Source organism: Alkalibacterium subtropicum, assembly GCF_900112455.1.
In the GTDB taxonomy this organism is placed as follows: Bacteria; Bacillota; Bacilli; order Lactobacillales; family Carnobacteriaceae_A; genus Alkalibacterium; species Alkalibacterium subtropicum.
Genome location: NZ_FOLT01000004.1, coordinates 216,050 through 273,720, shown reverse-complemented (window position 1 = coordinate 273,720; position 57,671 = coordinate 216,050). Strand labels below are relative to the sequence as shown.

52 protein-coding genes and 1 riboswitch (2 of these 53 running past the window's edge) are annotated in these 57,671 nt (G+C 44.3%); of the genes, 42 read left to right on the top strand and 10 right to left on the bottom strand.

Annotated features, from left to right (window positions below; genetic code table 11):
- The 6 genes from BM049_RS06385 to BM049_RS06360 form a co-directional block, all read left to right on the top strand.
- Positions 1-528, top strand: partial view of a glycosyltransferase family 4 protein gene (locus BM049_RS06385; protein ID WP_177188616.1) — the 3' portion only. 564 nt of this gene lie to the left of the window's left edge; the window shows 528 of its 1,092 coding nt (coding positions 565-1,092); its start codon lies beyond the left edge, outside the window; it ends in the stop codon at positions 526-528.
- 140 nt (positions 529-668) lie between these two features.
- Positions 669-2,156, top strand: coding sequence for a nicotinate phosphoribosyltransferase (locus tag BM049_RS06380; protein WP_091529589.1), 1,488 nt, complete (start codon positions 669-671; stop codon positions 2,154-2,156).
- A gap of 40 nt (positions 2,157-2,196) precedes the next feature.
- Positions 2,197-3,024 carry an ammonia-dependent NAD(+) synthetase gene (gene nadE, locus BM049_RS06375; RefSeq protein WP_091529653.1) on the top strand — a complete coding sequence of 276 codons (828 nt, stop codon included), beginning with the start codon at positions 2,197-2,199 and terminating at the stop codon, positions 3,022-3,024.
- Positions 3,025-3,116: 92 nt separating this feature from the next.
- On the top strand, positions 3,117-4,253 hold the full coding sequence (gene nagA, locus BM049_RS06370; RefSeq protein WP_091529587.1) for an N-acetylglucosamine-6-phosphate deacetylase: 1,137 nt from the start codon (positions 3,117-3,119) through the stop codon (positions 4,251-4,253).
- A 10-nt stretch (positions 4,254-4,263) separates the two neighbouring features.
- Positions 4,264-4,962: a glucosamine-6-phosphate deaminase gene (locus tag BM049_RS06365; protein ID WP_091529651.1), complete on the top strand. Its 699-nt coding sequence runs from the start codon at positions 4,264-4,266 to the stop codon at positions 4,960-4,962.
- A 34-nt stretch (positions 4,963-4,996) separates the two neighbouring features.
- Positions 4,997-5,710, top strand: coding sequence for a GntR family transcriptional regulator (locus BM049_RS06360; RefSeq protein WP_091529585.1), 714 nt, complete (start codon positions 4,997-4,999; stop codon positions 5,708-5,710).
- An 82-nt stretch (positions 5,711-5,792) separates the two neighbouring features.
- Here BM049_RS06360 and BM049_RS06355 read toward each other — a convergent pair whose 3' ends face one another.
- From BM049_RS06355 to tnpA, 3 genes are all read right to left on the bottom strand, one after another.
- Positions 5,793-6,830: an LCP family protein gene (locus BM049_RS06355; protein ID WP_091529583.1), complete on the bottom strand. Its 1,038-nt coding sequence runs from the start codon at positions 6,828-6,830 to the stop codon at positions 5,793-5,795.
- 255 nt (positions 6,831-7,085) lie between these two features.
- Complete coding sequence (locus tag BM049_RS06350) at positions 7,086-8,162, bottom strand: RNA-guided endonuclease InsQ/TnpB family protein (protein WP_091529582.1); 1,077 nt, start codon at positions 8,160-8,162, stop codon at positions 7,086-7,088.
- Between the two features lie 5 nt (positions 8,163-8,167).
- A complete protein-coding gene (tnpA, locus tag BM049_RS06345) occupies positions 8,168-8,566 on the bottom strand; it encodes an IS200/IS605 family transposase (protein WP_091529580.1) in 399 nt (132 codons plus the stop codon).
- Positions 8,567-8,765: 199 nt separating this feature from the next.
- On the opposite strand from tnpA, the gene BM049_RS06340 reads away from it, so the two are divergent.
- Complete coding sequence (locus BM049_RS06340; RefSeq protein ID WP_091529579.1) at positions 8,766-9,854, top strand: glycosyltransferase family 4 protein; 1,089 nt, start codon at positions 8,766-8,768, stop codon at positions 9,852-9,854.
- Between the two features lie 53 nt (positions 9,855-9,907).
- On the opposite strand, the gene BM049_RS06335 is transcribed toward BM049_RS06340, so the two are convergent.
- Positions 9,908-10,966, bottom strand: coding sequence for an LCP family protein (locus tag BM049_RS06335; RefSeq protein WP_091529578.1), 1,059 nt, complete (start codon positions 10,964-10,966; stop codon positions 9,908-9,910).
- Between the two features lie 217 nt (positions 10,967-11,183).
- Positions 11,184-11,819, bottom strand: a complete 636-nt coding sequence (locus BM049_RS06330) for a YigZ family protein (RefSeq protein ID WP_091529576.1) — start codon at positions 11,817-11,819, stop codon at positions 11,184-11,186.
- Between the two features lie 104 nt (positions 11,820-11,923).
- Between BM049_RS06330 and BM049_RS06325 the strand changes: the two genes are divergently transcribed.
- From BM049_RS06325 to hpf, 4 genes are all read left to right on the top strand, one after another.
- Entirely contained in the window at positions 11,924-12,781 is an 858-nt protein-coding gene (locus tag BM049_RS06325) for a DegV family protein (RefSeq protein WP_091529574.1), read from the top strand.
- Positions 12,782-12,911: 130 nt separating this feature from the next.
- Complete coding sequence (locus BM049_RS06320) at positions 12,912-14,261, top strand: ATP-dependent helicase ComFA (RefSeq protein ID WP_091529573.1); 1,350 nt, start codon at positions 12,912-12,914, stop codon at positions 14,259-14,261.
- 266 nt (positions 14,262-14,527) lie between these two features.
- On the top strand, positions 14,528-14,950 hold the full coding sequence (locus BM049_RS11810) for a ComF family protein (protein WP_177188615.1): 423 nt from the start codon (positions 14,528-14,530) through the stop codon (positions 14,948-14,950).
- Positions 14,951-15,100: 150 nt separating this feature from the next.
- Positions 15,101-15,667 carry a ribosome hibernation-promoting factor, HPF/YfiA family gene (gene hpf / locus BM049_RS06310; RefSeq protein ID WP_091529570.1) on the top strand — a complete coding sequence of 189 codons (567 nt, stop codon included), beginning with the start codon at positions 15,101-15,103 and terminating at the stop codon, positions 15,665-15,667.
- A gap of 420 nt (positions 15,668-16,087) precedes the next feature.
- Here hpf and BM049_RS06305 read toward each other — a convergent pair whose 3' ends face one another.
- On the bottom strand, positions 16,088-16,708 hold the full coding sequence (locus tag BM049_RS06305) for a histidine phosphatase family protein (protein ID WP_091529568.1): 621 nt from the start codon (positions 16,706-16,708) through the stop codon (positions 16,088-16,090).
- A 224-nt stretch (positions 16,709-16,932) separates the two neighbouring features.
- Between BM049_RS06305 and secA the strand changes: the two genes are divergently transcribed.
- The 26 genes from secA to BM049_RS06175 all read left to right on the top strand — a co-directional run bounded on the left by secA (position 16,933) and on the right by BM049_RS06175 (position 47,393).
- The gene (gene secA / locus BM049_RS06300) at positions 16,933-19,395 is read left to right on the top strand and encodes a preprotein translocase subunit SecA (RefSeq protein WP_091529566.1); all 2,463 of its coding nucleotides are present in this window, start codon (positions 16,933-16,935) and stop codon (positions 19,393-19,395) included.
- A 74-nt stretch (positions 19,396-19,469) separates the two neighbouring features.
- Positions 19,470-20,574, top strand: a protein-coding gene (gene prfB, locus BM049_RS06295; protein ID WP_177188614.1) for a peptide chain release factor 2 whose coding sequence is annotated in 2 segments (ribosomal slippage) — positions 19,470-19,532 and positions 19,534-20,574 — 1,104 coding nt in all. Because the reading frame shifts where the segments join, the coding sequence is not laid out codon by codon here.
- 840 nt (positions 20,575-21,414) lie between these two features.
- On the top strand, positions 21,415-22,101 hold the full coding sequence (gene ftsE, locus BM049_RS06290) for a cell division ATP-binding protein FtsE (RefSeq protein ID WP_091529563.1): 687 nt from the start codon (positions 21,415-21,417) through the stop codon (positions 22,099-22,101).
- Positions 22,091-22,981: a permease-like cell division protein FtsX gene (gene ftsX, locus BM049_RS06285; RefSeq protein WP_091529561.1), complete on the top strand. Its 891-nt coding sequence runs from the start codon at positions 22,091-22,093 to the stop codon at positions 22,979-22,981. Before ftsE ends, ftsX begins: the two co-directional genes overlap by 11 nt.
- A gap of 142 nt (positions 22,982-23,123) precedes the next feature.
- A complete protein-coding gene (locus BM049_RS06280) occupies positions 23,124-24,200 on the top strand; it encodes a C40 family peptidase (RefSeq protein WP_177188613.1) in 1,077 nt (358 codons plus the stop codon).
- A gap of 115 nt (positions 24,201-24,315) precedes the next feature.
- Positions 24,316-25,521, top strand: a complete 1,206-nt coding sequence (locus BM049_RS06275; protein ID WP_091529557.1) for a PDZ domain-containing protein — start codon at positions 24,316-24,318, stop codon at positions 25,519-25,521.
- A gap of 146 nt (positions 25,522-25,667) precedes the next feature.
- Complete coding sequence (locus tag BM049_RS06270; protein WP_281242194.1) at positions 25,668-25,961, top strand: ArsR/SmtB family transcription factor; 294 nt, start codon at positions 25,668-25,670, stop codon at positions 25,959-25,961.
- A 1-nt stretch (position 25,962) separates the two neighbouring features.
- The gene (locus tag BM049_RS06265; protein WP_091529555.1) at positions 25,963-27,099 is read left to right on the top strand and encodes a cation transporter; all 1,137 of its coding nucleotides are present in this window, start codon (positions 25,963-25,965) and stop codon (positions 27,097-27,099) included.
- Positions 27,100-27,157: 58 nt separating this feature from the next.
- Positions 27,158-27,823, top strand: a complete 666-nt coding sequence (locus tag BM049_RS06260) for an HD domain-containing protein (protein WP_091529554.1) — start codon at positions 27,158-27,160, stop codon at positions 27,821-27,823.
- A 162-nt stretch (positions 27,824-27,985) separates the two neighbouring features.
- Positions 27,986-30,820 carry an excinuclease ABC subunit UvrA gene (gene uvrA / locus BM049_RS06255; protein WP_091529552.1) on the top strand — a complete coding sequence of 945 codons (2,835 nt, stop codon included), beginning with the start codon at positions 27,986-27,988 and terminating at the stop codon, positions 30,818-30,820.
- A 158-nt stretch (positions 30,821-30,978) separates the two neighbouring features.
- Positions 30,979-32,691: a daptomycin-sensing surface protein LiaX gene (gene liaX, locus BM049_RS06250; RefSeq protein WP_091529550.1), complete on the top strand. Its 1,713-nt coding sequence runs from the start codon at positions 30,979-30,981 to the stop codon at positions 32,689-32,691.
- Positions 32,692-32,715: 24 nt separating this feature from the next.
- Complete coding sequence (locus tag BM049_RS06245) at positions 32,716-33,015, top strand: PspC domain-containing protein (RefSeq protein ID WP_091529549.1); 300 nt, start codon at positions 32,716-32,718, stop codon at positions 33,013-33,015.
- Positions 33,016-33,018: 3 nt separating this feature from the next.
- Positions 33,019-33,348 (top strand): phage holin family protein, encoded by a 330-nt coding sequence (locus BM049_RS06240; protein ID WP_091529547.1) that lies wholly within the window; start codon positions 33,019-33,021, stop codon positions 33,346-33,348.
- Positions 33,349-33,478: 130 nt separating this feature from the next.
- On the top strand, positions 33,479-34,417 hold the full coding sequence (gene hprK / locus BM049_RS06235; protein ID WP_091529546.1) for an HPr(Ser) kinase/phosphatase: 939 nt from the start codon (positions 33,479-33,481) through the stop codon (positions 34,415-34,417).
- A 15-nt stretch (positions 34,418-34,432) separates the two neighbouring features.
- Complete coding sequence (gene lgt, locus BM049_RS06230; protein WP_091529544.1) at positions 34,433-35,308, top strand: prolipoprotein diacylglyceryl transferase; 876 nt, start codon at positions 34,433-34,435, stop codon at positions 35,306-35,308.
- A gap of 40 nt (positions 35,309-35,348) precedes the next feature.
- Positions 35,349-36,350: an NAD(P)H-dependent glycerol-3-phosphate dehydrogenase gene (locus BM049_RS06225; protein ID WP_091529543.1), complete on the top strand. Its 1,002-nt coding sequence runs from the start codon at positions 35,349-35,351 to the stop codon at positions 36,348-36,350.
- A gap of 42 nt (positions 36,351-36,392) precedes the next feature.
- Positions 36,393-37,337: a UTP--glucose-1-phosphate uridylyltransferase GalU gene (galU, locus tag BM049_RS06220; RefSeq protein ID WP_091529542.1), complete on the top strand. Its 945-nt coding sequence runs from the start codon at positions 36,393-36,395 to the stop codon at positions 37,335-37,337.
- 229 nt (positions 37,338-37,566) lie between these two features.
- Positions 37,567-38,520 carry a thioredoxin-disulfide reductase gene (gene trxB, locus BM049_RS06215; RefSeq protein WP_091529540.1) on the top strand — a complete coding sequence of 318 codons (954 nt, stop codon included), beginning with the start codon at positions 37,567-37,569 and terminating at the stop codon, positions 38,518-38,520.
- 310 nt (positions 38,521-38,830) lie between these two features.
- Positions 38,831-40,555, top strand: coding sequence for a phospho-sugar mutase (locus BM049_RS06210; RefSeq protein ID WP_091529539.1), 1,725 nt, complete (start codon positions 38,831-38,833; stop codon positions 40,553-40,555).
- Positions 40,556-40,588: 33 nt separating this feature from the next.
- Complete coding sequence (locus BM049_RS06205) at positions 40,589-40,783, top strand: YgaP family membrane protein (protein WP_091529538.1); 195 nt, start codon at positions 40,589-40,591, stop codon at positions 40,781-40,783.
- Positions 40,784-41,059: 276 nt separating this feature from the next.
- Positions 41,060-41,947 (top strand): RNase adapter RapZ, encoded by an 888-nt coding sequence (gene rapZ, locus BM049_RS06200; protein WP_091529537.1) that lies wholly within the window; start codon positions 41,060-41,062, stop codon positions 41,945-41,947.
- Positions 41,944-42,960: a gluconeogenesis factor YvcK family protein gene (locus BM049_RS06195; RefSeq protein ID WP_091529536.1), complete on the top strand. Its 1,017-nt coding sequence runs from the start codon at positions 41,944-41,946 to the stop codon at positions 42,958-42,960. Before rapZ ends, BM049_RS06195 begins: the two co-directional genes overlap by 4 nt.
- A 48-nt stretch (positions 42,961-43,008) precedes the next feature.
- Positions 43,009-43,947: a DNA-binding protein WhiA gene (gene whiA, locus BM049_RS06190; protein ID WP_091529535.1), complete on the top strand. Its 939-nt coding sequence runs from the start codon at positions 43,009-43,011 to the stop codon at positions 43,945-43,947.
- Positions 43,948-44,464: 517 nt separating this feature from the next.
- Positions 44,465-45,778, top strand: coding sequence for an electron transport complex subunit RsxC (gene rsxC / locus BM049_RS06185; protein WP_091529533.1), 1,314 nt, complete (start codon positions 44,465-44,467; stop codon positions 45,776-45,778).
- 2 nt (positions 45,779-45,780) lie between these two features.
- Positions 45,781-46,881 carry an RnfABCDGE type electron transport complex subunit D gene (locus tag BM049_RS06180; protein ID WP_091529532.1) on the top strand — a complete coding sequence of 367 codons (1,101 nt, stop codon included), beginning with the start codon at positions 45,781-45,783 and terminating at the stop codon, positions 46,879-46,881.
- Between the two features lie 80 nt (positions 46,882-46,961).
- Positions 46,962-47,393, top strand: coding sequence for an immunoglobulin-like domain-containing protein (locus BM049_RS06175; RefSeq protein ID WP_091529530.1), 432 nt, complete (start codon positions 46,962-46,964; stop codon positions 47,391-47,393).
- A gap of 63 nt (positions 47,394-47,456) precedes the next feature.
- Here the strand turns inward: BM049_RS06175 and BM049_RS06170 are convergent, their stop codons facing one another.
- Complete coding sequence (locus BM049_RS06170) at positions 47,457-48,170, bottom strand: MgtC/SapB family protein (RefSeq protein ID WP_091529529.1); 714 nt, start codon at positions 48,168-48,170, stop codon at positions 47,457-47,459.
- 223 nt (positions 48,171-48,393) lie between these two features.
- Here BM049_RS06170 and rsxC (BM049_RS06165) point away from each other — a divergent pair, with 223 nt between their 5' ends.
- Complete coding sequence (gene rsxC, locus BM049_RS06165; RefSeq protein ID WP_091529528.1) at positions 48,394-49,719, top strand: electron transport complex subunit RsxC; 1,326 nt, start codon at positions 48,394-48,396, stop codon at positions 49,717-49,719.
- Between the two features lie 3 nt (positions 49,720-49,722).
- Positions 49,723-50,754 (top strand): RnfABCDGE type electron transport complex subunit D, encoded by a 1,032-nt coding sequence (locus BM049_RS06160; RefSeq protein WP_091529526.1) that lies wholly within the window; start codon positions 49,723-49,725, stop codon positions 50,752-50,754.
- A gap of 50 nt (positions 50,755-50,804) precedes the next feature.
- On the opposite strand, the gene BM049_RS06155 is transcribed toward BM049_RS06160, so the two are convergent.
- Both BM049_RS06155 and BM049_RS06150 read right to left on the bottom strand, forming a co-directional pair.
- The gene (locus tag BM049_RS06155) at positions 50,805-51,368 is read right to left on the bottom strand and encodes a chromate transporter (protein ID WP_091529525.1); all 564 of its coding nucleotides are present in this window, start codon (positions 51,366-51,368) and stop codon (positions 50,805-50,807) included.
- Positions 51,365-51,952 carry a chromate transporter gene (locus tag BM049_RS06150; protein WP_342741348.1) on the bottom strand — a complete coding sequence of 196 codons (588 nt, stop codon included), beginning with the start codon at positions 51,950-51,952 and terminating at the stop codon, positions 51,365-51,367. The genes BM049_RS06155 and BM049_RS06150 overlap by 4 nt, the downstream gene beginning before the upstream one ends.
- A gap of 148 nt (positions 51,953-52,100) precedes the next feature.
- Here BM049_RS06150 and BM049_RS06145 point away from each other — a divergent pair, with 148 nt between their 5' ends.
- The 3 genes from BM049_RS06145 to BM049_RS06135 all read left to right on the top strand — a co-directional run bounded on the left by BM049_RS06145 (position 52,101) and on the right by BM049_RS06135 (position 56,169).
- On the top strand, positions 52,101-52,973 hold the full coding sequence (locus BM049_RS06145) for a glycosyltransferase family 8 protein (protein ID WP_091529523.1): 873 nt from the start codon (positions 52,101-52,103) through the stop codon (positions 52,971-52,973).
- The gene (gene gorA, locus BM049_RS06140; RefSeq protein ID WP_091529521.1) at positions 52,970-54,331 is read left to right on the top strand and encodes a glutathione-disulfide reductase; all 1,362 of its coding nucleotides are present in this window, start codon (positions 52,970-52,972) and stop codon (positions 54,329-54,331) included. Before BM049_RS06145 ends, gorA begins: the two co-directional genes overlap by 4 nt.
- 140 nt (positions 54,332-54,471) lie before the next feature.
- A riboswitch (purine riboswitch) is annotated at positions 54,472-54,569 on the top strand.
- 136 nt (positions 54,570-54,705) lie between these two features.
- The gene (locus tag BM049_RS06135) at positions 54,706-56,169 is read left to right on the top strand and encodes an NCS2 family permease (protein WP_245751878.1); all 1,464 of its coding nucleotides are present in this window, start codon (positions 54,706-54,708) and stop codon (positions 56,167-56,169) included.
- 564 nt (positions 56,170-56,733) lie between these two features.
- Here BM049_RS06135 and BM049_RS06130 read toward each other — a convergent pair.
- Positions 56,734-57,671, bottom strand: the 3' portion of a protein-coding gene (locus BM049_RS06130; protein ID WP_091529518.1) for an ABC transporter permease. Its footprint extends 283 nt past the window's final position; 938 of the gene's 1,221 nt are visible here — the last part of the coding sequence; its start codon lies off the right edge, out of view — the gene reads right to left on this strand; the stop codon is at positions 56,734-56,736.

Below are 57,671 nucleotides of genomic sequence, written 5' to 3'. Positions count from 1 at the left end.
GTGGGACGGCTCACTGAGATCAAGGGTTATGCTGTTCTGATGGATGCTCTTCATGCGTTCGAGGAACAGGACTGGCAGTGGGTCATTTGTGGAGACGGTGAACAAATGGATGTATTAAAAAGAAAAGGGGAAGCCTACAAGCTGATGCCTCAACTGGATTTCAAAGGGTGGCTGTCTGAATCGGATATAAGGAAAGAATTACGCCAGGCCGATGTGTTTGTCCTGCCGTCTTTGAGTGAGGGCTTTCCGATGATCCTGCTGGAAGCCGCGGATGAAAAAATACCGGCGATCGCGACCGATGTGGGCGATGTCAGAGAAGTGATCCGGGATTCCAGTATGGGCTGGATCGTATCTCCAGCTGACCCGGAAGCGTTGAAGAAGGCTTTGACAGAAGCTCACGCACTTTGGAAACAAAATAAGTTAAAGAGTAAAGGGGACCGCCTGCGTACCTTCGCCTCCCGTTATTCGATCGAGAAACAATCACGGTCTGTTCTCGCTTTTTATAATGAAATCATGACAAAACACTGAAAATAGAGAAAGTTTCTATTTTCGGTGTTTTGTTTTTATATGTTTTGTATGCGCATACTTCGGCCAGAATCGACGCAGGAAAGGCGGAATTATGATATACTTCAATACAGAGATACCTTATATTCGAGGAGGAAAAAAAGATGTTACAGACCTATGCAGATGACAGCATGGCATTGCATACCGATTTCTATGAACTGAACATGATATACACATACTGGAAAAAGGGGAACCATTTAAATACGGCTGTTTTTGAAGTGTATTACCGGAATAACCCTTTCGGAATAGGCTATACCATATTTGCCGGACTGGAAAGAGTCGTGGATTATATTATGAATCTTTCGTTCAGTGAGTCGGATATCACTTATTTAAGAGAAGTGAAAGACTTCCCTGAAGACTTTTTAACGTACTTAGAGAACTGGAAATTTAAAGGAACGATCCGGGCATTTAAAGAAGGAGAAGTGGCTTTCGCTGACGAACCGCTGATCCAGGTCGAAGGTCCTATCGCTGATTGCCAGCTGATAGAAACAGCTTTGCTCAATATCATCAATTTTCAGACACTCATTGCCACGAAAGCCTCTCAAATCAAGAGTGCAGCTGGAGAGGATCCTGTGCTTGAATTTGGAGCCAGACGTGCCCAGGAATTTGATGCGGCACTCTGGGGGGCTCGGGCGACATATATAGGCGGCTGTGATGCTACCAGCAATACCAGAGCTGGAAAAATATTCGGTATACCGGCTTCCGGTACCCATGCCCACGCCCTTGTTCAGGCTTACAGGGATGAGTACCAGGCATTTAAAGCCTACGCTGAGACACATAAGGACTGCGTCTTTTTAGTGGATACCTATCACACCTTGGATTCAGGCGTTCCAAATGCCATACGCGTGGCCAATGAAATGGGAGATAAAATCAACTTCCTGGGCGTAAGGCTCGATTCGGGGGATCTGTCCTACCTTTCAAAACGTGTGCGGCAGCAGCTCGATGAAGCGGGTTATCCTGATGCAAAAATTTATGTTTCCAATGATTTGAATGCCGAAACGATTTTAAATCTGAAGATGCAGGGCGCCAAGATCGATGTCTGGGGAGTAGGAACTAAGATGATCACGGCATTTGACCAGCCGGCTCTCGGGGCAGTATATAAGATCGTTTCTGTGGAAGGAAAAGATCAGGAAATGTACCCGACACTGAAACTGACAGCTAACGCGTCTAAAATCACGACCCCCGGGAAAAAGCAAGTCTGGCGGATCCGTTCCCATGACAACAAAAAACCTGAAGGGGATTATATCACCCTTTATGAAGAAAGACCCGATGAACAAGATGAGTTATTCATGTTCCATCCACAATACACCTATATTAACAAAACGCTGGATGATTTTCAGGCACGTCCGCTGCTGCACGACATTATTGTCAACGGAAAACTCGTCTATGAGATGCCTTCGCTTGAAGCAATCAAGGCCTATGCTAAAGAGAGCCTTTCAGAGCAGTGGGAAGAACACAAGCGCCTGTTAAATCCGGAACCGTATCCTGTAGATTTGTCTCAGAAACTCTACGATGCAAAAGTGGAAACGATCAAATTGTTCAAAGAAATAGCTAAAGACAAGCCGGCAAATCAGTCGATTTTTAAATCTTGAAACCGAATGCCAATTTATAGAGGAGAGTAGATAAGATATGATGTCTGATTTACAGAAAAAGATAGTAGAAGAAATGAGGGTGTCACCGACTATTGACCCTGAAAAAGAGATCCGCCGCTCGATCGATTTTATGAAAGCATACATGGAGAAGCATCCGTTTCTTAAGTCATTCGTTCTTGGGGTCTCCGGCGGACAGGATTCCACCCTGCTCGGGAAACTGGCTCAAATGGCTGTCGAAGAACTGCGGGCAGAGACAGGCCGCGAAGATTATCTGTTCATAGCTGTACGGCTGCCGTACGGTGTGCAGGCAGATGAATCGGATGCAATGGATGCGATCGAGTGGATACAGCCGGATAAAGTGATGCGTGTAGACGTCAAGCCATCTGTCGATGCAACAGAAAAAAGCATTGCAGCGAATCTGCTTACTCTGAGCGATTTTAATAAAGGAAACATCAAAGCCAGAGAACGGATGATCATACAATATGCCATAGCCGGAGACACAAGTGGGGTGGTCCTGGGAACCGACCATTCTGCTGAAGCGGTGACTGGATTCTACACGAAATTCGGTGATGGCGGCACAGATATCAACCCGCTGTTCAGATTGAATAAGCGGCAGGGGAAACAACTGCTGAAAGAGCTGGAGGCACCGGAACACTTAGTTGAAAAAGTGCCGACAGCCGACCTGGAGAGTGATAAACCGGGCATTGCTGATGAAGTCGCTTTGGGAGTGACCTATGATGAAATCGACGATTATCTGGAAGGTAAAGAAATATCAAAGGAATCTGCAGAAAAAATAGAACAATGGTATCTGCAGACTCGTCATAAGCGTCATCTGCCCGTTACGGTTTTTGACGATTTCTGGAAATAGGCAGCCCGTCTCTGTACTCTTCAAAAGAGTATGGAGGCCTTTCGTGTGTGAACGACTGACTGTCAGGGTGATAATTAAAAGGAGGAACACTTTTGCAAAAAGTATACATCAACGCTCATATATTCACGGGTGAAGGAGAGATCGAAAAAGGCTATATCCGATTCACCAATGAGATCATTGGTGTTGGTAAAATGGAGCATTACGTGAAGCAGACGGACGAAGAGGAGTCTGATTTAACAGGGCATTATGTCATGCCGGGATTTATCGACGTGCACAGTCATGGCGGCTATGGTATGGACAACATGGACGCTGACCCAGAGAAAATCAGTGACATGACCTATAGAATGCTGGAGGAAGGCATCACCTCCTATTTTCCAACAACGATGACACAGTCTGATGAAAATATCGAAGCTTCTCTGAAAGCAATCAATGAAGCAGCTGAACTGAATCCGATGATCCAGGGGATCCACGTTGAAGGCCCTTTTATTTCTAAGGCTTTCAAAGGTGCTCAACCGGAAGCATTCATCCGTCCTGCACAACTCGACACGCTAAAAAAATGGCAGACACTCAGCGGTGAACGTATCCGTCTCATCACCTATGCGCCAGAAACAGGGGATGTAAAAGAGTTTGAATCATACTGCCGGGAGAATGACATCATCCTGTCTGCAGGTCATTCAGGTGCAACATACGCACAGCTGAAAGCATCAGGAGCCACCCATGTCACCCACCTGTTCAACGGCCAGTTGGGTCTGCATCACAGAGAAATAGGGGTAAGCGGTTTTGGCTTGCTGGAAGACGGTGTGACGGTTGAAATGATCGTCGACGGTTTCCATATCTCAAAAGAGATGGTCAAACTTGCCTATAAAGCCAAAGGCGCCGATGGGATCGCTCTGATCACTGATTCGATGCGCGCTAAAGGCAGTCCGGAGGGTGAAAGTGAATTAGGCGGACAGAAAGTGATCGTGAAAGACAAACAGGCCCGACTGAGCAATGGTTCGCTTGCCGGAAGTGTTTTGACATTTATCGATGCTTTCAGAAATATGCTGGCTTTTACCGGATGTTCCATGCAGGAAGCCGTAAAAATGAGTTCAACTAATCAGGCCAGAGAGTTCAGTCTATCTTCCAAAGGAGAACTAAAACCGAGGTTTGATGCGGATATGGTCGTTTTGGACAATGACCATATGTTGAAACAGACTATTTTAGGAGGAAAAATCAATGCATTCAACTAATTCGTCCGACATTAGGATCGAAGTCGTGAAAAATAAAAAAGAGGGCGGAAAAGTTGCTTACCGGCTAATAAAAGAGGCACTGGAAGAAGACGCTGAAGTATTCGGTCTGGCAACTGGCAGCACCCCGGAAACGCTGTACAAAGAACTGAGAGAAAGCGATCTGGATTTTTCTGACAAGATTGCCGTAAACCTTGATGAATATATTGGATTAGCGTCCGATCATCCTCAAAGTTATCATTCCTTCATGCAGGAACATTTATTTGATTCCAAGCCCTTTAAAGCCACGTATATACCAGATGGCACAGCTAAGGAAGAAGTCGAAGTCGAAAGGTACGACAAAATTCTCGAGGAGCACCCCATCGATGTTCAGATCTTAGGCATCGGAACAAATGCCCATATCGGTTTTAACGAACCTGGCACGCCTTTTGGTACCAAAACTCATAAAGTCAAGCTGACTGAAGATACCATTCAAGCGAACAAACGTAACTTTGACTCTGAGGACGAAGTACCTGGACACGCCTATTCCATGGGTATCGCCTCGATAATGGCAGCTAAAAAAATCATCCTCATGGCTTATGGGGAAAATAAAGCGGAAGCCATTGACAAGGCCGTGAATGGTCCGGTAACGGAGGATGTCCCGGCCAGTATTCTGCAGAATCATCCGGATGTCGTCATTGTCGTGGATGAAGAGGCTGCAAGCCGGTTATAAGCGGCCCGTCAATTCGTTTAAGAAAGGACAGACCATGTCAAAAAAAGTACCTGTATATATTGCAATGCATAATGAACTGAGAAAGAAAGTGTTGTCAAATGATTGGAGCAAGGGACAGAAGATCCCTTCTGAACGGGCGCTGGCAGCTGAGTTCAATGTCAGTCGCATGACAGCAAGGCAGGCGGTGAGTTCCCTGGTGGAAGAAGGGATGCTGGAAAGAAAACAGGGGGCCGGGACATTTGTGGCCTCTGATAAAGTGCGGGAAAAACTGAGCGGCATCCCGAGTTTTACTGAAACGATCGAAAAGCTTGGAAAAACCCCTTCAAGTAAACTGATGTCTTTTTATACTAAATCGGCAAGTGAGAGTGAAGCGGAGAAACTTCAGATCGGTCAGAACGAAGAAGTCCTGGTCATGGAACGTATACGCTATGCAGATGAGGAACCGATATGTTTTGAGGTGGCAACGATCCCACATCATATTGTAAGCAATATCAGCAAGGATGAACTGAAACAGCACCTCTACCAGTCCCTTTCTGACATCGGCTACCATGTTGCCCGAGCTGAGCAGGTCATTTCGGCTACATGGGCTTCTGAACAGGTAGCTGAAATGCTGCAGGTGAAAAGAGAGTCCCCGATCCTCAGATTGAAGCAAGTCAGCTACACACAGGAAGACGATCCCTTTGAATATGTAAGAGCCCAGTACGTGGGTTCACGCTACGAATTTTTTATAGAAGCGAAGAGTAATTGAAAAAAGTCACTTTTCTTTGAGAACTGACCTGCCGGGTAGTTGCCGACATGCAGTTCTTTTAAGAAAAGTGACTTTTTTTTTATTATTCATCGCCCGATAGATCATCCGGATTTTCTACATCTTCTACATCTGTTCCTGAATCCAGTTCAAGGTGTGTACGCAAGGTGCTGCGTGCCTCTTCCAGTGAGTCATCATAAGGGTTCCAGACGTACAGGTCCTGGTTGTATCGCTCGATATATTCGTATGAGGCTTCACCTGAAAGTGTGACGGATTCAATAGTGTTCGCTGCCGGTCTGTAATTCGTTGCTACTGTGATCATCTGCTGTCCAGACATGTTCGTCTGCAGATTCGGACGGATCGCATCCAGGATATTGGTGAAATTCGTGACAGAGTTGACCGAGACTAATTCGTCAATAACGGCTGCAATGACTTCACGCTGCCGTTCCTGTCTTCCAAAGTCACCTCTGGGGTCCTGTTTTCTCATCCGGGCGTATCCTAGTGCTTCTTCGCCGTTAAGTTCCTGCACACCTTCTTCGATGACGATGGCATCCGCAGTCTCTTCACTGTCCTGTACTGTGAAAGCGAAGGGAGCATCGACGGTGATCCCGCCAACAGCATCCACCAGATCGACGAGTCCTTCGAAATTCAGCGTCGCATAAAATGAAATGGGGATCGTCAAGTAATCTTCTACAAAATCGATCAGTCCTGTTATGCCCACTTCAGGATATACCGCATTGAATTTTTCCTGAGTGTTACTGTTCGGCAGGGTGATCAGGGTGTCCCTTGGGATAGAGATTATTTTTGTCGATTCTTTTTCAGGATTGACCGTGGCAACCATGATGGAGTCTGAACGTCTCGACGCCCCTGCGCCTTCTGCATCCAGTCCTAAAATGAGGAAGGAAATCGGATGGAGTTCACGCAGCGATTTATCCTGTTCGCTGGTGTCTCTCAATTCTTCTGGTGTCTCTTCGTTGACATCGCTTAGAAATTCCCTCACTTCATTTGCGTAGTACCCCGCAAGCATACCAAGGATGAGAATGATGAGCAGACCTAAACCGAGCGCGATGCGCTTTAACCTTTTTACTTTTTGTTCTTGTTTAACGTGTTTATCTGATCTCATGTGGACCTCTTTTCTAAAGGATAAATAGGCAGTACCATCTTCTTATTAGTTTAATCTAGTTAGGGGGTGATTGCAATTGTATTTTAAAAGTTCAGAATGCTTTGAGATTCCCACGGATAAAGCCGCAAGCCCTAACCTTTCGGTTTGACGGGTGGGATTCTTGAGTGCTTGTGCAAACGCAGTCCATTTCTGTCTTGTTCAAGCCTCAAGGTGAGGGCATCTCATTGCCCCTCCTAAGAGAGTGCCTATAGCATCTTAGGCTGGTTGACTGTAACCATCAACCACAGGTGCATAGCGAATATTCATTGCACCGACGACATCCCTGTGTTTTTCAAATCCACAACTGCACTGATACTTTCGGTCTCTCGCTTTGTTCCTTTCTGAACAGTTCGGGCAGGTTTGGCTTGTATGGGCAGGGTTCACATACTCGACTTGGATGCCTTCCAGTGTTGCTTTGTATTCAATGAATGTTGCCAGTCGGTAGAACGACCATGTGTGCAAGTTCTTTTCGTTTTTACGGCTTGTTCTTGCCGTCTGCCGGATGTTCGCCAGTTTTTCCAAGCGAATGACAGAAATGTGGTTGCCTTTTGCAAAATCAACAATTGCACGGCTGACCTTGTGATCGTGGTCTTTCATCCATCGTTGTTCTTTGTCTTTTGAATTGCGGATGCCATTCAATTTTTTTCGTTTGCCCAGTGCTTTTCGCTCTGAACGAAACTTCCGTTTCATGTACTTGTTTTGTCTTCCATTACCGAAAAAGCGTACGTGTTCGTCATCAGTGATTGCAAAAGCGGGTACTTTAAGTCCTAAATCCACACCCATGACTTTCGTTCCTGTTTTCTTGTCAGTAGAGATCGTGACAGCGATTTGTGCAAGCCACTTATTTGACTTTTTGGTGATACGGAGTGTTCCGAGTTTATGTTTCAGTAAATCAACATTCCTGTTCTTCTTGTCAACCAACAAGGCTCTAATAGGTGTTTTCTTAGCTCCCCCATTAATCATGATTGGCATTGAAATGTGGTGGAAATCGAAGGAGTAGTTTTGGTTGTTCCAAACGCAATGATGTTTTTTCAGAAGAGGCACTGTTTCAAAATTCGTTTTCTTCGCTTTCTTAAAAACACTCTTTGCATCTAAGACAGCTTGAGATTTTACAGCGCTGGGTAAAAAAGCATCCATATCTTTACTCGTTTTGCGGGTAGGTTTCCTTTCTTCCACCATTTCCGCTACGAGGGAGTTGATGGTCGAAATATACTCGTCACTCATTCGAGTCAAAATTGCTTCTTGTTCTTTCGTTGGCAGCAACTTGATTTTTACCGTAATGGGTTGAGACATGGGAATCAACTCCTTGTCTTTTGGGATTCAACATATGGTTTGATGGTTTGGCTCGACACATTTTCTGCGGTGGATACGAAATAGGAACGCGTCCACAAGCTTGGCATGGCTTTCAGCTCGGAGAACTCGTCACGGATGATTTTTGATGTCCCTCCTTTTATTTTCGCCATGATATCCGCAGGACTGAAAGAAAGTAGCGTATATAAGAACAAATGAACGTGGTCTTCATCCGTTTCTAAAGCGAAGATGTGGAAGCCCTGATCATCACAAATCTCTTGAATCAATTCCTTGAACCGTTCTCCGAGAGAGGGGTTCAAGAAAATCTTTCGTCTGTATCGAGGACAAAATACAAAATGATAGTTAATGAGGCTGACGGTTGTTTTGTTTCTACGATAGTTTTCCATGTATCGATAATACCATGTGTGTATATGTGAATACGCTTAACAAACATACTCAAAAAATATGTCTAAGTGTCACAGGGCTTTCGAGTTCGCAAAAGCAAGCCCTCATCCCTGCCGAGCTATCATCCCAAGATTAAAAACGTGGGTTTTTCCGCTCGGAAATGCTATAATGAGTGCAAAACAGCATGAAAAGAGAATGATTATGTTTGATATGTTTGTCGTACTTCTCGTAAGTATTTTTACTCTGATCACATCCCTGATCCTGACGCCGATCTACACTCGACTGGCACACAGATGGGGGATCATTGATGAACCTGAACCTAGAGCACGAAGGATCCATGAAAAAAGAATGCCGACGATGGGAGGGGTAACCATTTATGTCTCCTTCTATCTGGCTGCTTTCTTTCTGCTTCCCATACCGGACAGGCAGCTGATCCCCTTGTTTACAGCATCGTCACTTATCGTGCTTACAGGGATTTTTGACGACTTATTTGAATTGTCTCCCGTCATAAAACTACTCGGTATTATTTCAGCTGCAGTCGTGATTTACTTTTATGGTGACATGGCGCTGCAGACCATGACTTTTCCTTATTTCGGTACCCTGTCATTCGGTGCCCTGCAGTTTCCGCTGACTGTCCTGTGGATCGTCGGCTTTACGAATGCCATCAATCTGGTCGATGGACTGGACGGTCTGGCCAGCGGGATATCAATGATTGCCTTAACGACGATGGGGATCATCGGTTTTTTCTTTCTGACCATTGAAGAGGTTTCGGTCTCGATCATGATTTTTATTCTAGTAGCGGCTATTGCCGGTTTCTGGCCGTATAATTTTCATCCTGCCAGTGTTTTTCTGGGAGATACAGGTGCCCTGTTTTTAGGTTTTATGATCGGGGTCTTTTCTCTGCAGGGATTGAAAAATGCGACACTGATTTCACTGGTCCTGCCTATAGTGATCATGGGGATCCCTATTACGGACACCCTGTTTGCCATGATTCGAAGAAAAGTGAACAAGCAGTCCATTGTCGCAGCTGACAAGAGTCACATCCACCACCGTCTGATGACGCTCGGGCTCTCTCACAGACAGGCGGTCCTGGCCATTTATTCTGTTTCTGCCATTTTTTCGATCATTGCCCTGCTTTATAATTTTTCTACCCTGATCGGTTCTGTTTTGTTAACAGTATTTGTGATCGTCGGTGTCCTTCTCTTTGTGGAAATCATTGGTCTGGTGAAAGAGGACAGGCGACCGATCCTTGATAAGTTAAAAAAGTTTGCCCGTAAGCTGAACAAGTAATAAAAAAGAGACCTCCCGGATTTCGTCTTGCTGACGATGCGAGAGGTCTCTATTTATTTTTTCTTGCTGTTCGTGCTGGCGGCAGAAGCGTCATCCAATTTTGCCGAACTGGATATCTCCTGCGTTCTGTTCAGGGAACTTTTGAGCTTGCTCTGAATGGCCTCGAAACTGTCCGGCTGGATCTTAACGAGATCCATTCCGCGTTCGGTAAAGCTTGACCACTCAAAAATATGTGTCGAAATGGAAAAAGAATCATTCAGTCCCGTTTGGGCAATGGCTGTCATGTCGCGCATGCGCATGTTTGTCTTCATATTGCTTCCGACTGTTTCAGCAATGCCGGTATATTTCGTGATGGATCCAGCCTTCAACGCTTTTCGAATGATGGCTTCAATGATCAACTGCTGACGTTCGCCCCGTTTCACATCATTGTCGATTTTGCGGGTCCGGGCCAGTGCCAGGGCTTCTTCGCCGGTCAATGTCTGATACCCGGGTTCAAGCGTGATGGCGCCCATCTGATCATCAGAATTCATTTCGTCGATAGCTATCGGGACATTTATTTCTATGCCGCCCAGTTCATCGATGATATCCAGAAACGCTGCAAAATTGAACGTCGCATAATAATGAATCGGCACATCAAGCCATTCTTCCACCGTCTGCACCATGGCACTTTCTTCTCCGACAGCATAGGCGGAATTGATCCGGTCATACCTCAGGGTCGTTCCTTTGTTAATGATGGGGACAAAAGTATCTCTAGGGATGGAAACCATGTTCATCTCATGTGTTGTCGGATTGAGCGTCGCATAAATGATCGAGTCGGCACGCGTGGACCCAAGCTGCCGATCTTCATTATTATCGACGCCAAGGAACAGGATAGAGACCGGTTCGTCGATGGGGTTGACTTTTTCAACGGCTTCCTGACGTTCGATTTCTGCAAACGACGCTTCGATTTCATTCTCTACGGTAGCAAAAAGCTTGGCAAGATAGACAGCCCCTATGAGGATAATCGTAAAGAGGGGGATCAGAATGCTTAAAATGATCCGTTCATTTCTTTTCTTCTTTTGACTCTTGGTATAGCTACGTGATGACTGAGACTGATTATTATGTTTAGACACTAGAGTTACTCCTTTAAGATAAGTTGAAACACCTGATTATTCATTACTATTATTATGGTAAAGCTCACACATGTCAATGCATGAGGAAAAACTGTAAATATAAACAGGCTGACATGAGTCATATCCTGTTTAAGGACAGGCAGGTCTGATTTTTGGTCCGGATCAGCGAATAAACAGCCGTGAAGCCCCCATAGACTGGGCTTCTGTCACTTCTTCTTTATTCTTCGACAGCGACTTCGATCCAAGCTTTTGCACCGACTTCAAACTCGGCAGTGCCGTTCGTCCAGTCGATGACTTCGCTTTTAAAGGCCTCTGTTTTTTTTATCGGGATCAGACAATGAAAGGTCACATCAGCTGCATAGTCTGTAGAGTGGATAGTATAAACAGATTCCTCAAGGGTGTTCTGGAGTTTTCCGCTCATAGGATAAGAGACAGTCAGCGCGATAAACTGCTGCAGCTGTTTCTCAATGAGCCCGACATGATCAAGCGCCTCGCTTGTCGCTTGTCCATATGCCCGTATCAGTCCGCCGGCACCCAGTTTAGTCCCGCCGAAATAACGGGTCACCACAGCTGTCACATTCTGGATCTGTCTTTTTTTCAGCACTTCCAGTATAGGAACACCGGCAGTGCCGCTGGGCTCCCCGTCATCGGAAGCGCGCTGGATCTGACCGGTATCTCCGATCAAATAAGCTGAACAGTTATGGTTGGCTTTCCAGTGTTCCTTTTTCATTTTTTCGATAAAAGCCTGAGCAGCATCTTCTGAGTCAGTACGTTTAAGTGTACAAATGAAGCGGGATTTCTTTATGTTTATTTCATGGGAACCGTATTCTTTAATTGTTCGATAATTTTTCACTTTATCGTCCCTTTCAATTAGTCTTTATGTTGGCGTACAATAAGAAACATGCTATAGTGTAAAGGTGATTACCAGGTCAACTCTCATGAAAGCGAGGTGAAAAAATGCGTATAGCTATTGTAACAGATAGTACAGCTTACTTAAATAAGGAAGAATATGAACAGGATAATATTTATTTCGTCCCCTTATCTGTCATTTTTAAGAATGAGGTCTTCAAAGAAGAAGTGGATATCACATCCGATGCTTTCTTTGAAAAAGTAAGAGAATCGGAACAGCTTCCGACAAGTTCTCAACCCACTGTGGGGGATCTGACGGCACTTTATCAGGAACTGGAAAAGGATTATGATGCGGTCATCAGCATACATTTGTCCAGCCGTATTTCCGGAACTTTTCAGAATGCCTACAGTGTCGTTCAGACAATGGATAACATCAATGTGTATCCATATGATTCTGAGATGGCTGCTGCAGGACAAGCGTATCTTGTCAGAGCCGCTGCCAAACTGGCTAAAGAGGGCCACTCGGTGAATGAGATCATCGAACAGCTGGATAAGATCAAACAGGAAACAAAAATCTACTTTATTGTCGACGACCTGACCAACCTGATCAAGGGCGGAAGATTGTCCCGGGCAGCCGGTGGGGTAGCGACAGCACTGAAAATCAAGCCTGTGTTGACGTTCAGAGGTGGCGAGATCATTGCCTACGATAAGATCAGAACGAAAAAGAAAGCCTTGAAAAAGATCGAATCACTTTTAGCAGAATCAGTTAAGGAAAAGGACTATCCGCTCGTTGCCACAGTCGTGCATGCCTATGCTGAAGACGAAGCTCAGGCATTTAAAGAACAGATGGAAGACAAGTTTCCAGACGTACGGTTTATATCCAGTTTCCTGGGGCCCGTCGTTGGCGTACACACTGGAGAAGGTGCTGTAGGGATGTCATGGACTATCGACATTGAAAGACTCTAACAAGCTATTATACTATAATGTTTAGTAAAAGCACCAGATTTCTGGTGCTTTTTTTATTTTCATTAAAAAAATCATTTTTTAACTGAAAAGGTAATATTAATAGTAACTAACTTTTAGAAGGATGAAGGATATGATCGATTACTCACTGTTTTACGGCCGAAGTCTGCTGAAAGAAGAGCTGCCTTTTAAGCTGACCGAAGAAATCACTGGCAAGCTTAAAAAGGCCCCGGCATTTGTCACTGTTAATGGCGAAAAAGTCTGCGCCCGGTGTGCCTCAGTTTCTACGGTGAGCAGGAGGTATCCCTGCACATGCGGAGGGACCTGTTTGTATTGTCGGGAATGCATCGGTTTGGGGAAAGTAAGAGAGTGCGCTATGTTATACACGCTGACGGATCCCCGTCAGTTTGTATCATTCGACAAACCGTGTCTGAAGTGGGAAGGACAGCTGTCGGCTCAGCAGAGTGAGGCATCCTCACAGGTTATTGAGAGTATCCTCGCCTACACAGAAACGATCCTCTGGGCGGTCGCCGGAGCCGGAAAAACAGAGATGCTGTTTCGAGGCATTCAAGAGGCACTTGAAGACAACAAGCGTGTCTGCATAGCCTCGCCCCGGGTCGATGTGTGTCTTGAACTGGCGCCGCGTATCCATGATGCCTTTCCTGATGTGCCTCTTGCCGTTTTATACGGTGGCGCAGAAGAGAGCTATAGGTATACGCAGCTTGTCATCGCCACGACGCATCAACTCTATCGGTTCGATGATGCCTTCGACGTCCTGATCATCGATGAAGTGGATGCATTCCCCTATCATCTGAACCAGGCTCTTCTCTTTGCAGCAGACAAGGCACGCAGGAAACCGTCCTGTCTGATACACTTGACGGCTACGCCGGACAGGTGTATGCAGAAGCGGATTAGCAGCGGGGAGATAAAGGCCGTGATTCTGCCTGCCCGCTACCACGGCTTTGCCTTGCCGGTCCCCGAAGGCGTGTATCATAAGAGTACTTTAGTGAATGAGAGTCAGGCTGAAAAAACAGTGCTTATCCGACACATGCAGCAGCTAGTCGACCAGAAGCAGACATTCCTCCTGTTTCTGCCGACCATAGCGTTAATGGGAAAACTGGAACCGATCTTGAAGAGCATTTTCTCTGAAGTTTCTTTTGAATGCGTCCATTCCAGAGATATCCTGCGTAAAGAAAAAGTAAAGAAGATGCGTGACGGGGAACTGATATTTCTTGTGACCACAACGATCCTGGAACGAGGAGTGACGTTTGAAAACATCGATGTCCTCGTCTGGGAAGCGGATCATGCCGTGTTTACTGAAGCCGCTTTAGTGCAGATCGCAGGGAGAGCCGGTCGGTCAAAAAATCATCCAGATGGGAAGGTCACTTTTTATCACCATGGCTGGACGAAAGCGATGAAAGCGGCGGTGAAACAGATCAAAAGAATGAATCACCTGGCACGCCGTCGAGGGTTGATAAGATGAGCAGATGCCTGTGGTGTCAGGGAACGGTCGACATGCCGATGACATTTTCTCAGCTTTTTTTCGAAAAACCATCTGAAAAGCGTTTATGCCGGTTATGCAACGGGCTTCTGGCGGCCGTTGCTGACTCCGCCCTAAAATGTGCCAGGTGCTGTAAGATTTCGGACAAAGCTCAGTGTGAAGACTGTCAGAACTGGCAGGAACGGTATCCGGACTACCCGTTCATGCATAAAAGTCTATTTTATTATAACGCCTTTGCGAGAGATTACATGGAAAAGTATAAGATCATGGGCGACTGCGAACTCTCCCTGCTCTTTGCCGATGAACTGAAGGGCTATTTCAGGCCGGTGCTGGAACATTCTGTTCTTGTACCGATCCCTATTACTGAGCAGAGCCAGGCAGCGAGAGGCTTCAATCAGGTAGAGCTGCTGCTGGAAAGCGCCGGGCTGCCTTATGTGAAAGCTCTGAATAACGTAGGGGAAGGAGAGAAACAGGCCAGAAAAAACAGACGGGAAAGACTGCGCATGACTCAGCCATTTACCTTGGAATATCCTGCAGTATCCAGACTTGAAGGTGCCTCAGTCATTCTGGTGGATGATTTATATACAACGGGCCGGACACTGTTTCATGCAGCGGACGCGCTGAAAAGCGCATTGCCGGGGCGCATCCAGACCTTCTCATTGTTCAGATGATTTTAGTCCTTTGAAAAAGTGTGCTTTGATTGAGAAAGCAAACGCTATCATGTATACTGAACTTAAGCAAACATAATAGTTTTGCTTAGAGATGGCCTCGGTCATTGTGTTATGATGGAGACTATACTAGATTTGGAAGGGTGAAGCATTATGCTTAGATACAATGTTAGAGGAGAAAACATTGAGGTGACTCAAGCCATAAGAGAGTACGTAGAAAAGAAAGTCGGAAAGATCGAGAAATATTTTAACGATGTGCCGGAAGCCAATGCACATGTTAATTTAAAAACCTACTCTGATAAAACGGCGAAAGTTGAAGTCACTATCCCGCTGCCCTACGTTGTTTTACGTGCAGAGGAAACTTCCCCAGATTTATATGGAAGCGTCGATTTGGTCGTCGATAAACTGGAACGTCAAATGAGAAAATATAAAACAAAAATCAACCGCAAAAACCGCCGTTCACAAGGCGTCGATGCACCACAGCCTGTGGATAATGATTTGTGGGCTGATCTGAACATTGAAGAAGATGATGAAGAGTTAAGTGCAGCGATCGTCCGAACAAAACGTTTGAGCCTTAAGCCAATGGATGCAGAAGAAGCCGTCCTGCAGATGGATATGCTTGGACACAACTTCTTTATCTTTGAAGACGCGGATACTAATGGAACAAGCATTGTCTATAAACGTAACGACGGAAAATATGGATTGATCGAAACAGACTAGACCGTCATTAATCAGCGGTATTTTTACTGATAGGTGAGAAGAGAAGGTGGGACAAAAGTCCCGCCTTCTCTTTTCTGAGTTTAGTCAAGGTAAAGCATTCATCCCGCAGTATTGTGACCAGTTCAACGACGTCCTTTCATTAGAAGTAGTCTCAAAAGCGGTTTAGCGACCAGTTGCGGTAGTGATTTTCAGGAAGTTGTCTCAAAAGCCATTTAGCGACAAGTTCACACCGCAATTTTCCAGAAAATAGTCTCAATACCCTTTTAGTGATCAGTTGATACAGTGATTCACTGAGAAGTGGTTGTCATGCAGTGAAAAATGCAAAAGAATGTTCTGGTTCTTTAAGAATTTAAAAAAAGCAACGAGACCGGGAGTTTCTAACCCGGTCTCGTTGCTTTTCTGCATTCATCCAATTTCTTTTTACAAGTGTTCCGTGCTGTTCCATTTTTCCAAAGTGAAATGCTGGTCTTCATAATGCAGGAGGGTGATGCTGGTGTTATCCAATGGCGTAAACGACCGGTAATCCTCTACACCTTTCCCCAATAAAGACAGCACCGTACACATGATCAGAATACTGTGTCCCACAAAGAGGATGTCTTCACCAGGATACTCAGAAACGGCGTCCAGAATGGTTTGTCTGCCTCTGGTTGTCAGTTGTTCGTATGTCTCGCCCTTGATGTCCTTTGGATCATATAACTCCGGCTGGTTCCTCAAATGATGAAAAAGGGTCGGATAGTTTTTCTCCACATCTGAAATACGCAGCCCTTCCCAGGTCCCATACATCATTTCTTTGAACCCCTCAACGAAGTCTACGGTATAAGAAGAAGTAAATTTATTCGTGATCAGTTCGGCGGTTTGTACGGCGCGCTGCTGTGGACTGACGATCACGTGCTCGATGTGTTCAGTATTCAAGTATTTCCCTGTTTTTTCAGCATCTCTCAGACTTTCTTCAAGCAAGGGAGAATCGATGCCTCCCCCTTGAACATAATTCCCCAGATTCAATTCTGTTTTCCCGTGTCGGACAAAAAATAAGCGCTGCATCGCTGTTCACCTCGATAGTATTATGAGTTAATCTTAACACAACATCCCTCTCAGTTGGAAACCCTTTCTGCTTCTTTCAGTGAGGAGAAATGAGTTCTGATCACTTCCGGTATATATGTATTATGAGGCCTTTTATTTGACCTTTAATAATGGTATGATAATACAGTATGAGAAATTCGAGAAGTATAGTAGCAGAAATGAAACAATAGAGGAGATTTACATTCATGGCTCACTTATTAAAGAGGATATTTGAAAACGATAAAAAAGTATTGAGAAGATATGGGAAAATTGCCGATAATATCGAAGCTCTAGGCAGTGAAATGGAAGCTTTGACAGATGATGAGTTGAAAGCTAAAACAGAAGAATTCAAAAAGCGCTATGCTGAAGGTGAAACACTTGATGATATGCTTGTTGAAGCTTTTGCTACCGTGAGAGAAGCGGCGCGTCGTGTGCTTGGACTGTATCCATTTAGAGTACAGCTGATGGGTGGGATTTCATTACACGAAGGCAATATTTCCGAGATGAAAACAGGTGAAGGGAAGACCCTGACAGCTACGATGCCTGTATATCTGAATGCTATCGCCGGCGAAGGCGCACACGTTGTTACAGTCAATGATTATCTGGCTACACGTGACGCAGAAGAGATGGGCGAACTGTACAGATGGATGGGTCTGACTGTTGGGTTGAACCTTAATTCGAAAACATCTGCAGAGAAAAGAGAAGCCTATCTGTGCGACATCACTTACTCAACGAACAATGAATTAGGTTTTGATTACCTGAGAGATAACATGGTCGTCTATAAAGAACAGATGGTTCAGCGTCCTTTGAACTTTGCGATCCTGGATGAGGTCGACTCTATTCTGATCGACGAAGCCCGTACCCCGCTGATCATATCCGGACAGGCCAATAAGTCCACGTCCTTCTATACACGCTGTGATTTCTTTGTCAAAGGTCTGAAAGAAGAAGAAGACTACACGATCGATCTGTCATCCAAATCGATTTCCTTGACGGAAGAAGGTATCGAAAAAGCAGAACGTACTTTCCACGTTGCAAACTTGTATGATATCGGAAACCAGGCTCTTGTGCATCACCTGGACCAGTCGCTGCGTGCCAACTACATCATGCTTCTTGATATCGACTATGTCGTCGACGATAACGCAGTTAAAATCGTTGACCAGTTTACCGGCCGTATCATGGAAGGCCGCCGCTATTCAGATGGACTGCATCAGGCGATCGAAGCGAAAGAAAACGTCGAGATCCAGAAAGAATCCAAAACGATGGCAACGATCACCTTCCAGAACTATTTCCGTATGTATAAAAAACTGTCCGGAATGACGGGTACAGCCAAAACGGAAGAAGAAGAATTCAGAGAAATCTACAACATGAACGTTATTGCTATCCCAACGAACAGACCTTTGATCCGTGATGACCGTGATGATCTGCTTTACCCGACGCTTGAAAGTAAATTCAATGCGGTGGTAACGGACATCAAAGAACGTCATGCCAAAGGCCAGCCGATCCTTGTGGGGACTGTGGCTGTCGAAACGTCCGAACTGATCAGCGGTCTGCTGAAAAAAGAAGGCATCCCTCATGAAGTGCTGAATGCGAAAAACAACTTCCGTGAAGCGGAAATCGTCGTCAATGCCGGTCAGCCCGGAGCTGTAACGATCGCTACGAACATGGCTGGTCGTGGAACTGATATCAAGTTAGGCCCTGGAGTGAAAGAGCTGGGTGGTCTGGCAGTTATCGGAACTGAACGTCATGAATCAAGACGTATCGATAATCAGTTAAGAGGACGAGCCGGTCGTCAGGGAGACCCTGGTGTTTCTCAATTCTACCTATCACTGGAAGATGATTTGATGAAACGCTTCGGTTCCGAACGTATCCGAATGGTTCTTGAACAGCTTAAAATCGCTGAAGATGATGCTGTTATCCAAAGCCGTATGATCAGCCGGCAAGTAGAGTCTGCCCAGAAACGTGTAGAGGGGAACAACTATGATACCCGCCGAAACGTCCTCAAATATGATGACGTGATGCGTGAACAGCGTGAAGTGATCTATTCTCAGCGTCAGGAAATCATTATGGAGACAGAGTCACTGAATTACGTGACGGTACCTATGATCAAGCGTACCATCCAGCGTTATGTCCAGCTGAATACACAGCAGGAAGATTCGTCAAAATGGAATCTGGAGCATATCGAAGACTTTGCGCATACGACACTCGTGCATCCGGAAGACTTGAGCGTTGAAGATCTTAAAGGCAAATCAGCCGATCAGATCGAAAAACTTCTCGTCGATTTGTCACTGGCCAATTATGAAGAGAAAACATCTCAGTTAAATGGGAAAGAACAGGTTCTTGAATTTGAAAAAGTTGTGGTTCTGCGTGTCGTAGATAGAAAATGGACAGATCATATCGATCAGATGGATCAGCTAAGGCAGGGGATCGGCCTGCGTTCCTACGGCCAGTTCAACCCGCTGACTGAATACCAGCAGGAAGGCTTCACGCTGTTTGAGGAAATGATCGGTGAGATTGAACACGATGTTACCCGTCTGTTGATGAAATCTCAGATCAGACAGAACCTGCAACGTGAGCAGGCTACACCAAGCAGTGATAAAAAACAAGTGAAACGCAAGTCAGAAAAACCAACATTTTCTCATGACGAAGAGACACATACACGCATGGGATAATGATAATAATAACCCGAAAAAAGGAACGGATAGTTTATCTGTTCCTTTTCGGCTATGTAAAATGGAGGATCAATATGGAATTAAATGAAATAACCAATAAATTAAATGAAGCAAGAATAAAAGTTGAAGACTTTAGGGGGTCTCTTTGACTTAGAAAAACTGGAAACAGACATTGCTGAATTCGATCATATGATGGCTGATCCCACTTTCTGGGATAATCAGGAAAAGGCTCAGAAAATCATTCAAGAAGCCAATGAAAAAAAAGGTGTCTATCAGACATTCAATAAAATGGAAGAAATAATTGAAGAGACGGTCATTCTGCTTGATATGCTGCGGGATGAAGAGGATGAAGATGTTCGTGCTGAAATTGAAGCAAATATATCTGAGCTTGATCAGACGATCAGTCAGTTTGAGCTGGATATGCTCTTGAGCGAACCCTACGATAAAAATAATGCAATCGTAGAACTGCATCCAGGTGCCGGTGGGACAGAATCTCAGGACTGGGGTGAAATGCTCTACCGCATGTATACCCGATGGATAGAAAAAAGAGGCTTCTCTTATGAAGTATTGGATTATCAGAGCGGGGACGAGGCAGGGATCAAGAGCGTCACCCTACTGGTCAAAGGAACGAATGCTTATGGATTGCTGAAGGCGGAAAAAGGAGTACATCGTCTGGTGCGTATCTCGCCTTTCGATTCCAGCGGCAGACGTCACACCTCATTTGTCTCCATCGATGTGATCCCTGAGATCAACGATGAGATCGATATTGAAATCAATCCTGACGATATCCGTGTCGATACGTTCCGTGCAAGCGGCGCCGGCGGACAGCATGTCAACAAAACAGATTCCGCTGTGCGTATCACACACAAAGAAACCGGACTCGTGACTTCCAGTCAAGCCGGCCGATCGCAGACAGCAAATAAAGAGCAGGCAATGAATATGATGAAAGCTAAACTATATCAGAAAGAACTCGAAGAGAAAGAACGGGAAATGGCTGAAATCAGAGGTGAACAGAAAGAAATCGGCTGGGGATCGCAAATCAGATCCTATGTGTTTCATCCTTACTCCATGGTCAAAGACCACCGGACAGATGAAGAGACAGGTAATGTGGATGCAGTCATGGACGGGGATATCGATCCGTTCATCGATGCCTATTTAAGATTGACGATGAACCGTTAGTTCCTTCACGAGTTCAGAGTGAACGCTCGGGCGTCCTGTGTTAAACTCATTGGACCTTGACCATCGGAGCTTAAGGGTAGAAACAGACTTATTACTATACGCTTTCAAAAAAAGTTGAAAGAGGTTGGGACAAAAAGGCCCCAGCCTCTTTCCTGCGTTTAGCCCGGAACCGCTGAAATAAAGTGAAACGGAACAGGCCGCTTTCTATAGAGGTCGATGCTTTTGAGAAACTTAAGTATTTCACAGACGAAACGTTAATGGCACAATTTACTGAACTGAATGCATGAAGGCTGAAACAAAACGCTAAACGGGATCAGAACACCTTCCTGAATATAAAGCGACTGAAAATGCCGTTAAACTCTATCGGCACAAATCGGATGGAAATCTTCAACTATAGATCAAGTCGATCAAGTATTCCTGTAATCAATGAACAGTAGAAAAATATATAACGTCAGCACGAAAATTATTTTTGAGAAGGAAATCACATTCCGTCACATTTCAGACATAGACAAAGGGTCTGTGCGGAAGTCTGTAATATTCAACAAAAGACTCTGCAGCATTATTATAGATGAAAATATCTGAAGAGATGTGGAGGATACCGACTGTTATTATAACGATTTGAGCGTTAATTAGAGTCCGCGCAGTAAATTATCCATATAATAATTTGTATAAATCAGCTGAAAAACAGAGTCGGGCTTTGAAACAGAATTGTAATTTTATTAAAACAGACATCTGATAAAATGATGATATACTAAGTAAGGTTACAAAAAGCAAGTGAAATGCATTATAGATTGCTTACCAGCGTGAAATAAAATAAAAAATAGATAGGTGATATATTTAATGATAGAGATGAAAAATGTCTATAAAAAATATCCCAATGGCATCACAGCTATCAATGGGTTGGACGTCACGATCGATCAGGGAGAATTCGTATATGTCGTTGGTCCAAGTGGTGCAGGTAAATCGACTTTTATTAAAATGATCTACCGTGAAGAAATGCCTACTAAAGGGACAGTTAAAGTCGGCGAATTTGATTTGATGAATTTAAAGAACAAGAAAATTCCATATCTTCGAAGACACGTCGGTGTGGTTTTCCAGGATTTCAAACTGCTTCCGCGTTTAACAGTATTTGAAAACGTCGCATATGCCATGCAGGTCGTAAATAGAAACCCTAAACAGATCCAGAAAAGATCACTGGAAGTTCTGGACCTGGTCGGCTTGAAACATAAAGCCCGCATGTTTCCTAATGAGCTGTCCGGCGGAGAACAGCAGCGTGTGGCTATAGCCAGAGCGATAGCCAATATGCCGCGCGTACTCATTGCTGATGAACCCACAGGTAACCTGGATCCGGAAACGGCTTGGGGTATCATGGACCTGCTTGAAGAAATCAATAATCAGGGAACAACGATCATTATGGCCACACACAACAGTGAAATCGTTAACCGCGTAAGACATCGTGTACTGGCTGTTGAAAATGGACGCATAGCCCGTGATCAGGAAAGAGGGGAGTACGGTTATGAAAATTAGAACTGCTGGAAGACATATCAAAGAATCCTTTAAAAGTATCATTCGTAATGGATGGATGACGTTTGCCGCTGTCAGTGCCGTAGCTATCACGTTACTACTTGTAGGCAGCCTGATCGCACTCTTGATGAACGTGAACAAACTGGCATCAGACGTGGAAGAAGACGTCAGTGTCAGAGTTTATGTGGCAACAGGGACAGAAGAAGAGGAACGGGAAGCTTTGAGGAGCGACCTTGAAGAAATCGAAAACATTGAAGAAATCGAATTCTCCAGCAGAGAAGATGAGCTGGAGAATGTAATGGGTAGTTATGGTGAAGAATTTGGTTTGTTCGAGGGTGACGATAATCCGCTTCATGATGTCTTTATTTTGAATACGGCTGCCCCGGAATTCACCGCAGAAGTGGCTGAAGAGGCAGCAGCGATCGGACCAGTCGTGGATGATGTCAATTATGGTGGTGCAGAAGCTGACCGTCTGTTTGAAATCATGGAAACTGTAAGGAACATCGGAGCAGTGATCATTATTGCACTGATATTTACCGCCGTATTCCTGATCTCCAACACGATACGGATCACGATTTTTTCCAGAAGAACAGAGATCGAGATAATGAAACTCGTTGGAGCAACAAACTGGTTCATTAGATGGCCCTTCCTTATTGAAGGCGCGCTGATCGGATTTGTCGGTGCCCTTATCCCGGTATCGATCATTTCGTATCTGTATCTAAGTGGATTTGATACATTGATGGGTTATCTGTCCGGAACTTACTTCGGTCTGCTTCCGCCTAACCCGTTCCTGATTCAGATCGTCGCCTTGCTTTTAACTATCGGCGTGGTCATTGGAAGTATCGGTTCATCATTATCTATCCGAAAATTCTTAAAAGTTTAACAAAAAGAGGGACATGGTCCCTCTTTTATACATATTAAAGACAATAGCAGAGAAGAGGAACGCAGTCGTGGGAAAGCAGACAATATCTAAATGGGTTATGACAAGTATCACAGGTTTGATTATATTAGGAGTCGCTCCAGCTGTGATTGAAGCAACGCCTTCTGAAGCAGAGTATACAGAAAAGATGACAGAGCTGGAGTCTCGTGAAGAAAATGCACAGGAAGAATTGGCCTCGATCGTTACAGTCATTGAAGAAACAGAAGCAGAGGCTGAAAAGTTGGTCGATGATATGGAAGAAACGGTCCGTGGGTTAGAACGGATACAAGAAGAGATAGCGGTCCTGTCTCATCATATCAGTCAAAGAGAAACCAGATTAAAAGCTCAGATAAGGTCAGTACAAGTGTCGGGACGCTCATCTGAAATACTGAACTTTCTGATAGAAGCGGAATCACTGTCGGACATACTGGCACGATTAGGCGTCGTCAACACCTTGTTTTCTGCCAACCATGAATTGATGACCAGCCAGATAGAAGATCAGGAAGAAGTCAGAAAGAAAGAACAGCGCACTATTGAGATAAAGGAAGAACAGCTGCTGCTGGCTGCAGAACTGGAAACGAAGAAAGCAGAACTGGATGAGAAGCGACTGGAGCAAGAGAGTCTAGTTGCTGCTATTGCCGCTGAAAAGTCCGTAGTCGAAGAAGAACGAGCCGCTTATCTTGCACAGCAGCAGAGGAGTGAGCGTCGTTTGCAGGCTCTTCAGACAGCCCGTACCTCCGCCCGTTCGGCTGAATCCGTGACTGATTCCGTCTCAGGTGGGACAGATGAAACAGTATCATCCTCGTCAAGCCAGAATAACGATCCCGCATCAGGCGCCATTGTAAGGGCTGCGCATAGTTTGACCGGCGTACGCTATTCTTATGGCGGTTCGACAACTTCAGGTTTTGACTGTTCAGGCTTTACTCAGTTCGCGCTGCGAAAAGCCGGGGAAAGTATTCCCCGAACGGCAGCTGCTCAGTTTGGTGCGAGCCGACGCTTGGCCCAGTCGGAGGCTAGACCCGGCGACTTGATCTTTTTCAATCAGTCAGGATACATCGATCATGTCGGTATCTATTTAGGTGGCGGTAAATTCATTGGGGCGCAGACCTCAACGGGAGTAGCTGTTGCTTCGTTCACGACAGGCTACTGGTCACGCTACGTGGCCGGTTTTGGACGTCCTTAATTTAAATTAGTAACTCCTTAAGTGAATCGACAGGCTCACCTAAGGAGTTTTTTTCTATAAGCACAGTAAGTTGCGTCTCAATATGATAAAATGAGATTAATTATGAGTCGAAGGGATGAACACTATGACACTGCTTCAAAATAGTTTACTTGCACTTTTATTATTTGTACTGCAGCCGACGTTTATAATCGGTGTTGTGTTAGCGATTTTATCGAAAACCAGACGATTTAAATATTCAAGAAGCAAGCTTCGAACAACCATTTATAAAGAAAACTTTGAAATGAAACGATTCTTTACATGGGGGCTTGTTCCCGGTGCCGTTCTTTCCCTGCTGTCGATTTTTATCGGTATGCCGGTGACGATCGACTGGATGATCATTTATCAGATCGTGACCATCCTTTTTCTCGGGTTAGGCTACCGGTTCATCCATCCTGTTTTCACATTCAGTGCGTCAGGGTTAACTGTCCTGTTATTGAATATGTTCCTTACTGATGCCTCATTGTTCGGGCAGATATTGGACCGATGGAACAGTCCGATCGTCAGTCAGTCGACTATGAGTTACGAGAGTGTCCAGATCATCTATCTGTTTACAGTCTTTATTCTCATCAGTACGATCGGCGTGCTTTATAAAGGAAATATGAATCAGTTCGTTCCAAGGTTCTTAAAAACGAAGAGAGGGAAACTGGTTGCCCGGTACCGTATGACACCCTTATGGCTGATGCCTTTAGCCGTGGTTGTCCCAGGCGATACCTTCACGGCTCTTTTCGACTGGTGGCCTGTTTTTTCTATTGGAAGTCAGACGTACTCCATTCTGATTATCCCGGTCCTCTTAGGATTTAGATATACCGTTCAGGCGCAACTTCCGTCTGAAGCGAAGCAGGCATTACTTAGAGAGTTTTCAGTACTGAGTGTATTCAGTATCGTGTTATTCGCTTTGACTTTCTGGATCGAAGAAATGAGTGCAGCAGCTCTGCTTGTCCTGCTGGTCGGCGGTATCTATGTGATGTATAGACATAGACAGCGTGAAAGGAAATGGGCATTTAAATTCGGTCCTGACCAGGACGGTCTCAGAGTCGTCGCAGTAAGACCGAACAGTCCGGCAGAAAGAATGTCTCTGGAGGTCGGTGATGTACTGGTGGAATCCAATCAGATGCCCTTGTCAACAACAGAAAATCTCACAGAATCCTTATTCAATAATCGCTCCTATAGCAAACTCAAAGTGAAACGTCTCGATGGTGAACTAGTCATAACCGAAACCCCTATTTACGAGGAAGACTCTCATGACTTGGGGCTTGTTACACTTGAAGACATTAATTACTGAATAAATAGAGCTGCCTCAGATGAAATCACTGGAAGATTAATTCTTCCCGGATGATTTCGTCTGGGGCTTTTATTATAGTCACTGGCATGTTATTATGTACATATAAACATATGAACATAAATACATATGATAAGGAGAAAAGCAGTATGATCGATAAAGATACTTTGGAAAACGCATCGCTGTTATTTAAAGCATTAAGTGACTCGACGCGCTTAACGATCGTTTATCAGCTTTCACTAGCAGAGATGAATGTGAATACTATAGCCCGGACACTTAATTTGGAGCAATCGACTGTCTCGCATCAACTGAAGATATTAAAATCGGCGCGACTGGTGAAGTCACGAAGAGAAGGCAAAACACGGATCTATTCGATCAGCGACGACCATGTTCGGGAACTGATCAGTCAAGTAACGTCTCACGTACAAGAAAAGAGGGATTAGGTTGACAGACTACACATTGAAGGGTCTTCACTGCAGTAACTGCTCAGATGATCTGGAAAAGGAACTGAATCAGTTCACAGGGCGATCAAAGGTAAAAATCGATTACGATATGAGTATGTTGACAGTGGATGAAACAGATGCTGATATGGAAAAGATAAAGAAAGTACTGGAATTCGAAAAAATCACTTTAAAACCCTTGGAGGAGAGAGCAGAGAAGAGTGATAGTGAACATTCTCACCACCATAGTCACCACCACGGTATGCAGTCGATGATGAGTCAGGAATCGTCAAAAAAAATGCTGATCGTTTTTGGAGTCAATCTGACTTTTTCCGCTATTGAATTTGTCTTTGGTCTCCTTTTCAATAGTATCGCCATCATGACTGATGCTGTACATGACCTGGGGGATGCGCTCTCTATCGGTCTGGCTACCTATTTTGAAAGGATATCTACCAAAGAAGCAAATGACCAGTACAGTTTCGGCCATCAGCGTTTTTCCTTGTTAGGGGCTTTAGTGACGGCAGTGATCCTACTGGGCGGTTCGGCCGTTATCCTGGTTACGGCAGTGCCGCGACTTCTCGATCCGGTAGAAGTGAATCATGAAGGCATGTTCTGGCTCTCGCTATTCGCTATCGCTGCTAACGGGTTCTCTGCCTGGTTGATGAGCCGGGGAGAATCACATAACGAGTCTCTGCTCAACCTTCATATGATGGAAGATGTGTTAGGGTGGATAGGGGTATTGACAGTGAGTATTATTTTAAACTATACAGACTGGAATATTCTGGATCCGCTCCTGTCAATCGGGATAGCCTCCTTTATTATTTATAAAACCTGGCCGTTGTTCAAAGAGACCATTGAGATTTTCCTGGAAGCCACGCCCAAAAATTTATCAAGAGAAAAAATCGAAGAGGCGATCCTTTCTATCAAAGGCGTAACGAATGTTTCGCATCTGCATGTCTGGTCCATAGACGGAAAAGAACATGCGATGACTGTTACGGTGAGTACTTCCTTAGAGGGAATGGACGACATGGAAACGATCAAGGATAAGATCAGAGACGATCTTTCAGATTATGCTGTACATCATTCCACTATAGAGGTCGTCTATGATCCAGGAAAAACACTGATGAAAATTAAAAGTTGAAAACTGGAAGTGAAGTTTGATAGTATAAGGTAACTTTAAATTAAAAGGGGAGAGCAAGATGGGGATACATGAATACTTCAAAAGTTTGAGTGATCTGGAGAAAATATACCGCTGTCCGGGGAAGTTCAAGTATGAAGAACATTCTGTCGCAGAGCATTCATTTAAAGTGACAAAAGTTGCTCAATTTTTAGGGACCGTCGAAGAAAACCGGGGCAATGAAGTAAACTGGCAGGCCTTGTATGAAAAAGCGCTGAATCATGATTATGCTGAAATATTTATCGGCGACATCAAAACACCTGTAAAGTACGCCGATCCCGATCTGCGTGACCGGCTGGCACATGTGGAAGAGTCCATGACCCATCATTTCATAAAACAGGAGTTTCCCGAAGAATTTCAAGCCATCTATCATGAACGTCTGAAAGAAGGCAAAGATGAAAGTCTTGAGGGCAAAATCCTGTCAGTAGCTGACAAGGTCGATCTTCTTTACGAGTCTTTCGGAGAAATACAAAAAGGGAACCCGGAGCCTTTGTTCAATGAAATTTACCGGGAATCGTTAGATACCATTCTGAAGTTTAAGGAAATGAAAAGCGTCCAGTATTTTCTGGCAGAGATCCTGCCGGATTTATTAAGAGGAGAATTTACCAATCAGTCTGAACTGGAGAAAATCACCCAGGGAATCTTGAAGGTTCATAAAATAGAACAGACATTCGCAATAGACGAATGAATATGGTAAAATACAGGATGGAAGAGAGGAAAGAGTCGCGACTCTTTCCTCTCTTTTGACAGTCAGTGGAAGTCTAATAGTCGCATAACTAAACCAAAAACTTTACAATATGAGTAAGAGCTCATGAACGGAAAAGATGAATAACAAAGGTAGGATGAAAGCATGGCTAATGATAAAATCGAGGTGCGTGGGGCACGGTCCCACAACCTGAAAAATATTGATATAACAATTCCAAGAGACAAACTGGTCGTTATGACGGGATTATCCGGTTCAGGGAAAAGTTCGCTGGCCTTTGATACCCTCTACGCTGAAGGACAGCGTCGGTATGTGGAATCTTTGTCTTCTTATGCCAGACAGTTTCTGGGTCAGATGGATAAACCGGATGTGGATAGTATCGAAGGCCTCAGCCCGGCCATTTCCATCGATCAGAAAACAACGAGCAACAACCCGCGTTCCACTGTCGGGACCGTGACCGAAATCAATGACTTTTTAAGACTCATGTATGCCAGGATCGGGACACCGATCTGTCCGAATGACGGGACAGTGATTTCAAGTCAGTCTATCGAACAGATGGTCAACCGGATTCTGGAATACCCGGAAAAAACCCGTCTCCAGATCCTTGCCCCTGTTGTGAAAGAAAAAAAGGGGCAGCATAAAAAAGTACTCGAAAAGATCAAGAGCGAAGGATATGTGAGAATGAGAATCGATGGAGAACTCGTCGATATCGATGAGGAAATCGAGCTGGATAAAAATCTCAATCATTCGATCGATGTCATCATAGACCGAATCGCTATAAAAGAAGGCATCCGCACGCGGCTGTTCGATTCATTAGAAGCGGCCCTGCAACTGGGAGAAGGCTATGTCATAGCAGACATTATCGGTGAAGAAGAAGTGTTGTTCAGTGAGCACCATGCCTGTCCGGCGTGCGGCTTTACACTGCCGCCTCTGGAACCGCGTCTGTTCTCCTTCAATGCACCGTTTGGAGCCTGTCCGGAGTGTGACGGGCTGGGAACGAAACTGGAAGTGGATATCGATTTAGTGGTTCCTGACAAGACCCTTTCGTTGGATGACGGAGCGCTGCTCCCGTGGCAGCCGATCAGTTCGAGCTACTATCCGCAGATGCTCTCACAGGCGTGTGAAGCTTTCGGCATCGATACGACTGTCCCTTTTAAGGATCTGCCTAAAAAACACCGGAATATCGTATTACATGGATCGAAAAAGAAAAAGTTCCACTTTCACTATAAAAATGATTTCGGAAGTGTCCGAGACACCATGATCCCTTTTGAAGGTGTGATTCCCAATGTGAACAGACGCTACCATGAAACAAACAGTGACTACACGCGCAGAGTGATGCAGCAGTATATGACTGAGCTCGAATGCCATGTCTGTCACGGCAAACGGCTGAACAGGGAAGCACTGGCCGTGAAAATCGAAGGCCGGGATCTAGGTGAGGTCAGTCAGCTGTCCATTGAGAATGCCAAAGCGTTTTTTGAATCCCTGGATCTTTCAGCCAACGATACAGCGATCGCTAAACCGATTAGGAAAGAAATCAATGACCGGCTTTCTTTCTTAAGAAACGTGGGCCTGGATTATCTTACACTGAACCGTAAAGCAGGAACGCTGTCAGGGGGAGAGGCCCAGCGGATACGACTGGCCACGCAGATCGGTTCAAACCTTTCCGGTGTCTTATATATTCTGGATGAGCCTTCTATCGGACTGCACCAGAGAGACAACAATCGTCTGATCGATTCATTGAAAAAAATGAGGGATCTGGGCAATACGCTTATCGTTGTGGAACATGATGAAGATACGATGCGTGCGGCAGACTATATTGTGGATATCGGTCCGGGTGCTGGAGAAAAGGGGGGGCAAGTCGTCGCTGCCGGCTCGCCTGCGGACATCGAATCCAATCCTGACTCGATCACCGGAGCCTACCTGTCCGGAAAAAAAGAGATCCCTGTACCGGAGACCAGACGCACAAATGACGATGGGGTCATCACGGTCAAAGGCGCAGAAGAAAACAATCTCAAGAATATCGATGTCGACTTCCCTCTGGGCCGCTTTATTGCCGTCACAGGGGTTTCAGGTTCAGGAAAGAGTTCGCTGATCAACGAGATCCTCCATAAAGCCCTTGCCCGCGAAGTCGGCCGATCGAAGAAGCGTCCCGGAAAGTTCAAGTCGATTGAGGGATATGAACAGCTGGAAAAAGTGATCGATATCGACCAGAGCCCGATCGGCCGTACCCCAAGAAGTAACCCGGCCACATACACCAGTGTATTTGATGATGTAAGGGATCTGTTTGCCAAGACGAATGAAGCGAAAATGCGCGGATACAAGAAAGGCCGTTTCAGTTTCAACGTTAAAGGTGGGAGGTGCGAAGCCTGTAAGGGTGACGGTATATTGAAAATAGAAATGCATTTCCTTCCTGATGTGTACGTTCCGTGTGAAGTGTGTCACGGGACACGTTATAACTCTGAAACGCTTGAAGTCAAGTACAAAGGCAAAAATATTGCCGATGTTCTGGCAATGACTATAGAAGAAGCCGTCGATTTCTTTTCCAATGTTCCGAAAATCGAACGGAAGCTGCAGACGATCATTGACGTGGGACTGGGATACATGACGCTCGGTCAACCGGCCACTACCCTTTCAGGTGGGGAAGCCCAGCGTATGAAACTGGCCAGTGAACTGCACAAGCGCCAGAATGGTCATAACTTTTATATCCTGGATGAGCCGACGACCGGACTGCATGCCGATGATATCGCCCGCCTGCTCGAAGTGCTTGACCGCTTAGTGGAAGCAGGGAATACGGTGCTCGTCATCGAACACAACCTGGATGTCATCAAAGTGGCTGATCATGTCATTGACCTCGGTCCTGAAGGGGGCGAAGGTGGGGGTACCATCATTACGACCGGAACGCCGGAAGAAGTTGCTGAATGTGAAGAAAGCTATACAGGCTACTACCTGAACAAGATTTTGAAAAAGCATAAATCAGCATAACAAGCGGCTTCCTGAGACAGAAGGAATGATGCGAACGGCTAATACGTAAAAATCAGTCGTAAGTCCTATGACATTTAAAAAGAGTTGATGCATAATAAGTATAGAACGACCAATACTATTATTTATCGATTAAAGGAATCTATATAGGAGGGCTTTGAATGAACGAAAGAGAACGCATTATAGACCTGATGAAAAAAGGCATATTGTCGACCGAAGAAGGTTTGGATCTGCTGGAAAATACGATCAGCAAAGAAGGCAGAAAAGTCGAAGAAGAAGAATTTACTGATGAAGCTGCAGGTAATGTAGAAACTGAGGAAGCCGGCGAAGAAGCAGCCGACAAAGAAACAGCGCAGGCTCAAAACGAAGCTGAAGCTGAACTCGAAGCGTTAGTCAAAGAAATCAATGCCTGTTCTGTGAGACTCGATACGCTGAACCAGCAGCTGAGCGAAGTGGACGCTGAATTGAATGAGAAAAACACAGAACTGAATCAGCTGACTAAAGACAGCCAGTCTGACATTACAGAAAGAAAAGAAGCTATTTCAGAAGAAATCCGACTCGTTCAAAAAGAATTGGAATTGATCAAACAATTGGATGAAGTGGATAATACAGATGAAATCGTCTCGCTTCGCAATAAAATAGATCAGTTGTCAAAAGAACTTGAACAGGTGGAAATGACAGAACAGGACTTCGAAGACGACAGCCATATCCAGGAACTTGGTAGCGATATCAGCAAATTGGAAGATAAAAAAACAGAACTCAGCCGTGAAAAAGAGGAATGCGTCAAACAGCTGAACCGTTCAAAAGTCAGACAATGGACACTTAAAGCAAAACAAGCGACAGCCAGTTTTGAAATTCCTGAAGACTGGAAGAAAGAAGCCAGTGAAGAACTCACAAAAGCAGGAAAACGTATCGAAGAGGCAGGTAAGGAAATGTCATCGCTCTTTAAAAAGACAGTCAATCAGGCTTCTGATAAAGATATGAAACAGACGATCCGCACGTCTTTTGATAATGTACTTGAGAATTTCGACTGGAAGAATGTCAGCCTGAAATTCCCTACCCTGGCATCCAAAGAATACAGTAAAGAGTGGTCTTTCGATGACTCCACGGCTACGATCATAGATATCAAAGTGGCCAACGGTAAAATCACGGTCAACAAAGGAAATAATGAGACGATCGCTTTATCTGCTAAAGGTAAATTGTATGGCAGAATGGATGAGAATACTCCGGAAGAATCGTTTGCCGCACGCAGCACGGTTACCGCAGATGAAGACAAACTGATCATTCATGTTCCCAACAAGCGTGTATATGCAGATTTGACGTTGACTTTACCTGAAAGAACGTATGATTATCTTTCAATCAATACGCTCAATGGGAAAGTCATGATAAACGAACTGGATGTCAAAGATGTTTACGCCAAGTCGACCAATGGTTCCATTATGTTTGATAAGTTGGGTGGTACGATGCTTGAAGCCAAAGGATCAAACGGGTCTATAACTGTCCAAAACAGCCAGCTGAAAGACCTGCTTGCCAGTACCGTCAATGGTTCCCTGGCGTACGATGGAGAACTGGAAAGCGGAGATCTGTCTACAACAAATGGTGAAGTGAAAGTTACTGTCAAGAATGACTCGATCGCCAGACTTAAAGCAGCGACGGTTAACGGTAATGTGAAACTGGCCATTCCAGATAATGTGACGCTTGAAGGCCAGGCCAAGACAACGTTTGGTAAAATCAAGAGTCGCTTAAGCAATGTCGAGATCACTGATACGTCAGATAACATGAAACGTTTTAAACGAGTCGTGGATGAGACAACGTTTGACTTTAATATATCGACAACAACTGGTAATGTATTATTAAAGGATACAGACAAATAACTGAAAGGAAATGAGGGTTAAAGAATGAATAAATTAACTAAATCGAAAAACAATGCAGTCATATTCGGAGTTTTGGGTGGCATCGGAGAATATTTCAATATCGATCCTGTACTCCTGCGCGTCATTGTCGTTGTAGCGACGTTTGTAGGCGTGGGGTCTACTGTGCCGATCTATCTCCTGCTGGCACTGGTGATGCCGGATGACGACCAGGCGTCTCAAAAGCAGAATAGACCGCGTTCATCTTCTCCTTACGGGCAGACGAATGAAAAACCGAAAAGGAAAGAGGCGGAAAAAGTCGAAGAAGAGGATTGGAGTGACTTTTAGTCCATGAAATGGTGGCAGCGTATCTTAGCTAATACATTGATTTTTCTGGCATTAGCTGGTTTTCTTGATGGATTCATGATCGCATCATGGCTGACCGCATTAGTGGCTGCTGTCGTTTTCGGGATACTGAATGTACTGGTCAAGCCGATTCTGGTTGTTCTCTCTTTCCCGATAACGATCATGACATTGGGCCTGTTCTATTTGATCATCAATGGCCTGATGTTATGGCTGACCGCCGCCTTAGTCAGTGGTTTCGGATTCAGTTCATTTGGTCTCGCACTATTGGTGGCTCTGATCGTATCAGCTTTAAATGCTTACTTCAATAATGCTTAATAAAAAGGCTTAATGCGAATAAATGCATTAAGCCTTTTTTGTATGCGGCCTACCCGGTTTGTCTATTATGACCTAGTCAAATATGATATGATGAAGGTATGTTTATATCAATGAATAAAGGAGATAATCAATGACTGCTTCAGTAAAAATACATGAACTGGTAGAATCGATGGATGATTTACGTGTCGTTGTCGGTGAAGATAATCTGGACAGACAAATAATGGTCAGCGATCTATCAAGACCCGCCTTGGAGCTTACAGGCTATTTCAGCTTTTATCCGCAAGACCGGGTTCAATTATTAGGTCAGACCGAGTTGTCATTTGCAGATAAAATGACGAGTGATGAACGTTATATCGTTATGAAGCGTATGTGTCAGGCAGAAACACCCGCCTTTTTAATATCGAGAAATCAGGAACCGCCTAAGGAACTGTTGAAAGCTGCAGAAGAAAAAGGGATACCTGTCCTGCTTTCCAAGAGGTCAACGACCCGTCTGTCGTCCAATGTGACTAATTTTCTGGAAGAACGCCTGGCTGAACGTGTTTCCCAACATGGTGTCCTTATCGACATTTATGGGATGGGCGTACTGATCATTGGTGATTCAGGCATAGGTAAATCTGAAACGGCCCTGGAACTTATACAGCGTGGGCACCGTCTCGTTGCAGATGACAGGGTCGAACTGTATATGATGGATGAAAGACGTATCATTGGTGAACCGCCGGAAATTTTAAGAAACCTGATCGAGATCAGAGGGATCGGTGTGATCGATGTCGTGAACCTGTTTGGTGTCGGCTCGATCCGTACGAAAAAGCGCGTGGATCTGGTCATTAACCTTGAACACTGGGATCGCAACAGACAGTATGATCGTCTGGGACACAATCTCGATAAAATGCGCATATTCAATGTCGATATTCCTAAGCTGTCGATTCCTGTCAGAGTGGGTCGCAATCTGTCGATCATTATCGAAATTGCTACAATGAATATACGCGCCAAGGAAATGGGATATGATGCGACAAAAACATTTGAGAATAATCTGAATAAGCTTATAGAAAAGAATACACATGTAGAATAAATGGAGGCGTCATAAATGCAAAGTGTAATAGGTAACATAGATCCAGTTGCTTTCAGGTTAGGTCCTTTAGAAGTGGCCTGGTATGGAATCATCATTGTTACAGGGATGTTTTTAGCCGTCTGGTTAAGTATGCGTGAAGCAAATAAGCGGGGGATCGGGGAAGACTTCATCATCGACCTGGCTTTCTGGATCATACCCGCAGGCATAATCGGCGCACGACTGTATTATGTCTTGTTTGAACTGCCGACTTATCTGGCTGATCCTATCCGCATGTTTTATTTTTGGGAAGGGGGATTGGCGATTTATGGCGGCTTGATCCTCGGATTTATAACGATGTACTGGTACAGCCATAAGAATGATGTGCCCGTCTGGCTCTTAGTAGATATTTTGGCTCCTCACGTTATGATCGCTCAAGCCATTGGCCGATGGGGGAACTTTATCAATCAGGAAGCTCACGGCGGAGAAGTCAGTCGTCAGTTCCTGGAAAGACTGCAGCTCCCGGAGTTTATCATTGAACAGATGAATATCAATGGAACGTATTACCATCCGACTTTTTTATATGAATCATTATGGAATCTTGTCGGATTCATCCTTTTAATGATTTTACGGGCTAAGGACAGACTACTGCTTAGAGGCGAGGTCTTTTTGGGCTATCTTGCCTGGTATGGCCTGGGGCGATTTTTCATTGAAGGCATGAGAACGGACAGTCTATATATTGGAGATTTCCGTGTGTCACAACTGCTTTCTTTACTGCTGCTCGTTTCAAGTATCGGCTTGATCATCTATCGGCGCTTCTATGTCTATCCAAGACCTCCTTATTATACAGAGGGTGTAGAACCTGAAAAAGTATATAAAGAGAAGAAGAAAAAATATCATCAGAAAAACAACTGAAAATAATACATGAACGTCAATAATTAAAGGAGGGAATAGAATGGGAAGCAGACTAGCTGTTTTAGGTGCCGGGTCCTGGGGGAGTGCCTTAGCCAATGTCTTAACTGAAAATGGTCATCAAGTCACTATCTGGACAAGAGATCAGGAGCAGCAGAACGAGATCAACACCAGACACACTAATACACACTATTTACCTGAATTTAAATTCACGGATGAAATCGCTGCAACCACAGATTTGAAGAAGGCCGTGAAAGATGTCGAGGCAATTGTTGTGGTGATACCCACAAGCGGGATCCGAGAACTGGCCCGTCGACTTGATACGATCCTGGACAGAAAAGTAACGATCATCCATGCATCCAAAGGTCTTGAGCGCAAGACGCATAAGCGCATATCCACGATCCTGGATGAAGAGCTGTCTTGTGAATATGTGACCGGCATCGTTGCCCTATCCGGTCCGAGTCATGCTGAAGAAGTGATCAACCGGGACTTGACCACCATTACGGCCGCCTCTGTTCATCTGGAAAGTGCCCAATATGTCCAGAAGCTGTTCATTAATGATTATTTCCGGGTCTATACGAATACAGATATCATCGGAGTGGAAATCGGCGCAGCCTTGAAGAATATCATCGCTATCGGTGCGGGGATCATAGCCGGTCTGGGATATGGGGATAACGCCAAGGCGGGTCTCGTCACGCGCGGGTTAGCTGAAATCAGTCGCTTAGGCGTGGAAATGGGTGCTGATCCACTGACATTCATGGGCCTGAGTGGTGTAGGGGACTTGATCGTTACCTGCACTAGTCCGCATTCACGGAACTGGCGGGCAGGATATCAGCTGGGTAAAGGTGAAGCGATTCAATCCGTTCTGGACAACATGGGGATGGTCGTGGAAGGTGTTTCCACGACACAGGCTGCCTTTGAACTGGCTAAAGAACATGCGATCGAGATGCCGATCACGGAAGCCATATATGATGTGTTATACAAGGATGCTGAAGTTAAATATGTTATACTGAATCTGATGAAACGCGAAGGCAAGGCAGAGTGAAAAAGTTTTGCCTGAAAATCTATATAAAGGAGTAATGCGATAATGAAGAAAGTAAGAAAAGCGATCATTCCTGCTGCCGGATACGGCACGCGTTTTCTGCCGGCGACGAAAGCAATGCCTAAGGAAATGATCCCGATCGTGGATAAGCCGACGATTCAGTTTATTGTAGAAGAAGCTATTGCTTCCGGGATCGAGGATATCCTTATCATAACCGGAAAACTTAAAAGACCGATCGAAGATCACTTTGATTCCAATCCGGAACTGGAAGAAAATTTACGTAAAAAAGGTAAAGAAGAGCTGCTGGGACTCGTGGAAGAGACGACCGGTCTCAATCTGTATTTTGTCAGACAACCGTATCCTTTAGGGTTGGGGCATGCTGTCCTGCAGGCTAAAGCGTTTGTGGGAGATGAACCCTTTGTTGTTATGCTTGGGGACGATGTGATGGCTGATGAAGAGCCATTGACAAAACAGCTGATCGAAGGGTACGAGAAAACTCATGCTTCCAATATTGCAGTTATGCGTGTGCCACATGAGGAAACATCAAGTTACGGGATCATCGATCCTGAAGCAGAAGCGGGAGACGGACTTTATAATGTACGAAAATTCGTTGAAAAACCTGATCCCGAAGATGCACCGAGTGATCTGGCTATCATCGGGCGTTACCTCCTGATGCCTGAAATCTTTGGGATTCTGGAAAATCTTGAACCGGGTGTTGGGGGAGAAATCCAGCTGACCGATGCGATTGACGAACTGAACAAGACGCAGCGTGTCTTTGCCAAAGAATTTAAAGGCGAGCGTTACGATGTTGGAGATAAATTCGGATTTTTGAAAACAACGATCCAGTACGGGTTGAAACATCCTCAGGTAAAAGATGATCTGAAGAAGTATATCCTGGACTTGAGTAAAGAACTGGAATCGGGAGCGATCGAAAACAATATGGACCCTGAAGCCCATGAACTTGAGGCAGCGAAGGAAGACGAAGAATAAACACTGGACACGAAATGAATGCTCAGTTAAGCTCCTTTTATAGTGAACAGGATGAGTTCATGCTGTTTGTTATGAAAGGAGCTTTTTCGCTTGACAAATATCCATAATCTGGTAAACTATATAAGGTGATTAGCTTACAAAAAGTAAGTAAAAGACCATAAAACTCAATATGATAAAATAACTGATATAAATCAACTAATATTATGCTTAGTGAGAGGAGCATGTCTGAATGGAAAAGGTAAATACTGTTTATGATGTCATCGTGATCGGGGCGGGCCCCGGTGGACTGACAGCGGCTTTATATGCTTCACGTTCAAATCTGAAAACACTGATGCTTGAAAAAGGGATCCCTGGCGGACAGATGAACAATACGGCTGAGATCGAAAATTATTCTGGTTTCAAGAGCATTATGGGACCTGATCTCTCCATGAAAATGCTTGAAGGAGCGACACAGTTCGGTGCTGAGCATGTCTATGGAGACGTTCGGGAAATCGTTGATAAAGAAACGGTAAAAGAAGTCGTGACATCAGATAAAACATATCTGGCTAAAGCTGTTATCATCGCGACTGGAGCCGAGCATAAGAAACTTGGCGTCAAAGGTGAGGCAGAATTAAACGGCCGTGGCGTGTCTTATTGTGCTGTGTGTGATGGAGCATTCTTTAGAAACAAACACGTTGTCGTAGTAGGTGGAGGTGATTCAGCTGTGGAAGAAGGAGCATACCTGACACAATTTGCTGAAAAAGTAACGATCATCCACCGCAGAGATGCATTGAGAGCGCAGAAAATCCTTCAGGATCGTGCGTTTAAAAATGAAAAAATCGACTTCATCTGGGATACAGTTGTGGAAGAAATCGTTGGCGATCAGAGTATGACTGGTGTGGAAGTCAAAAACGTAAAAAATGGCGAAACGTCATTTATTGAAGCCGATGGCGCATTCATTTATATTGGTCTTCTCCCTAATTCTGAAGCATTCCGTTCATTACCGATCACGGATGAAGAAGGCTGGATCGAAACAGATGCTAATATGATGACACAGGTGCCCGGCGTCTTTGCTATCGGCGATGTCAGAGATACTGTCTTAAGACAGGTCGCAACAGCTGTTGGAGACGGTTCAGTAGCAGGCAATGCGGCATACCAGTATGTTGAAGAATTGAAAGAAAAAATGGAAAAACAGAACGTTTGAAAGAATAATGAAGAAGAGCTGGAGAGCTGATCCTCTGGTTCTTCTTTTTTTTTTAAAAGAAGAGTACCACTGATAAAGGAATGGTCCTCTCTGTAAATAAACAGCGTATCCAGCGACCTTCTAGCGCCTGAAAGTATTCCAGACAAAAAAGAGACGCGTGTGAAAACTGGCAACCGAGTTCAGGAAGCGCTCTGACTGCGCTGTTAAATTTTTAACATGTATTCTTTTTTTATGCAAGATAAGGTTAAACATGATACAATTAAAATATGAAAGTTAACTGAAAGAAATTATACAGAGACGAGGGATCATTATGGATTGGAAAGAAACATATCAGACATGGTTGAATGACTCAAAATTGGATAAAGAGCTAAAGAAAGATTTAGAAAAACATAAGGATGATGAAGCGAGTCTTGAAGATGCTTTTTATACCTCACTTGAATTCGGCACTGCCGGGATGCGTGGCATTATCGGTGCCGGTACGAACCGCATGAACATTTATACCGTTCGTCAGGCTACCGAAGGACTGGCTCTGTTTATAGAAAAACAAGGAGAAAAAATGAAAGAGCGAGGCGTAGCCATTGCATATGATTCACGTCATATGTCGAAAGAATTTGCAGTAGAATCTGCGCTGACGCTGGCTGCCCATGGCATCAAAGCTTATGTCTTTGAAGAATTGAGACCGACACCCGAGTTGTCATTTGCAGTAAGACATCTGAGAGCGGCCGCGGGGATCATGATCACCGCCAGCCATAACCCACCGGAATACAATGGCTATAAAGTCTATGGGGAAGACGGAGGACAACTGCCTCCTAAAGAAGCAGATGATTTAACTACTTATGTTAGAAGTGTGACAGATATCCTTTCAATTGATGCTATGGATAGAGAAAAAGCAGAAAAAGAAGGCCTCCTGACATTCATCGGTCATGATGTAGACAGAAAATATTTAGAGGCCCTTCGAACAGTGACGATCGATCAGGACCTGATCGACAGACAGGGAAGAGCACTGAAAATAGTATTCACGCCACTTCACGGGACGGGTCAGATGCTGGGTGAAAAAGCCCTGAAACAAATCGGGTTCAAGAATGTATCGTTTGTAGAAGAGCAGTCAAAACCTGATCCTGATTTTTCAACGGTGAAGTCACCAAATCCGGAAGACCCTGCAGCCTTTGAACGGGCAATCGAAAAAGGGAAAGAAGTGGATGCTGACGTTCTGATAGCGACTGATCCGGATGCCGACCGTCTGGGACTGGCTGTGAAAACAGCTAAAGGACATTATGAAGTGCTGTCCGGTAACCAGATCGCTGCACTGATGGTCGAGTATATATTCAAAGCGCATACGCTTAAAGAATCGCTGCCACAAAACAGTGTAATGTTAAAGTCCATCGTTTCAAGCAATCTTCCAAGTGTGATCGGAGATAAATATGGGGTAGAAACGATCGATGTCCTGACAGGATTCAAGTTCATTGCAGAGAAAATCAAAGAATTTGAATCAGACCATTCTCATATCTTTATGTATGGATTTGAGGAAAGCTATGGTTATCTTATTCAGCCATTTGTCAGAGACAAAGATGCGATTCAAGCTTTAGTGATGGTGGCTGAAATGACCGCCTACTTTAAAGAACAGGGCTACAGCCTATTTGATGCGATTCATGAGCTGTATCATGAGCACGGACACTTCGTTGAAAAAACCATTTCTGTCAAAATGGACGGAATGGAAGGCACAGAGAAAATCAAGGAAATCATGAGCGGACTTCGTTCACAGACACCAGAAAAATTCGGAGATATCCAAGTCTCTATGGTGGAAGATTATAAAACGCAGACAAGACAAAAAGGGTCTTCCGAAGAAACCATCGAACTGCCACCGGCTAATGTACTGAAGTACACACTGGCTGATTCGAGCTGGATCGCCGTGCGTCCTTCTGGAACTGAACCGAAGATCAAGTTCTACATCTCAGCATGCGATGACTCTGGCGTAGCTGTTCAAGAAAAAGTGGAAGCATTCGAAGCGGATATCCGTTCAAGGATCGACTTTTAATTTTTTGAAACAAACAGAACAGGAGGCAGTAAAATGAAAAAGAATGTTGGACACACAGATAGAATCATTCGGATTACGATTGGAATTCTTCTTTTCCCACTTTTGTTTCTGCACTCAACTCCTTACAAGTGGTTCGGTCTAGCTTCCATTCCGCTTATTTTAACAGGTCTGACTCAAAGGTGCGGTGCCTATGCATTACTGGGTACGAGCACATGTGAAAAAGACTAAGGCACAGAACCTGAGACGAAAGTCTTTTGAAAACAGGATATATGAACGACAAAAATAGAAATACCGTCAAATCAAGGATCGAGATCCCACGATTTGGCGGTATTTTCTTCTTCGATGTTTTTACGGTTTTCTAGGTGGAAATCTTTCCGGACACTATGACTAAGATATGACTTTTTGTGAATACTGTAGTAATGACACACCAGGGATGTTATAATAAAAGGAATGAGACAGGAAAAATGAAAGATAAAACTTTAAGTGAGAATAGGAGTGAGCGTAATGAATGAAAAACTTGAACTTGTCATCATCACAGGTATGAGCGGAGCTGGAAAAACAGTTGCCATGCAGAGTTTTGAAGATATGGGATACTACTGTATCGATAATATGCCCCCGAACCTGTTGCCGACCTTTTGGAAACTGGTCCGTGAATCCGGGCAGTTCAGTAAAATTGCTCTAGTTATGGATCTGAGAATGAAAGACTTTTTTGAAGAAGTAAATCAGGTCATGGAGACAATGGATAATACTCCTCACATCACTACGCGTATTGTTTTCCTGGAAGCGACAAACGAAGAGCTGATCACACGATATAAAGAAACAAGAAGAGCTCACCCGCTGGCTAAAGATGAGCGGACTATAGAAGGCATAAAAAAAGAACGTAAATTATTGAACGAGATCCGCATGCGTGCCCAGCTTGTTATAGATACCACATCCCTGACTCCACGTGAATTAAGAGAACGACTGATAAAAGAATTCAAAGAAAAAGAAAGACAGATGTTCCGAGTAGAAATCGTCTCATTTGGCTTTAAATATGGCCTGCCCATTGATGCAGATATCGTCATGGATGTCCGGTTTTTGCCGAATCCGCATTATATCGAGGAATTAAGACCGCAGACTGGTATGGATAAGGCCGTTTATGATTATGTGATGCAGCAGACGGAAACAGAATCCTTTTACAAAAAATTTATCGATTTAATCGATTTTACCTTGCCTGGATACAAAAAAGAAGGAAAGAGCAATGTCACGATCGCTATTGGCTGTACAGGCGGAAAACACCGTTCTGTTGCCTTGGTTGAGCGCATTGCAAAGCAGATCAAAGCAGATGGGTATCACGTTAATGTTTCTCATCGCGACAAAGATAAAGTAAAGGAGTCCGTTGTCCGATCATGAAGCAGGAGACATTTAGAAAGAGAAAACCGAAAATCGTAGTTATCGGCGGAGGCACAGGGCTCCCTGTCATTTTAAAAAGTCTGAAAGAAAAGGATGCAGATATAACTGCCATCGTGACAGTAGCGGATGATGGCGGCAGCAGTGGCGTGTTACGCAGAAGCTTCAATGCGGTTCCCCCCGGTGACTTAAGGAACGTGCTCACGGCGCTGTCTGAAATACCAGAACTGCAGCGCGAGATATTTCAGTATCGTTTCCGATCGGATGACCAGAGCCTGTCAGGGCACACCATCGGTAATCTGATCATATCTGCTATGGCGGACATGCGCGGGAATATCTATGAGGCGATTCAGCTGCTTGCTAAAATGATGCATGTCAAAGGACACGTTTATCCTGCAGCTGAAGAGCCGTTAAATTTACATGCGAGATATATGGATGGCACCACCCAGTGTGGAGAATCTCAGATCCCTAAAAAAGGGAAAATGATCGATGTTGTATCCGTAACGTGTGTCGAAGAGGAGCGGCCTGTCCAGGCAAGCCGAAAAGTCGTTTCAGCTATCATGAATGCGGATATGGTCGTATTGGGACCTGGCAGTCTGTTTACCAGTATTTTGCCGAATATCATGATCCCTGCTATTGGTAAAGCGTTGATCGAAACGGAAGGCAAGGTCGTCTATATCTCAAATATCATGACACAACTGGGTGAAACAGAAGGCCTGAATGATGCAGACCATGTAAAAGTGCTGCATAAGCACCTGGGAACCAAATTTGTCGATATAGCTCTGACGAATATCGGGGACGTCCCTCAAGATTACATTGAACAAGAAGAAAATGAAGAATATCTTCTACAAGTGGAACATGATTTCAAGGGCCTGAAAGAAGAAGTGCCGATGATCATATCTGATGACTTTTTACTTCTGACAGGTAACAAAGTCTATCATAACGGTGAAAAAGTTGCAGAAGAAATATTCAGAACAGCATTCAACAGTCAGAGGAAAATGAAGGAATACTTATAAAAATGAGTGCTGAATCAACAATCTCACAGTTAAGAGGAAGTGAAGGAAATGTCATTTGCGTTTGATGTGAAAAAAGAACTGACACTGCTGGAAGTGCACCCGGAACATGCCAAGGCGGAATTAGCTGCTTTGATAAGAATGAACGGCACGTTAAGCATTCAGGATCATGATTTTTTATTGAATGTTCAAACCGAAAATGCAGCCATAGCAAGAAGGATCTATTCATTGATCAAAGATAATTTTGATGTAGAATCAGAACTGCTTGTCAGAAAAAAGATGAAACTGAAAAAGAACAATGTATATATCGTAAGATTGAAAAGCGGCTGTAAAGTCATTCTGAAAGAGCTGGGGATAATGGATGGGATGCTGTATCATGGCCATGTCCAGGAAGAAATCAAAACCAATAAGCAGAAAATAAAATCTTACCTGAGAGGGGCATTTTTAGCAGGAGGATCAGTCAATAGTCCGGATACGAGCCGTTATCACCTGGAGATCCATTCGAGCTATGAAGAACATAATAATGACATCTGTGAAATGATGCAGGTCTTTGATATGAATGCTCGTGTGCATGAACGAAGAAACGGCTATATCGTCTACCTGAAGGAATCTGAAAAAATCGCTGATTTTCTGGCTTTAATAGGTGCGACAGGAAGTATGTTTAAATTTGAGGATGTCCGTATCGTGCGGGATATGCGTAATTCCGTTAACCGTCTGGTGAACTGTGAAAATGCGAACCTGAATAAGACCATTGATGCAGCCTCCCGGCAGATCGAAAATATCCGGCTGATCGAACGCACGACAGGTCTGGATAGTTTACCTGAAAAATTAAAGGAAATTGCTGTAGTGAGAGTGGAAAACCCGGATATCAGCCTTAAAGAATTAGGCGAACTGCTGCCTAATGGCGGGGTGTCTAAGTCAGGTGTCAATCATCGCTTAAGAAAGATAAATAAAATAGCCGAAGAAATAAAACAGAAAAATTCTGCCTGAAAAAAATCAACGCTCACCATCCAGTGAGCGTTGATTTTTTTCATCTGTAACAACTTCACACATTCACTCCTGGGACGGACAAAAAAATTCACAATCGCTAAAAAAATGCTTCAGTGGAGGAAGGACTGCTTGCATTATCATTTAGTTTACCTTAATGATAAAGAATTGCCTCGTGATTTAATCATTATAAATATTAAAATTCGTATTGATTGTAATGATTATTGTTTAAAGGATTCATGAAATAATATGTCCGTGGCACCAAAATACAATTATTCACAAAGTATAATAAATGTGGGTAAAGTTCAGCGATGAGAATCGTTTTCATTTGTAATATTTAAGACCATAATTTTCTCTAAATCCTTGTATTATCTTTACAATTAGTGTATATTTCGGTATTCTTTTAATAGACCATGTAGCGGGAAAATACCTGTTTTACTTGTGAAATTATTATTTAATATTAACATTCACGTTACATAAAAATTGATTGACTGTACAAACTATTGAGGAGGAAAAGGGAATGCGATTAAAGACTAAACAAAAAGCAACATTTCCAAAACACAACAAATCGCGCACACATGACAAAGCGATCGAACGCATCGATGCACCTGCCATCATGGTATACCCAATGTCCATGCATATCGGCGCACCCGCGAAACCACTGGTAGAAGTAGGTTCTTCAGTGAAAGTCGGAACATTGATCGGAGAAGCCCAGGGGTTTATTTCTGCAAATGTTTATTCATCCGTAAGTGGAGAAGTTATCTCCATTGAAGAACGTGAAGTGCTTAGCGGTATCCACACCTGTGTGATTGTTAAGAATGACGGCAGCTATGTTGAGGAACCACCGTTTCCAGAAGCTGGAGACAATGTTGCCCCTGATATGGTCCCTGAACTGATTAGACGTGCGGGTATTTCAGGTATGGGTGGAGCAACCTTCCCGACAGACGTCAAAATGAGACCGCCAAAAGATAAAAAAATAGATACATTGATTTTGAATGGTGCAGAATGTGAACCGTATTCTACATCAGATTTCCGTACCATGGTTGAATATGCAGATGAAATCATGGAGGGTGTACGTGTGATCGACGGGGTACTTAATGTCGATAAAGTATACATCGGAATCGAAGATAATGCCGTAGAAGCTGGCGAAGCACTAAAAAAAGCGGCAAAGGGCTATGATAAAGTTGAAATCAAAGTTCTGGAAGCAAAATATCCTCAGGGCTCTGAAAAGCAGCTGATCGAGAACTGTACAGGGCGTCAGGTTCCTTCCGGGGGACTGCCTGCTGATATCGGCTGTGTCGTGTCCAACGTTGGAACTTTCCAGGCCATTTATCGTGCTGTACGTCTGGGTAAACCAATGGTTGAACGTGTAACGACAGTAACGGGGACACCGATAGCTGACCCTAAAAATCTGCTTGTACGCATCGGTACACCGATCGACGACGTGATCGATATCTGCGGCGGCTTCCAGGAAGCACCTAGAAAAGTCATTCACGGCGGACCGATGATGGGTAAAACGATCAAAGACGGTGCTATCCCGATTTCTAAAGGAACGACGCATATTACTTTCCTGACAGCACAGGAAGTGGATGATGAAGAACGTATGGACTGTATCCGCTGTTCTGAATGTATCAATGTGTGCCCAGTCAGCCTGCAGCCGATTCTTATCAGCAATGCGTATGAACGCGGTGATATCGAAAAAGCTGAACAGTTAGGTGCAATGGATTGTATTGAATGCGGGAACTGCTCATTCATCTGTCCTTCTAAGATTCCTTTGCTGGACAACATCAGAAAAGCGAAAACTGCAATTAAACAAAATACGAAGGCGGTGTAGGAATGAGTTCAAAAAAAACAAAAACCACCTTGGCAGATTATGATTTAGTACTGGATCAGTCGCCTCATATATTCGAAAAGTGGTCTTCACAATGGATCATGCTCCAGGTTATTATTGCCCTGCTTCTGCCGCTGGCAGCCGGGACCTATTTCTTCGGATTACAGGTACTGTGGATTACAGGAATTGCTGTATTGACCAGTGTCATCAGTGAGTATCTGTACGAACGACTTGTCAGAAAACGTGTGACCATTACTGATTTATCAGCCGTTGTCACCGGGATGCTTATCGGTCTGAGTATGCCTAACGGCGTCACCTGGTACAGCACTGTCATTGTAAGTATCATAGCGATTATCTTTATTAAAATGATTCCAGGCGGTATTGGCAAAAACCGTTTCAACCCCGCAGTGGGCGGACGTATCATCTACTTGATGGCACCGTGGATCGTCAATACTTTTGTTTCAGGTGAAGATGTCCTGACCACAGCCAGTTCTGCAGAAGCAATCACCTCTGCCACACCAACTGACCTTGTTGCTTCGGCAACGCCACTTTACTACATCTCCAGTGGTGCGGCTGAAGTGCCTGACGGTGCACAGACCCTTTGGAACTTATTCCTGGGTAACCAGGGCGGATGGGGAGGCTCGCTTGGTGAAACAAGTTCTCTGGCCATTCTCATCGCCATGCTCTACTTGATCCTCAGACGCATCATCAATCCGAAAATCCCAGCTTTATATATCGGGACATTTGCCTTGATCATGCTGGTATATTCAGGTTTCGATTTTGAGTATATGATGTATCACTTATTCAGTGGGGCGCTGCTCCTGGCCGCAACCTTTATGATCACTGACTATGCTTCCGGCGGTATAACCCCTATGGGTAGAGTTCTGTTTCCTATCGGTGCGGCTATTCTGACCGCAGCCTTCAGAATCAATTCTTTCTCACCTGAGGGTGTCGGTTTCTCGATCCTGATCATGAATGCCATTATTCCGTTCCTGGATAAACTAGTGATGCCGAAAATTTATGGACATAAAAAACGTCCTCAAGTGCATTCGGATTACAGTATAACGGAGCCCTTGAAGAAGCGGGATGTTTTAACAGAAAATTAAACACGTAAGAGACTGAATGCATGCATTCAGTCTCTTTTTTTAGTATAGTGAAAATATAAAAGGGAGTGAGTGTTTTGACTATGAAAAGAAAATATATCCGTAAACTTGCACTTGTCATGAGTATAAGTTTTTTAGGTGCATGCTCTGAAAATGAAGCGGAACCTTCTCCTTATGAAGAGGTGAATACTATGGAGGATGTGAGGATCGCACTCGAGAAAGATGTTTATGATCCTGCAGGAGATACGTTCATATTGAATACAATCAATGAATCTGAGGATGAAATTTCATACGGTGTGGCTTTCAGCCTGGAAAAAGAGCGGGATGGCGAGTGGTATGTTGTGGAACCGAATGAAGAGATGGCGTTTATAATGATCGTTCATTCTCTGGATCCCGGCGAGGAAGCACAGGAAGAACTGAGCATGGAATATTATGAACCGCTTGAAACGGGGGATTATCGGGTCGTCAGAGAGATCGAAGGAGAGGTCCTCACAGCCGAATTCGCAGTAGAATGAAAAAGGGCGGATCGTCTTGCTTTTTAAAGAAGGATTCTTTTAAGCAGGAAGATTCGCCTTTTTTCAATTATCAAAACTTGTTTTGATCGTATTTATCTTCACTACATTGGGGTTGGAACCTACTTTTGAAATGTAGTCCATGGTATTGAAGTTATTCGGTAAGTGAAGGGTGTAGAGATCTTCACAGTAGGTCGTTCCATCTTCCAGATAAGTAATGGAATGGTCTGTCGAAACGACCGTAATATTATTTTCCCTGAAACTGTTTTCCAGAAATGTTAAAGTTTCATCCCGATATCTGTACTGGATCCCAAGTTGCTTAGTGCGGTCGATTTTGAATAAAGTCTTTAACAAACGCAACACAATAAGCATGATAAACGCCCCGGAAAGAGCCATAACATAATACCCCATCCCTACGGCAATACCGAGACTGGCCACGGCCCAGATGGAAGCAGCTGTTGTCAGACCGGTAACGGTCCGTTTACTCACGATTATCGTTCCTGCTCCAAGGAAACCGATGCCATTGACGATCTGAGCTGTCAGTCTGGTTATATCAGATGTCAGTATATTGGATAATTCAGGATTGGCTCTGGAAAAATCCAGGAGCCAGCTGCTTGTTTCTAATTGGGTTATGGTAATAATGGCGGCGCCTAAACTGACCAGCATGTGCGTGCGTATACCAGCATCCCGGCCTTTTAATTCTCTTTCAAAACCTATGATTCCACCAACTAATGCTGCCAGCAATAAACGGGTAAGCATCTCCCACTGATCTATAGCCATTATATCCCTCTTTCGCTCGTCTTTATCTTATTATGATAAATATAGGAAAAAAATACAAGTATGATAAATCGATTGGATGTGTGTATAAATGCTTTCTTATTTTAAAAAGATGATGTATACTAAAATTATTATAATTTAAGCTAGTTTATTTGTGTATTTTGTCACATTTCGGATACATATGTAAAACGTTGACCAGAAGGTAAAAGTAGAAAGGATGTAAGTCATGAGTTTTTCATTTAAAGGTAAGCATGGTGGTTCTCATCCCGATGATAACAAATCGCGTACCAGTAAATTACCCATTGAAGATGCCACAGTGCCTAAAATCATGGTATTTCCCGTCTCCATGCATATCGGTGCTCCGGCTAAACCCGTTGTAGAAATCGGAGACAAAGTTAAAGCAGGACAACTGATTGCTGAAGCAGGAGGATTTGTTTCTGCCAATATCTATTCGTCTGTTTCCGGAGAGGTCATCGCTATGGAAAAGCGCCCGACAGTCGGCGGAGAATCTGATGCGATCATAATTAAAAATGATTATAGTTATACTATGGCTGATCCCATCGTTGAGCCAGGTAATGCCGCAGGAATGTCTAAAGACGAGATACTGGATACTGTAAGGAAAGCGGGGATAGTCGGAATGGGGGGAGCTACCTTCCCAACATCAGTGAAATTAAGCCCGCCTCCCGGTATGACTGTTGATACGCTGGTCATCAATGGGGCAGAATGTGAGCCGTACTCTACGTCAGATCACAGAGTGATGGTTGAACATCCCGATGAAATCATTAAAGGCATTAATCTGTCTAGAAAACTGTTTCCATTGTTAAAACACATCTATATCGGTATTGAAGACAACAAGCCGGATGCTATAAAGGCTTTGGAAGAGGCCTCGGCTGAATTTAAGGATATAACTGTGCGCCCTCTGAAAGCGATGTATCCCAGAGGTTCGGAAAAAAATCTGATAAAAAGTGTAACAGGCAGAGAAGTGCCGCCTGGCGGGCTGCCGGCAGCGGTAAGGTGTGTGGTTTTGAATACATCAACGATCCGTTCGTGCTATAGAGCGTGTGAGCTCGGCGAACCGCTGATCGAGCGTGTTGTTTCTGTATCGGGCACACCGATAAAAAATCCAAAGAATTTAAGAGTCAAAATCGGCACACCGATGGATTCGCTTATCGATGACTGTGGCGGATTCAGTGAAGTTCCCGGCAAAGTACTAGGCGGCGGACCGATGATGGGGAAACCTGTTTCAGATCTGGGTGTCCCTATTATCAAAGGGACAACAGCTATTACCGTCCTGACACCCGAGGAAGCTCATATTGGAGAAGAACAGAATTGTATCATGTGTGCTGAATGTGTCAATGTCTGTCCGGTCAGCTTACAACCGATTCTGATTAGTGAAGCCTTTGAAAGAGGAAACATAGAAAAAGCAAAAGAATTAGGTGCAATGGATTGTATCGAATGCGGCAACTGCTCATTTATCTGCCCGTCGAAAATTCCTCTTTTAGACAACATCAGAGCTGCCAAAGCAGCGATCAAACAAAAGGAAGAGGCGTAAATTATGGCACAAGCAGTTGATGTAAAAGGAAAATTACGTGTGGGTCCATCTCCGCACATCCGTACGGCACGAACATCTTCGTGGGTTATGTCACAGGTGATGATCGCAATGATTCCACCGACTATCGCAGCTACCTACTTCTTTGGCTGGTGGGTACTGGTGATGGTGGCCATCGGTATAGTCACAGCTGTGGCTTCTGAATATATTTATCAGAAACTGACGTATAAGCCTATAACGATCCATGATAACACTGCAGCGGTGACCGGGATGCTGATTGGATTGAGCCTTCCTGTGACGGCCCCGATCTGGATGATCATGTTCGGTTCAATATTTGCTATCATCATCGTCAAGCAGATGGGTGGGGGCGTTGGCAAAAACTACTTCAATCCTGCTGTAGCGGGAAGGGTCGCTATCAAAGCCTTCTTCACTCCATGGCTCGCTAACTGGGTGCTCCCGGGCGGGTTTTTCGGAAGTGGCTACAGAGGCGTAGATGCTGTTTCTACTGCGACTCCACTCGAATATCTTGGTGACGGAGCTCAAACAGTTGCAGCAGAAGTTCCAGGCTTATGGGACCTGTTTATGGGCTTCAATTTAGGCGGAAACGTTGGGGAAACATCTAAACTGGCTATATTGATCGGCATGTTGTACTTGATTTTCAGACGTATCATCAATCCGAAAATACCGATTTTGTATATTTTGACTACGACAGTCGTCATGGGCTTATGGGCCAACTTTAATTTCGACTTTATGATGGCTCACGCTTTAACGGGAACCTTGTTCTTTGCCGCAACGTACATGGCAACAGACTATAGTTCCGGTTCATTAACGCCTGAAGGCAAAACAGTCTTTGCCATCGGAGCAGGTCTTCTGACTGCATTCTTCAGGATCGCGTTCAATTATCCTGGTGGTGTCGGTTTTGCTATTCTCATCATGAATGCACTGGCCCCTTCTATCGACAGCAAATTGATGCCGCGTATCTATGGACATAAAAAAAGACCGGCAGTTAAATTCAATCGTCAGAGTGAAAATAATTAATGATAGAGTAAAAAAGAGTGACGCAATGAAAAAACATTGCATCACTCTTTTTATATGAATGAATAGACGATGCCGCCAAGAAACCCCGTCACGATAATTATTTGAATGGGGCTTGCCTTGTATTTTCTCATTAAGAAGAGAGCGATGGCAAAGAAAACAATGGATACATAATTGAGTTCCGCCAGATCAAGGGGCCAGTCACTGTGTCCAAACATGGCAGTCAAAAAGATCGTCACTCCGGCAGATGCAATTAAGGCAACGACTGCCGGTCTCAAGCCCTGAATGATGCCCTGCACCATCGTTATATTTTGATACTTAAAGTAAAAGTAAGCCAACAGCTGAACAATGATGACAGAAGGGAGCGTTACACCAACTGTCGCCACGACTCCACCCAAAATACCTGCTATCTGGTTTCCAGAAAAAGTCGCAGCATTGATGGCGATAGGCCCGGGCGTCATTTCCGAGAGAGTCAGAATATCGATAAACTGCTGATTAGTAATCCAGCCTTGTACGTGGATGAGTTCCTGCTCGATAAGAGGCAAAGCAGCATACCCGCCACCAAAACTGAAAAGACCTATCTGAATGAAGCTAAGGAGTAATTTCAAATATATCATTTTTTACCCTCCTCATCCTCTTCATGTCTCAGCTTCCAGATTGTCGTCAATGCACCGATGATCCCTGAAAAAAGCAGCAGCCAGAGAATATTGACCTGATAGATGATACCGGCAATCAGAGCCGCTATCATCACGAAAATAGGAATGAGCTTCTTCTGCACAACGATGCGTTTCCCCATGTTATAGACCACATTCACGATAATAGCGGCCACACCGGCCTGCATGCCGAGCAAAACGCTATTGACAATGGCATTATCCCTGACAGCGATATAAATATAAGCTAAAGCCGTCATGATCATTAGTGGGGGGAGGATGGTCCCTAATACAGTGATCATGGCTCCCGGGACGCCAGCCATGCGGTATCCGATGAGGATCGATGTGTTGACAGCGATAGGGCCGGGAGCGGATTGTCCCAGAGCGATGAGATCCAGCATCTCATCTTCATCGATCCAGCCTAATTCATTAACGAATTTTTTTTCCATAAGGGGAACGATCACGTAACCTCCGCCGAACGTAAACATACTCAAAAAGAATGTCGATTTAAAAAGTGTTATAAACAAAGTTTTCTTTTCCATTGTCTCCATTTGCGCCTCTCCTTTACAATCTAACTTCAATTATAGTAGAATTCAGATTTGATTCAAAGAGAAAGTAGGGAAAAATGCCATTTGTGTGTGTTTTTATCAAATAATCGGTATAATGTCATTAAGAATGTAGGTGCTTGGAGGCGTTAATATGATCAATTTATTATTTTCCTTAGATGAAAATTATATCTATCCTTTAAAAGTCCTGATTCAATCACTGGTGGAAAACCATCCGGACGTATCTTTTCGTATGTATCTACTGCATGCAGGGATGAGCAAGCAAAAATTAGAAGAGCTGCGATTATTTGTTGAGGAGGAAGGAAATCATGAACTGATCGCCGTTTACAGCAAAGATTTTTTCAAATCTTCTGATAAGCTGGCTATAACCCGTTATTATGCTTTGGAAATGTATCTCTGGATGTTTGCGCCTTATCTCCTGCCTGATGATATCGACCGGGTGCTTTATTTGGATCCGGATATAGTGAACGTCGGGGATATCAGACCTTTTTATAACAAATCATTTAACGGTCATTCCTTCATCGCGACGAATTATAAATATAAAACAAAGTGGGTTCAGCCGTTCAACAATCTGCGTCTGAGAAATTTTGAATCGGAAAATTATTTCAATTCCGGCGTGGTATTGATGAATCTGAAAAAACTCCGACGGGTCGGGGATCCTGATCATCTGGTGGAAGCGATCCGTGAAAACAAATCGATTCTTATTCTTCCTGATCAGGATATTTTCAATATGTTATATGTCAATGATATCAAGGAAGAAGACTGGCGCATCTACAACATGAATCCGAAGGTATATGAGAAGCTTAAAGTCATTTTTCCTAACAAGTATAATCTTAAGATGATCGAAAATGAAGTCGTGTTCATTCATTATTCGGGTAAACATAAACCGTGGAATGAACGGGATAAATATAAATATACGCTGGGAGATTATTACTTCGATGCTGAGCGAAGAGCGTATAATCTGGTTGAACATAAGCCATTAATAAATAAGGGGAGTAGATTATGAGTAAAGAATATGATTACGACTATCTGGTCATTGGGGGAGGCAGCGGGGGCATTGCCTCCGCTAATCGTGCAGGGATGCACGGTGCCCGGGTGGCATTGATCGAAGAAGGTCCTCTCGGTGGGACCTGCGTCAACTTGGGGTGCGTACCGAAGAAAGTCATGTGGTATGTCGCTGAAATGATGGAGTCTCTGCATTTATACGGAAAAGGGTACGGAATCGAAATGAAAGAAGACCCTGTCTTTCGTTATAAGCAAATGATGGAGAACAGGGAAAAATATATCTCCTTTTTACATACCGCTTATGAAAAAGGACTGGCTTCCAATAATGTTACGCATATAAAAGGACGAGCGACTTTTGTGGATGAGTCTACCGTGGAAGTGAACGGTCAGAAAGTTTCAGCAGAACATATCCTGATCGCTACAGGTGGCAAACCCAAACGCCTGGATATACCGGGAGGCGAGTTAGGGATCGTTTCCGATGATGTCTTCCGGCTCGAAGAATTGCCTAAAAGCATAGCAGTGATCGGGGGTGGTTATATCGGTGTTGAGATGAGCGGGATCATGCATGCTCTAGGTGTGGAAACACATCTGTTCGTCAGAAAACCGGCACCTCTATATAACTTTGACTCCATCATCTGTGAAGGCTATCAGGCTATTTCAGAGAATGAAGGGCAGCATATACATGTGAACAAAACAGTCGTCCGTCTGGAAAAGAAGAGTGAACAGACCTATGTGCTTCATTTCAAAGACGGTACTACTCATGAAACAGAACAGGTGCTATGGGCGACAGGAAGAGTGCCGAACACCAGCGGGCTGAATCTGGAAACTGCAGGCGTGAATCTCTATCCTGGAGGATATGTTGAAGTCGATCGCTATCAGAATACGACGGGAGACAAAATTTATTCAGTGGGTGATGTGACGGGACGTGCGGAATTGACCCCAGTTGCGATCGCTGCGGGACGCCGCTTATCTGAACGTCTCTTTAATGATAAAAAGAATGAACATCTTGACTATGATAATATTCCGACAGTTATTTTTACGCATCCTCCTATTGGCACTGTAGGTATGACAGAAGAACAGGCGAGAGATTTATTTCCGGATGATTTCATAAAGATATATAAAGCAACCTTTACATCGATGCACAGCGCCATTACCGGGCATCGACAAAAAGCATATATGAAACTGGTCTGTGTGGGAAAAAGAGAAAAAATCGTCGGCTTGCACGGTATCGGCAAGGGAATGGATGAGATGCTCCAGGGTTTTGCAGTAGCCATTCAAATGGGAGCGACAAAAAAAGACTTTGACCGCACAGTAGCGATCCATCCGACAGCAGCTGAAGAATTTGTTACGATGAAATGATTGTACGTTTTTAGATGGTTTGTAAAGGATTTCAATCATTATAATGTTCGTTAATTAGTCAAATGCGAACTTTTTTGATTATAATTTGATTAATTTTACGTATTTCGTTGCTTTTTCGATGAGGATGTACTATGATTAAATCATCTTAATAAGTGTTATCTAATATAATTTAGCGATATGGGCTATAGTTTCTACCAATCCCCTTAAAGGATTGACTATTAGATTAAACAATACGTATTGTTTATGATGTAGTTGATTAAAGACGGGAAACCGTCTTTTTTCATTTACATCTATTTTTCCCATTGTTTTATTAGATAACCCTTTGCAGTAACTCCACGGAAATGGAGAAAACATTACGAAAGAGGGTTTTATCTTTGTTAGAAAAATTCTTTCAATTGAAAGAGAACAACACCACCGTAGGAACAGAAATCGCAGCCGGATTGACCACATTTTTTGCCATGTCATATATCATATTTGTTAATCCACAAATCTTAGCGTTGACCGGCATGCCGACTCAAGCTGTATTTTTAGCGACAGTCATCTCAGCAGCTGTGGGTACACTGATTTTAGCTCTATATGCCAATGTACCGTATGCACAGGCCCCGGGGATGGGCTTGAATGCATTCTTCACTTACACAGTCGTATTCGCCCTTGGCTTTACCTGGCAGGAAGCACTGTTCATGGTTTTCCTGACAGGTGTGGTAGGGATTCTTATCACCGTCACTTCGATCAGAAAGAAAATCATTCATGCGATTCCAGAATCGCTTCAGCATGCCATCGGCGGGGGCATTGGCGTGTTTATTGCATACATTGGCCTGAAAAACGCGGAGCTTCTGGCGTTCACTTCTGAAGGACAATCGATCATCTCTGTGAATAATGAGCCGTACACTGCAGGAACCGAAATCAACGGTGCTATCAATACTGTCGTGACCGGGGGCGGCATCATTCCAGACATGGGAAGCTTCACTAACCCATATGCATTGCTTGCATTGATCGGACTCGTTGTGACGATCATTCTGATGGTAGCTAAAGTGAAAGGCGCGATTCTTATCGGGATCGTCTTCACTACGATCATGGGGATTCCAATGGGCGTTACTGATTTGTCTGGTTTGAGCAATCCGGCGAATTCCGTTGCATCAGCTTTTGGGGAGTTAGGAACAACTTTCGGCGCAGCATTTGGATCAGAGGGACTAGGATCCCTGCTGGCTGATCCATCCCGCTATGCCATTATATTAATCACGATTTTTGCGTTCACACTGACAGACATCTTTGATACGATCGGGACCTTTATCGGAACGGGGAGAAAATCAGGTATCTTTACATTGGAAGATGAGAAATCAATGGATTCAGGAAACGGCTTGAACACTAAAATGGAAAAAGCTTTACTTGCTGATACAGTAGCAACATCTATAGGTGCAGTATTCGGGACTTCACCAGTCACCACATTTGTTGAAAGTGCTGCAGGTATCGGAGCCGGCGGCCGTACAGGTTTGACAAGTCTGACGACTGGGACACTGTTCCTGCTCACAGCTTTCTTCTCACCAGTGATGTCTGTCGTTCCAGGAGCTGCGACAGCACCGGCTTTGATCGTTGTCGGGATCCTTATGATGTCTGCTTTTGCAGAAATCGACTGGAACAATCTGGAAGAAGCCATTCCGGCCTTCTTCGCATCGATCTTCATGGGATTCACTTACAGCATCTCTTATGGTATCGCAGCAGGCTTCCTGTTCTACATCATTACAAAAGTTGTCAAAGGTAAAGTACAGGTCGTTCACCCAGTTTTATGGGCCACGACAGCGCTGTTCATCTTTAACTTTGTTATTCTAGGATTGATTTAAAGAGTTTTACAAAGAAAGAGCAGCTGCCTGGGGAGGCGCTGCTCCTTTTTTTGAGTTTTAAACTGGAAATCTGGGATGTTCGGCTTATTAAAGTAGAAGGGATCAGTGAATACACCGAAGCCAGAGCAGGTTCGGTGTATCCGGGAGGCTGCGAGAGTCGAATGAGCCGAAGGAGAAGGACGTTCGGCTTATTAAAGTAGAAGGGAGCAGTGAACAAGCCGAAGCAGAGCAGGTTCGGTGTATCCGGGAGGCTGCGAGAGTCGAATGAGTCGAAGGAGAAAGACGTTTGGCTTGTTGAAGTAGAAGTGAGCAGCGAACAAGCCGAAGCAGAGCAGGTTCGGTGTATCCGGGAGGCTGCGAAAGTCGAATGAGTCGAAGGAGAAAGACGTTTGGCTTGTTGAAGTAGAAGTGAGCAGCGAACAAGCCGAAGCCAAAGCAGGTTCGGCGCATACAGAAGGTGATCACAGATGAATCAGCCAAAGAAGCACACAAAAGATAAGAAAAAGCCGTAAAGTCATCAAGATCAGTGACTTTACGGCTTTCATTCATACTATCAATATTTGTTTATTCGAATCGCAATGCATCGATCGGGTTCAGTCTTGCAGCTTTGCGTGCAGGGTAGATTCCGAAGAAGATACCGACGGCTGTTGAAAAGACGAGAACAAGAGCAACACTGCCGAGTGTATAGATCGGTACGATATTTAAAGCACCGGCAATTATATTCGAGAGTAAAATACCTAAAGTCAGACCGATCATTCCGCCAATGAGACTTAAGATAATAGCTTCCATCAGGAATTGGATCAGGATGGTTTTAGTTGTCGCACCCAGCGCTTTACGGGTTCCGATTTCTCGTGTCCGTTCTGTTACGGAAACCAGCATGATATTCATGACGCCGATACCCCCAACAAGTAAAGCTATGCCTGCAACTGCAGCAATAAAGTTGATGAACAGGCTTAACACATTATTGACCTGATCAAGTGCCTGTAGGAAATTTCTGGCATTATATACATTCTCTCCGACAGCGTCATTGCGAAGCTCCAGCAGTCTGACGACTTGATTAGAGACCGGTTCGATCTGCTCCGTTTCCTGAACTTCGATGATAACAGAATTCATTCCAGCCAGCTGGGGGACCCGCTGCCCGATTGTCGACTGTGGCATAGCCATGAACAGAGGAATCTGATCGGCATCGAATGCGCCTTGCATGCTGGCAAAAGATCCTTCCACCACGCCTACGATACGCAGGTCGAAACGCGACTGGGTAATGGACATGGTCAGTGTTTCACCGACGACATCCGTTCGTCCGAACAATGCTTCAGCGCCGTCTGTATCAATGACGACGACTTCGTTCCTTTCATCGAAATCCACTTGATTGAAATAACGTCCATGGACCAGATTGGAACTCATTGCTTGACTGAGATACTGTAAATCGGGTGTGCCGTAAGACACGACAGCCTGACGGGAATCCATTTCCGTAGATGCTGTACCGGCAATTTGCTCATTCG

Bases quoted from the DNA above. Each gene is read 5' to 3' on its own strand.
- BM049_RS06225 (WP_091529543.1), top strand. From the start codon at position 35,349: ATGGGAAGCAGACTAGCTGTTTTAGGTGCCGGGTCCTGGGGGAGTGCC.
- BM049_RS06325 (WP_091529574.1), top strand. From the start codon at position 11,924: ATGCGTATAGCTATTGTAACAGATAGTACAGCTTACTTAAATAAGGAA.
- BM049_RS06150 (WP_342741348.1), bottom strand. From the start codon at position 51,952: ATGGAGACAATGGAAAAGAAAACTTTGTTTATAACACTTTTTAAATCG.
- galU (WP_091529542.1), top strand. From the start codon at position 36,393: ATGAAGAAAGTAAGAAAAGCGATCATTCCTGCTGCCGGATACGGCACG.
- BM049_RS06160 (WP_091529526.1), top strand. From the start codon at position 49,723: ATGGCACAAGCAGTTGATGTAAAAGGAAAATTACGTGTGGGTCCATCT.
- hpf (WP_091529570.1), top strand. From the start codon at position 15,101: ATGCTTAGATACAATGTTAGAGGAGAAAACATTGAGGTGACTCAAGCC.
- BM049_RS06380 (WP_091529589.1), top strand. From the start codon at position 669: ATGTTACAGACCTATGCAGATGACAGCATGGCATTGCATACCGATTTC.
- rsxC (WP_091529528.1), top strand. From the start codon at position 48,394: ATGAGTTTTTCATTTAAAGGTAAGCATGGTGGTTCTCATCCCGATGAT.
- BM049_RS06350 (WP_091529582.1), bottom strand. From the start codon at position 8,162: ATGTCTCAACCCATTACGGTAAAAATCAAGTTGCTGCCAACGAAAGAA.
- liaX (WP_091529550.1), top strand. From the start codon at position 30,979: ATGAACGAAAGAGAACGCATTATAGACCTGATGAAAAAAGGCATATTG.
- ftsE (WP_091529563.1), top strand. From the start codon at position 21,415: ATGATAGAGATGAAAAATGTCTATAAAAAATATCCCAATGGCATCACA.
- BM049_RS06210 (WP_091529539.1), top strand. From the start codon at position 38,831: ATGGATTGGAAAGAAACATATCAGACATGGTTGAATGACTCAAAATTG.
- BM049_RS06145 (WP_091529523.1), top strand. From the start codon at position 52,101: ATGATCAATTTATTATTTTCCTTAGATGAAAATTATATCTATCCTTTA.
- BM049_RS06260 (WP_091529554.1), top strand. From the start codon at position 27,158: ATGGGGATACATGAATACTTCAAAAGTTTGAGTGATCTGGAGAAAATA.
- lgt (WP_091529544.1), top strand. From the start codon at position 34,433: ATGCAAAGTGTAATAGGTAACATAGATCCAGTTGCTTTCAGGTTAGGT.
- BM049_RS06195 (WP_091529536.1), top strand. From the start codon at position 41,944: ATGAAGCAGGAGACATTTAGAAAGAGAAAACCGAAAATCGTAGTTATC.
- nadE (WP_091529653.1), top strand. From the start codon at position 2,197: ATGTCTGATTTACAGAAAAAGATAGTAGAAGAAATGAGGGTGTCACCG.
- BM049_RS06305 (WP_091529568.1), bottom strand. From the start codon at position 16,708: ATGCAGCGCTTATTTTTTGTCCGACACGGGAAAACAGAATTGAATCTG.
- uvrA (WP_091529552.1), top strand. From the start codon at position 27,986: ATGGCTAATGATAAAATCGAGGTGCGTGGGGCACGGTCCCACAACCTG.
- BM049_RS06340 (WP_091529579.1), top strand. From the start codon at position 8,766: ATGTTTGATATGTTTGTCGTACTTCTCGTAAGTATTTTTACTCTGATC.
- rsxC (WP_091529533.1), top strand. From the start codon at position 44,465: ATGCGATTAAAGACTAAACAAAAAGCAACATTTCCAAAACACAACAAA.
- BM049_RS06245 (WP_091529549.1), top strand. From the start codon at position 32,716: ATGAATAAATTAACTAAATCGAAAAACAATGCAGTCATATTCGGAGTT.
- trxB (WP_091529540.1), top strand. From the start codon at position 37,567: ATGGAAAAGGTAAATACTGTTTATGATGTCATCGTGATCGGGGCGGGC.
- hprK (WP_091529546.1), top strand. From the start codon at position 33,479: ATGACTGCTTCAGTAAAAATACATGAACTGGTAGAATCGATGGATGAT.
- ftsX (WP_091529561.1), top strand. From the start codon at position 22,091: ATGAAAATTAGAACTGCTGGAAGACATATCAAAGAATCCTTTAAAAGT.
- BM049_RS06275 (WP_091529557.1), top strand. From the start codon at position 24,316: ATGAACACTATGACACTGCTTCAAAATAGTTTACTTGCACTTTTATTA.
- BM049_RS06270 (WP_281242194.1), top strand. From the start codon at position 25,668: ATGATCGATAAAGATACTTTGGAAAACGCATCGCTGTTATTTAAAGCA.
- BM049_RS06355 (WP_091529583.1), bottom strand. From the start codon at position 6,830: ATGAGATCAGATAAACACGTTAAACAAGAACAAAAAGTAAAAAGGTTA.
- rapZ (WP_091529537.1), top strand. From the start codon at position 41,060: ATGAATGAAAAACTTGAACTTGTCATCATCACAGGTATGAGCGGAGCT.
- BM049_RS06360 (WP_091529585.1), top strand. From the start codon at position 4,997: ATGTCAAAAAAAGTACCTGTATATATTGCAATGCATAATGAACTGAGA.
- BM049_RS06170 (WP_091529529.1), bottom strand. From the start codon at position 48,170: ATGGCTATAGATCAGTGGGAGATGCTTACCCGTTTATTGCTGGCAGCA.
- secA (WP_091529566.1), top strand. From the start codon at position 16,933: ATGGCTCACTTATTAAAGAGGATATTTGAAAACGATAAAAAAGTATTG.
- BM049_RS11810 (WP_177188615.1), top strand. From the start codon at position 14,528: ATGGAAAAGTATAAGATCATGGGCGACTGCGAACTCTCCCTGCTCTTT.
- gorA (WP_091529521.1), top strand. From the start codon at position 52,970: ATGAGTAAAGAATATGATTACGACTATCTGGTCATTGGGGGAGGCAGC.
- BM049_RS06155 (WP_091529525.1), bottom strand. From the start codon at position 51,368: ATGATATATTTGAAATTACTCCTTAGCTTCATTCAGATAGGTCTTTTC.
- BM049_RS06240 (WP_091529547.1), top strand. From the start codon at position 33,019: ATGAAATGGTGGCAGCGTATCTTAGCTAATACATTGATTTTTCTGGCA.
- BM049_RS06205 (WP_091529538.1), top strand. From the start codon at position 40,589: ATGAAAAAGAATGTTGGACACACAGATAGAATCATTCGGATTACGATT.
- BM049_RS06180 (WP_091529532.1), top strand. From the start codon at position 45,781: ATGAGTTCAAAAAAAACAAAAACCACCTTGGCAGATTATGATTTAGTA.
- BM049_RS06175 (WP_091529530.1), top strand. From the start codon at position 46,962: ATGAAAAGAAAATATATCCGTAAACTTGCACTTGTCATGAGTATAAGT.
- whiA (WP_091529535.1), top strand. From the start codon at position 43,009: ATGTCATTTGCGTTTGATGTGAAAAAAGAACTGACACTGCTGGAAGTG.
- BM049_RS06320 (WP_091529573.1), top strand. From the start codon at position 12,912: ATGATCGATTACTCACTGTTTTACGGCCGAAGTCTGCTGAAAGAAGAG.
- tnpA (WP_091529580.1), bottom strand. From the start codon at position 8,566: ATGGAAAACTATCGTAGAAACAAAACAACCGTCAGCCTCATTAACTAT.